Origin of the sequence: Paraburkholderia aromaticivorans (genome assembly GCF_002278075.1) — a bacterium.
Classification (GTDB): domain Bacteria; phylum Pseudomonadota; class Gammaproteobacteria; order Burkholderiales; family Burkholderiaceae; genus Paraburkholderia; species Paraburkholderia aromaticivorans.
On sequence record NZ_CP022992.1, the window covers coordinates 55,049 to 111,898 of the forward strand.

Sequence of the window (56,850 nt, forward strand, 5' to 3'; positions counted from 1 at the left end):
GCGAATTGATTCTAGCGCCGGAGAAATCGCAATCCACCTCTTCAGTCACTTATTTCGAATGGGACGTTGTGCACAAACATCGAATTTTTCCGGGAGGATTGATGTAGCAGCCAACGGGTAGTGACTGCCGTGCGAAAATAGCTTCCTGATAGGAAGCAAATGGAAGGCGCGACACGCCCACTAGAAACAGATTGGCCGGGCAGTACGATTCACGCATCTACCGGGGGGAAACCCAAAGGACCATCCATGAAAAAAGTGCTCGTCTGTCTCGCCGTGGCCACCGCGCCGATGTTTGCCCACGCTGGCTTGCTCGATTCGGCGCTCGAGGACATTGGCGTCTGGCACCACTCCGATACGTCTTCGCAGACGGCAAGCAAGTTCGGCCCGAACGATGGCCACGAATACGGGAGGCCGTATTCGCGTGAGCACGGCGGCGTCCACAAGGCCGGGTACGGCCGTAGTGGCGACGATAACGGGAACGAGGACCAGGCGGCGCGCAATGCGCCTCATCATCGCGCCGTGATGTACCAGGCGGCCGGTACGGTAGAGCTCGGTTTCTCGCCGAACCGCGGTGCAATGGACGTCGTGATCGACGTGATCAACAGTTCCACCAGCACTCTGGATGTCGCGGCCTACGAGTTCACGAACAAACGCTACGAGAACGCGGTGCTTGCGGCGATTCGGCGTGGTGTGAACGTGCGCATCGTGGTCGACGCGAAGGAAAACCTCAACAATCCGAGGTCGATCGCCGGTCCGTTGGCGCAGGCCGGCGCGAAAGTGCGCTATGTCGACGACGCGCCGCTCATGCACGACAAGTACACGATCGCCGACCGCGACACTGCGGAAACGGGCTCGCTGAACTACACGGTCCGCGCCGAGAAGTACAGCCACGAGAACGCACGCGCAGACTGGCACAACCGACAGGTCGCTGCGTATTACGAATCCGACTTCGAATATATGTGGGAAAACGCGCACCCGTGGCGCTGATCGGCACGAGGCTTTCCAAGTGCGGCTCCAGCGGACGGGCCGAGCCGGATGGCTGGCCGCATGAGAAAGGCGCTGAAGGCTCGCCAATCCGAGCCTTCAGAGTCGCCCCAAGGATCAAAAGCGCGTCAGTCAGCACACTTCCTGTCAGGAATGAAACTCGTGCTATAGTGGCTGCTGATCCAACGGTAGCTGGACCGAATCCAGCCTATGTGTCCTCTGCGGAGGGCACTTTCTACTTTACCGCTTGCCGGTAACTTTCAATTCAACCCATGTGGGGCTCGCAGCCCGGCATGGGCTCTTGCTCCACGACACCTTAGGAGCAAGAAAATGATCCACGTGAAGACCGGCTTCGGAACGGACGTTACTGCCGCATTCCGCGCGGTTGCAGAACAGGCGGCTGGTGCGTTTTGGAAGCAAGTCACAATCGGCTTTCCCGAAGTCACCACTGGCGATTCGCTTTTGTCGGGGGAGGACGAGGGCGCCATGTATCTCTGGCTGACCGGCAAGGTCGGTGACTATCCTCAAGACGAGTGCATCGACAAGGCCCCCTCTTGTGTCGATGCCGCTCGCGTCGATTTGGTTGTCGAAACGAGTCTGCAGGCCGCCGCTTCGGTGCTCAAGCAATGCAACCCCGAGTTGACAGAGGCTCCCGATTCGGTGCGATCGCTACTGGCGAGTTGTGTTCGCCATCAGCTTCGCTGGAACTATCCGAGCGGTGGTGAGATTGCTGGGCACAAGCAAGATCTGCTGGCCCGGGGTCTCAAGGTTGAAGGCTCGGGCGAATCCAATACGGAATCCGATCGTCCTGCGAATGAGTTTACCGACACCGGCAGACTGAATTCGAGTGGTGATCAGCCACGCTCTGGCGGAGCATCCACCGAGCTGCTGGTTCGTGATCGTGTCGATATGCCGACCTGGAAGGATCTGGATCCCGAAGTCGCTGATCTCCCTGTCAGTACGCACGTAGGTGGCGTCGTGTCAGAATTGCTCACGCAGTTGCAGGGCATCATCCTGACACAAACGGAAATGGAGTCCGAGTACATCCAGCAGTTGAAGGAAATCGGCCGGCGCCAGTCCGAAATCTGGTTGTTCGGCTGACCGCCGACGAAGAACCACGCTTTCGCGTGGTGCCTCACGAGTTCTCAAAATCTGTTTGCGAGACCCGCCCGCCTTCCGAAAGGACGGCGGGTTTTTTTTGAGGGTAGCGGCATCCAAAACTGTCTGGGAGCCCTTGTTTTCACGCACGGGCGCTTCAGAATCGATGCATGGACATTCAGTTTGCCCCCGAACGCCAGCACCCTGTCAGGCCAGCCCCGGATAGCAGCCGAGAGCAGGGTGCTGTGCGGCGTCAGCCGATCTACTCGGCGCATAAAAAGGTCTTCAAGATTGAGGGTCGAACATTGACGGCTTGCGTGCATACGCCGACATGGGCAGCCCTGGGTTGGCCGCTCCACGTTGCGATCACACTCGATCTTGGCGAGATGAAGGTGTTTCGCTCTTCCGTGAAGCTGGGCGATGCCACAGCCGACGATTTTGATGCTATTTGCTCGAGAGTGCGGCTGGTGCCGTGCTGCAGGTGTGCGACGGTCACGTTTGGTGCTGCAGCTTACGAGGAGGCTGGAGACGAAGTGTGCATGCTATGCATCTGCAAGGATGCGATCGACCCGGGTTCTTTGATGGGATTGCGGCCCATCGACCAAAAGGAATACGGCAAGCGGCTGCTGGCCAGGATCACCTCCAACAACCGCAAAGAAGCGGGAGAATCTATTGAGGGATAGGAATCATCTGAAAGGGCGGCGCCGTCCCGAGAGAGAACCGGGCAAAGGAGACGATGCATTCCGGAAAGGGGTGCGCGTCGAGTTCAAGGCATATTTCAGTGGCGTCGAAGCCGGCGCGCGTGGAGTGATTCGGCGGGTCGATGAATACCGGATCTCGGTCGAAGTCGGTGATCGCCGCGTGAACGTACCGCCCAAGCTGAAGCACGACGTGCTGCGTGCCGTCGACGAGAGCGAGAGCTCGCAGACCACGGTCGTCATGTCGCTGCGATGCCCAGCGTGCATGGCGTGGCACGTCGATTCGCCGGGTTGTGAGCCGGGCCCGCACAAGACGCACCGCTGCCGCGTGTGCGATCACGAGTGGTCACCGCGCGAGTTTGCGACGCATGGAACCGACGCGGCTTCGTACAGTGACGTTTTCCTGGCGCGTGTGATTCGCAAGACGCTCGACAAGGTTGCGCCAGACGAAGGTCTCGAAGTGCAGGACCAGGACGTCGAGATGTTCCGTACCTTCCTCGACCTGCTCGAGGAGGAGGCTCATCTTCGAATGCGAGCGCGAATCGACGGATTGTGCGACGCATCGCGTATCATCGACGCCGTCGTACAGCACAATGAAAGCCAGTCAGCCGTGATGCTGGCCGAGGCGGCGTTGCTGTTCAAAAGCGCGATCGCAAGAAACCGTCATGGCAAGCCTGCGATTCTCCGGCCGGGTGAGGTCGATGACGTGCAGCACACGGATGCAGGCGGCCAGGAGACCTTCGGAGGATGGTGACGGTGCTGTTTGAACTGAGCGACAAGGACGCCGCGGCGGGCAGCGACTCGTGCGGGCCGGCCCTTACCGATCGCGAAAAGCCCCTGGCCCGCGTGTCCCGCGCGGAGGCAGCCGCACAGCCCTCGCACGTCAGCCCTTATGATGCGCTGACTGCGGCGTTGCTCAATCTCTACGAAGAAGTCAGCTTGAGCAACCGGAAGCGGATGCGGCGCGGCGGCGCCCCAGAGCATGCTGTCTCGGTCGCGGCCATCGAGCGAGTGCTGGTTCCCGATTTGTTGTCTGAGGCCATTACGCTCGATGCCGGGTGCCGCGTGCGCGTCAGGATGGATGTGACTTTCAAGCCGCGATCAGCGTTGAACGCTTCGCGCGGTCGGCTCGGTACCGTGCTCACCGTTGCCGAAGACGGAGAGGTAACCGTTAAGCTCGATCCGACGGGCGACCGAGCTGCGGACGTGCTCAAGTACCAGCGACTTGCGCTGCTTCCTGTCGTGGACGTCAACGGTGATGTGCTGCGCGCGGTGGACGCGATTCGCCCGAGCGAGGCACAGATGGTGGCCATGATGCAGGCGTTGATTGCCGAACTGGGTGCGGGACGCGTAAATCCTGACATGGCGCGGCGCATCCTCATTGCGGCGAACGTCGCACTCAATCGGAACCCTGCCGCCGGCGTCGTCACGCGAAACTGACGCGGGGTAGACACGCTCATTGCTTCGCGTCTGGAGACGATCGAACCCCAATTTCCATTTCGCTGGATCTTCTCTTTACGAAGGAAAGAACCGGCGAATACGCACTATTTCGAAGTGGTTCCAGATAGGAATTTCTGGCCCAATCGGCGTATCGCGGGGTAACGCGCCCCGTTATCGGAAGACCTAGAAATACGCCACGACCCGGGCATGCTGAGGTTGTCGACGCCAACACGTGCGTCTTTCCCTCGAGTGATTTCAAGCGATGCAACTGGACCTCTTCTCTCACGCCGCGAGTGCTTACGCCGACGCCCCCAACGGACGGCTGACGAACGCCGAGTTCTACCAGGCGGTGGCCGAGCGCGCAAACATCGACCCTAGCGAGCTCCAGAAGAAGGGATCTGACCAAGATCCGGTCAAATTGCTATCATAAGCCTGAAAGTTATGAAGCGACGGATCTCTATGCTTTGATGGAATAAGGAACTCGGGCCGTGAATGCGTCCCTGAGCTATCGCGTCCGCTTGCGCGTCGGCATGCAGACAGGTCAACGTGGTCAGTCAGCGCGGGACGGTCGCGTCCTTAGCTGACTGGTCTGAATGTGCGGTCTCTTACGCGGACATCGTTCGCAGCAAACCCCGCATGACATCCTCCAGGGTATCGTGCCGGGGACCGTCAGACGCCGCCGCTACGACCCGGAGTACGTCACCTTCGAGCCTCGCCTCCCACGAGACGATACGGCGGCGGTCATGGGGAAAACGGGCCACTTTTTCCTCAATCAGGCGCTCGATGCGCTGTGTGACCTCACGCCGTATTTCGGGTGGAACACTTTTGTCGAATCCGATCTGATCACGTAGCGCTTCAGCACGCTCGCTCTCGGGCAGGAGGCTGGTATTCCACGCCGCAACTATCGCCGTCAGTGCGCTCTGATATTCCTCCAGTGTTGGATGATCGGATACCTCATCCTGAAGCAGTTGGGCGAGGGGCCAGGAGATTTTCTGCTCCGGCGGCAGGTCATTACGATCGAGAACGATAGCGTCGGGGATCCCTGACTGAACCGCTCCCCGTCGCAATGCCTCCAGGTCGCGCGTGCCCAGCTTGCGGGCGCGCGACGATTTTTTCTGCTGGCTGGCTTTGCCCATGTTTCTGTCCCCTTCGCTGCGTTCTGAATCCGAAAATTATAGCGGCCAGCTGGTTGCACAGACTGGCACAAGTGTGACGGCTTTGCCGGATTTTTTGCGCTACACTGGCCAGCCCATTCGAGATCCGGAATCCGGCATGGCGACCATCGAACGTACCGCGTATCCGAGGTTTCCCAAGGGTTTTTCACCGGAGGAACTGCAGGCGTTCTATACGCCGGACGTCGAAGAGCTTGAGTGGGTGCGCCGCAACGCGCGTGGCCAGTCCTCGAGACTGGGCCTGCTGGTTCTGCTGAAGGTCTTTCAGCAGATGCACTACTTTCCCTTCGTTGACGCCATTCCCCCCGTTGTCATCGAGCACATCCGGGCGAGCGCGAACATAGGCGCCGAGGCCGCATTCGGCTACAACAGGGCAAGGTCGCCCGCCTTGTTTCGTCACTATGCGGCAATCCGAGAATTTCTCGGCATCCAGTCCTACTACGGCTCCGATGCCAACGAAATCGCGGTACGCGCGACACATGAGGCCGCCGAGACGATGGATCAGCCGGTGGACATCATCAATGCAACCATCGACAGCCTGATCCAGCAGCAGGTCGAACTGCCCGCGTTCTCGACGCTCGATGCCATTGTGGAGCAGATCCACACGCGAGTTCAAACAGCGCTGTTCCGACGTGTCTCGCGTCGCCTCTCTGATGAGGACAAGGCCCAACTGGACCGGCTGATCAAGCGCGAATTCAACCAGCGCCAGAGCGCGTACAACACCATCAAGCGATACGCCTTACGCCCATCGCGAAAGCATATCTCCCTGCTCGTCGACCATCTTGCCTGGCTCGATGGTTTTGGCGACTTCAACCATGCGCTGGAAGGTGTTCCCGCGACAAAGCTGCGCTCCCTCTCGACGCAGGCGATGAGTCTGGACGCGGCGAATCTGAAGGAAACCCTGCCGGAGCGGCGATATACGCTCATTGTCGCGTTGCTGCATCAAATGCGCGTGCGAGCCCGCGACGACCTGGCCGAGATGTTCATCCGTCGTATGGGCGCAATCCACAAGCGGGCCAGGGAAGAGCTAGACCAGATCCAGGCACGTCAGCGCGAACAGATGGAAAGCCTGGTCGATACGCTTGACGGCGTCGTCAATATTCTCGACGACTATACCGACGACACCGAACTTGGTGCGCGTGTTCGCCAATATCTGGCGCCGTCGGGCGACCTCGAACCATTGCGCGAAAGCTGTGCCGAGGTCCGGGCCTACAGCGGCAGAAATTATCTGCCGCTGCTGTGGAGGCATTTCAAGGCACATCGATCAGTACTACTACGTCTGGCGCATGCACTGGCATGGAGCTCGACCACCCAGTCCGAGTCCTTGCTGCAGGCAATGGAGGTCGTTTTCAGGAACGAATCGCTTCATCGCGAATGGATCAACGTCGAGGTCGATCTCAGCTTTGCTTCCGAGCGCTGGCGCAAGCTGGTTTTCCGCCCGCCCGAGAAGGGTGCGACGACAAACCGGCGTTATCTGGAACTGTGCGTACTGTCCGCCATGACGAGGGAACTGCGCAGCGGAGACCTGTGCGTAGCCGGCTCGGATGCCTTTGCAGACTATCGCGATTACCTGTTGCCCTGGCATGAATGTGAGAAGCGCCTGCCGGGATACAGCGAGAGGCTTGGCATTGCCGACAGCAGTGCCGGCTTTGTGGCGCAGCTGCGCGAATGGCTCTCCGATGCCGCACGCCAGTTGGATGAGCGTTTTCCCGAGAAGTCCGACCATGTGACGGTCAACAAGGCAGGTGAGTTTGTTGTCCGTCGCACCACGGCGACGGTCATCCCGGAAAGCGCGGTGGCCCTGCAAAAGGCGATCGTCAAGCGCATGCCTGTGCGCAATCTGCTGGACGTACTCGCCAATATCGAGCACTGGACACATTTCACACGACACTTTGGTCCGTTAAGCGGCAATGATCCCAAAATCCGCGACGCCGAACAGCGGTACCTGCTTACCATCTTCGCAATGGGGTGCAATCTTGGTCCCACCCAGGCCGCGCGCCACATGGGTGACAGGATCACGCCGCACATGATGTCGTTCGTCAACCGCCGGCACTTGAGTCTCGAACGCCTTGAGAGTGCACAACGCGAGCTGATCGAACTCTATCTCCGGCTTGACCTGCCGAAGCACTGGGGAGACGGCAAGACGGTGGCAGCCGACGGCACCCAGTACGACTTCTACGACAACAACCTGCTGGCAGGCTATCACTTCCGCTACCGGAAAATGGGCGCGGTCGCCTACCGCCACGTCGCCGACAACTATATCGCGGTATTCCGGCATTTCATCCCGCCGGGCATATGGGAAGCCATCTACGTGATCGAAGGGCTGCTTAAGGCTGGATTGAGCGTTGAGGCCGATACGGTGCACGCCGACACCCAGGGGCAGTCGGCTGCGGTGTTCGCCTTCACCTACCTGCTGGGCATCAAGCTGATGCCGCGGATTCGCAACTGGCAGGACCTCAAGCTGTATCGCGTGGATGCTGCGACCCGATACAAACATATCGATGATCTTTTCGCGGAAACGGTTGACTGGGAACTCATCGGGCGCCACTGGAAGGACCTGATGCAGCTCGCGCTGTCGATCCAGTCTGGAGCGATTTCATCGCCCCTTCTACTGCGCCGTTTCGGTGCGGCCAGTCCGAAAAATCGCCTGTCCCTGGCGGCCGAGGAGCTTGGCAAGGTGGTTCGCACGGTATTCCTGCTTGAGTGGCTCGGCAGCAACGAACTGCGACAGGAGATCACCGCCACAACCAACAAGGTCGAGTCCTATAATGGCTTTGCCAAGTGGTTTTCGTTCGGCGGAGATGTGTTGCCAGTCAATGACCCGGACGAGCAGCAGAAACGCCTGCGTTACAACGACCTGATGGCTTCGGCCGCGATCCTGCAGAACACGGTGGACATGATGCAGGCGTTGCGATCGATGGTGAATGAGGGCATTGAGGTCAATCCCGACGACATTGGATTCCTCAGTCCCTACCTCACCAGCAACCTGAAACGTTTTGGCAGGTACGAACTGGATTTTGGACACGTCGAGGGGTGGATACACGATCACCTGTTCGCCGGCCCGGTCCGTTCCCTGCGGAGATCCCGATCCCATGCCCGACCTTGAGACTCCCTATGGCATCGTCGATGCCGACGCGCTGGAATCATTGCAGCAGCGATACGACACGACCGTCATCCAGCAGGCCGTGGATCTTTTCGACACCATCCGCGCCCGCTGCGAGCCCGATGGTTTGCGTGACGATCTTCTGCGCCTGCACGCCATGGCGCATACCGTTATCAATGGCGCGAGCCTGTCGTGCTCGACGGATGACCTTACGCTGGTCGAACAGGCTGATTGCACCATCGAGGAACTCGAGGACTGGATCATGGTGCTCGAAAAAATGATTCTCGCCTTGCGCCCCCTGCAGGATCTGCGATCCGAAACGGACGAACCACTGTGAAGCCTGCCTCGTACAAGTGGCAGTTCGCCCAGCGTTTCCGGCGCCACGCTTTCGGCTGGCGCTCGGACGTACCGATCCAGCGTATCAAGGAAGCGCTCGCGGAGATCCGGCAGGTGGCGCGCGGCGATACAGTGCTTGCGGCAGAGGGCGCTGTGAAATTTCTGGAGAAAGTTTCGCCCGCGCTGGAACACGTCGACGGGTCGTCAGGTGCGATCGGCACGGCCGTGAATCGTGCGATCGAAACACTGGTCCCGGTCATTGCTGGCGCACAGGTCGACACAGTCACGCGCCAGGCCTGGCTCGAGCGGCTATGGGAAGCCATTCAGGATCAGGGCGTCCCCTATATCGAAGGTCTGTCGGACGAATGGGACACACTCTGCGTGACGCCCGAAATCGCCAGCGAGTGGGCCGACAGGTTTATTGATCTCGTCGAGCACGTCTGGTCCGAGGGGCCCGGGGGATATTTTGCGGGGACACCGATCTGTCTGGCTTCGCTATATGCAGCTGGGCGACATGCGCAGCTGATCGCACTGGTGGACCGCGCTCCGTTCAAGATGTGGCACTACCGACGCTGGGGCGTCAAGGCACTGCTTGCGATGGGCAGAAAGGCTGAAGCCGTGGCCTACGCGGAAAACACGCGCGGCCTCAACAGCCCGGACGGGCAGATTGCGAAAGCTTGCGAGGCGATCCTGCTGTCATCGGGTCTTGCCGACGAGGCATACCGGCGCTATGCATGCGAAGCGAACCAGGGCACCACCTACCTGGCAACTTTCCGTGCCATCGCAAAGAAGTATCCGCACATCGCGCAAGAGACCATCCTGAGCGACCTGGTTGCTGCGTCGCCGGGCGAGCCAGGGAAGTGGTTCGCGGCAGCCAAGGACGCAGGCCTGTTCAACCAGGCCATCAAGCTGGCCAATGCCAGCCCGACCGACCCCCGGACGTTGACGCGCGCGGCCAGGGACTTTGCGCAGAAGCAGCCGGGATTCGCCATGGCCGCCGGTCTCGCGGCGTTGCACTGGATCTCGATGGGCTACGGCTACGAGATCACAGGTGTCGATGTGCTCGATGCAAGCCGCGCCACGCTGCAGGCAGCGGAACACGCTGGCGTCGATCCCGAATCCGTGCGGCAGCAGATTCGCTTTCTGGCCTCCGGAACCTCTGTGCACGCGGACTTTTTGAGTCGCGCCCTGCAGGCGATCTAAGCCGGAAAATCATCGTGAAAAATCCTGGCGGGACGTCTTTCGTGATCGGTACAGAGATAACAGTTATTATCTCTGTATTGACATTTCTGGACTAAACTCCATGTCATGAAAACGCGTCTCCCGAACCCGGTCGCCGCCGACATGCCGAACGATTTTCCCGATGCCGACGCGCTTGCCGCGCTGCGCGCCTGGTACGAAGGCGCATCTTCGCGTGACGCGGCCAGCCGGTACCTGCGGGACCGGCTCGGTCAGGGGCAGTCTGCACGCGGCGTCATCGGCCAGATCCGCCGGCAGCTTGCGCTTTACGCCCGCAGCCGGCAGCGGGCGGATCTGGCGACGCTGTTCGAATGCCAGGCCCACAAGCGCAGACATCATGCCCGTGCCACCACGCAGGCAGTCGAAACGTTGCGCACGCTGCCTTTACCGACGCCGCATATCGGGGATGACATTACGCGCTGGTTGCCGGATCGCGCTGTCCGTGTCCTGCACGCGGCGGGCATCCGGACCCTGGCTGATCTCACGGTAAGGATTCCCCGCCGTCGTCAGTGGTGGAGTGCCGTTCCGGGGCTCGGCCCGGCCAGTGCAAAGCGGATCGAGGCATTCTTTGTCGCGCATCCAGCACTCACGGAGCGGGCTCGCGCACTGATCGTCGCCGACCGGCAGTCAGTCGTGACGCCATGGGAGCAACTCCGGCTACCGCATGAGGTTGACGGATCCGCAGGCGTGTTCCGCGCACCGCTGTCGACCTGTATCCTGGGCGTCGACAACGATTACGACGCCGTCCAGGCATGGCTTGCGTTGCACGAATCCCCGGCCACGCAGCGCGCCTACCGTAAGGAAGCCGAACGGCTGATCCTCTGGGCCATTGTTGCCCGCGGCAAGGCCCTGTCGTCCCTGACCACGCGGGATGCAACTGACTACAGGGCATTTCTGCGCAGACCCACCCCGCGCGAGCGCTGGGTTGGACCGCCGCGGCCGCGCACATCAACAGACTGGAGACCGTTTGTCGACAACCTCTCGGCGCGTTCGATTGCGCACGCGCTTGCCGTGCTCAGCGCCATGTTCCGCTGGCTGGTGGAGCAGCGCTATGTTGTGGCCAACCCATTTGCCGGCATCAAGGTGCGCGGCAGCAAGCGCGCCATGGCCGTGGAAACCGCGCACGCCTTCACCGAAGGAGAATGGCTGCTCACACGCACCATCGCCAACGGGCTTGAGTGGTCGTACGGCTGGCAGGCAGCCGCAGCGCAGCGACTTCGTTTCATGCTGGATTTCGGTTACGCGACGGGACTGCGGATCAGCGAGTTGGCCAATGCGACTCTGCGAAACGTCGAGGTCGACGCCGCAGGTGATCACTGGCTTCACGTCACCGGCAAAGGCGGCAAGCCAGCCAGGGTGACCTTGACACCGCTCGCTCGCGCGGCGCTGGACCGGTATCTGCAGGAGCGGGGCCTGGCGGTAAGCCGGGCGCGCTGGAACCCAGTCACGCCGCTGATCGGTAGCCTGGACGACGGCGATGCCGGCATCAAGCCTCTGCGGTTGTGGGAAGTCATGCGCAGGTTTTTCCGGCAAGCGGCGCAGATTATTGAAAACGACCATCCGCCGCTCGCCGAGAAACTCCGTCAGGCTACGCCGCACTGGATGCGGCACACGCATGCCACTCACGCTATCGCCAAGGGCGTCGAACTCAGCGCCGTCCGCGACAACCTTCGTCACGCATCGATCTCGACCACGTCGATTTATTTGCATGCTGACGATGTAAAGCGGGCGAGGCAGTTTGCGCAGGCCTTTACTGACTGATTCCGTTATTCCAAAACCAACGGAAACCTCGTCACCCTTATAACCTCAAGGCTTATGATCGCAATTCGACCGAATCTTGGTCAGGGGCCAAGAAGGGTGTAATCGGCCGGGACGGCAAGGAGTATCTGACGCTCGCGCATGTGCTGCGCTGGCGACAGCAGGACCTCAAGCGCATGGGGGTCATCGAGCGGGTCGCAGGCAAGCGAGGGATCTGGGGATCCCCTTGATTTCAGCGCAATTTGCGACGGTAACGGACTCTAAGCCTGACGCGGGTTTGCGAGTCAGCCCTATTAAAATCTCGCGCTAAATCAAGCACTTCCTGTCTGGATATTTTCCTGCGTTCACCGGCAGGTCCCAAGTGCCGCCAGCCGGGCGCCGCCTGCAGCCGCCAGCCGGATGAGGCTGTTTTGCGGTGATAAAGATCGTTATCCTTGATACTGCCGTATAGACAAGTGAAAAAGCGGTTTTATAACGTTATATACGTGTGGAATAATCGGGCCGAGGTGATCCTCTTCCCCGCCAGGAGCCCTGCATGCCCCGTCCGGCCGCCGTTACCCCTGAACAGATCCGTTCCGCCGTGCTGTCGATGCTCGCCGAGGCAGGCGATGGACAGCCGCCCACCGGCGAACGCTTCCGCAAGATCGTGTCGGTACGGAAACTCCGCGCGCGGCTCGGCGCGGGCGATCCGGCAACCCTTGCGGGGGTACTGAACGCGATAGAGGCCGAAGTCGTGCGCGCGGGACTCGCCGACCTCGCGATGCCCGGCATCCCCGTCGAAATCGCGGAGCAGATGCGCGCGCTGTGGCAGGCGGCCGTGGCCGCCCAACTGGACGATGTGGTGCGCCTCAAAGCCGGCGCGCAGGAGGCGGTCGACGCGGCCGACGCCGCGCGCACCGACGCCGAGCTGCGCGTCGAACTGCTGCGGCAGGAGGTGACTGAACTGCGCGCGACGCTTGCGGCGCGCGATGCGGAACTCGCCGATCTGCGCGCAGCGCACGCTGCAATCACCGCGAAGGCGGATGCGCTCAAGGGGGCCGAACAAGGGTTGCGCGCCGGGCTCGACGCGGCCACCGAAAGCGTTGCGGAGATCGAGCGTACGCATGCGGGCGCGATTGCCTCAGTGCAGGCGCGTTACGAAGCGTTGTCGAAACAGCTGCTGCAGGAGACCGCGCACCAGCGCCAGGCGCTGCAGAAGGAACACGCGGGCTTCGCGTCGCAGCTGAAATTCGCCGAGCGCCGCATTGCTGCGCTGGAGGCGGAACGGGAGCGCCTCGAAGGCGAACTGACCGCCGAGCGCGACACGCGCCAGCAGGCGGTCGGCGAAGCGCTGGCGCTGAAGGCGATCAACACGAGCCAGCGCGCGCAGCTCGACGAGCTGTTGCGCACGCCGTTGCCCGCGAGCCGGTCCGCCGCGCGCCGGCTACGCCGCGCGGTCTCGCCACCGCCAGACGTACGACGGGCACCACGAAGCCTGACACGACGAAGCGCGCCAGGAAGCCATGAACCCGGCGATGAATCCCGCCGACTGGATCGACGTCGGCGTCACGCCACCGCGCCGCTTGCCAGACACGATCGACGCGGCTCTCGCGTATCTGGCCGACGCGCTCGGGCATGTCGTCTATGCGCGCTGGACGCTGACGACGATGAAGCGCCGCCACGCGTCGCTCGCCGACGCGAAGGTGGCGCACCCGGCCATCATGCGCCTGCTGCTCGTTCACGACGCGGCGGTCGAATACTGGGACCGCGGCCGCGTGCGTACCGTCGCGGCCGGCGACGCGCCGACGCCGGAGGCGGTGCTCAAGCGCGTGCTGCACACGCATCGCCGGCGCTTCAAAGCCGAGCCCGAGGCTGGCTTGCCTACCATGATGGGTGAGCCGAAACGGGAGACGGCGGTGCTTACCACCATGCCGCGCTCGCTGCTCGCATGGCTTGCGCGCGCCGGGCGCTTCGCGAATGTGGCGAGCGCGACCAACACGCTCGGCGTCGGCGACGATGCGCAGGCGGCGGCGCTCTACCTGCGCGATCGCGCGGGCCGCTCGCCGCATACGCTGCGCGCGTATCTGGCCGAATTGCGGCGGCTCGTCGCGTGGTGTGAAGCGCATCAGCTCGGCCCGCTGTCGGATCTGACGCGCCACGATCTGCTCGCGTACCGGCAGTCATTGCGCAAGGCCCATCGCGATACCCCCGGCGACGCGCACCGGAAGGTGTCGGAGGCGACGCAGTCCCGTGCCCTCGCGGTCGTCGCGAGCCTGTTTCGCTACTGGACCGAGACCGGTTATCTGACCGCCAATCCCGCCGCGGGCCTCGTGCGCGGCGGCCGTTCGCGCGCGAGCTTCGCGCCGCAACGGATGCTGCCGCCGGCGCTGCTCGCCGCGTGCGACGCGTCGGTCGCAGAAGCCTCGTCCACCGACGACGATGCTTTGGTCATCGCGCGGCGCCGGGCGATCTGGACGCTTTATCGCTACGCCGGCGTGCGCCTCGTCGAACTCGTCTGGTTCGATGAGGCGCAGTTGCCCAAGCTCGACGCCGACGACAGCGGGCGCTGGACGCTGCATGTGCTCGGCAAGGGGCGCAAGACGCGTGCGATTCCATTGCCGCCGATCTGCGTGCCGATTCTCACGACGTACCGGCAACTGCGCGGTCTGCCAGCGCAGCCGAGCCCGTACGAGCACGCGGCGCTGATCCACGGGCTCAAGGGTGGCTCGCTGCAAAGCTCGGGACTGTACGACGAGGTGAAGGCGATATTCATCACCGCGGCCGAGCGGCTCGAGAAAGCCGACCTTGCCGCTGCCGCGCGCCTGCGATCGGCGTCGCCGCACTGGCTGCGGCACGCCTATGCCCGCACGCTTGTTGTGGACCACCAGGTGCCATTGCCGGCTGCGCAGGCGCTGCTCGGGCACGCATCGGTGCAGACAACCGCCGGCTATGCGAAGACCGATCTGTCGCAGTTGCGCGCGTTCGTGGATATGACGTTTTCGGCACCGCGTCGGACTTGACAGGCATCATCCGACCGTCGCGCATTGGATCTCCTGAAGGACCGGTATGACCGTCAGTCGGGCCGAACACTGCCCTCGTAGATGAAGGCCATCGGCTTCGGGCCAGGCATATAGCCGGTCTCCAATCGATCGCAGCGGAATCCGGCGCGTTCGATTATCGTCTGAATCGGCCGGTTCAGATGGCAACCGCCGCTGATGCACATACCGTGCTCAACAAACAAGAGTCGCCCACCCGGTTTGAGCACGCGACGCATCTCGCCGAGCGCGTTCGCGACTTGCGGGATGGTGCACAGCGTCCACGTCGTGACAACCGTGTCGATGCTGTGATCGTCCAGCGGAATGGCTTCCGCGGATCCTTCGATGAAAGAGACCCGCATCGCCGTCGGCTGGACGCTCCGCCGTGCCATCGCGATAAGAGGAGGCGCTGGTTCGAGCGCCACGATCTCGCTGACGGGGGCGCGATAGAACGGTAAGTTCAGCCCCGAACCGATGCCAATCTCGAGTACCCGTCCCTCCGCCCCGCCGATCACACGCTCGCGGTAGGGCACGAGGCGTCGGTTGCGCATGGCGAGGTGACACAGCCTCGGCAGGATGACATTGTTGTAGAAGTCCATTGGGACGGCCTCCTAGGGGCATTTTCTCAACCGCGGTAATCCTCCCTGGCACCACCGCAGCCATCGGACTGGTTACAGACCTCGACGCTCTGCTCACCGCTGAACCGGCGCTCTCGGCTCAGAAATTTGGCGAGTTCGCCGTGTACTTTCCAGCGCCAACAGTGGCAGCAGCACGGACTTTTGCCCGAGTGCTTCATCGCGAACCGACAGCAAGATCGCCTCCAACAGAAAGCTACTGACCAGCGGAATGCCGCCCAGGAAGGTCGCCAGGAACCAGGGGTGTCGATCGCGACGCTATATCGCTGCGTTCCCGCGTCCGCGCTCCCGTATCATCCTCCCTAAAAGCGCGTTTCTCGCGCGACTACCTGATTCGGACGTAACGGGGGCACTCAACCGGACCCCGCAAGCGCGGGGAGCAGCCCAAGCAAAAGGAGGATCGCCATGAAATTCTCTCGCCGCACCTTTGTGCTCTTCACCGCTGGTCTGGCGTCTTCAATGATCCTGGAGCGCCACGCGGCAGCGGACGTCGCCACTGTCCTGGAGTCCGACGCGAACGCGAAGGCGCTCGGGTATAGGACCGATGCGAGCAAGGTCGACAAGGCGAAGTACCCTCAATTCCAGGCCGGGCAGGCGTGTGCGAGTTGTCAGTTCTTCCAGGGCAAGGCCGGCGACGCAACGGCTCCATGCACGATCTTCGGCGGCAAGCTGGTCAATGCCAAGGGATGGTGCAGCGCGTACGTGAAAAAGGCGTAAGGAGATTCGGCCGAACATGACGAGATCATCATGGAATCACGATGCGTTGTCGCGATTGTGCGGCCAGAGTTACTCGGCCTTTCAAATGCGAGAGGGCGTGGCCGAACGGGCTCCGACATCGACTGCGGGGCTCCCGCCCGGAACCCGAAATGCTTGAGGGCATACCGATCGGTCCGGAAGTTCTGACGATGCTTCGTCGTACATGACAAGCAGGATTGCTACACCGAGGGAAATGAATTCGTGCGGGTCCTGGCCTTTACCGAAGTAGCACCGACGGGCGGTCACACTGTCTTGCGTCGGCAGTGGATGATGGCTAACGGAACTGGCCGTAAAGAGGCCATGGAGCGGTGAGCTGACGTCCCCGCGGCATCGATTCGGCCCCGGCGGCCGACCGACCCTGCGGGTCCCTTTGGCGCGAGCTTGACCTTACCTGGAAGGTTCAGAATATTAAAATAGTAAGAAGGAGTTGATCATGAACATCGGTGAAGCAGCCAGGTCTTCCGGTGTATCGGCCAAGATGATTCGCTACTACGAACAGGCGAAGCTGATTCAGACCGCAGCACGCACGGAATCAAGTTACCGCGTGTACACGCACAAGGATGTCGAGGTGCTCCGTTTCGTCCATCAGGCACGTCGGCTGGGCTTCTCCATGAAGCAGATTTCCACATTACTCGGCCTGTGGGAAGACCGCAACCGCCCCAGTCGCGAAGTCAAGCTTCTGGCGCAGGCCCACATCAAGGAGTTGGGCCAGCGCATCCAGGACCTGACGGAAATGCGCGACACGCTTCAGTACCTCGCCGGGCACTGCCGGGGTGACTCGCGTCCCGACTGTCCGATTCTGGAAGGGCTGGTACGCCAAAGTCACTGATGGCAACTTGACCTTCCCATCGTTGGAACGTCGATACTGCAATTGTCATTGACAAACGGAGTTTGCGACATGGAACTGGAAGTTAAGGACATGACCTGTGGGCACTGCGCGAGCGTCATCACCAAGGCAGTCAAAGACGTCGACACGCAGGCGAAAGTCGAGATCGATATCGCGGCCCGAACAGTGCGCATTGAGTCAGCGCGCGCGGCTGGCGATTTCATATCGGCGATTCGAAGCGAAGGCTACAGCCCATTGGTTCGTGCTTGATCTGGCACGCCGGCGCAACGCCGGCGGCCAGATCGTTGCTGGCAGACCGGCTGGATCGCGCCGCTCCTGGCGCCAGGTTTGCCGCGTCTGATCGTCGCAGGCGCAGCAAGGGCATTCAGCAGTGCTAGCATCGTCATCAACGTGTTGGCACTGCGCGCGCAGTCCACGAACGCGTGCGCCGGTAGTCCCTGAGTGCAGCAGCAGACGCTCGGAGGCATCCATGCCTCGGCTGCGATCGACCGAGAATCTGCATTGCGCTGTCATCGATGAAAATCACCCTGCAACTTTGCTGATCACGATTCCCATGCACCGCTGGCGCGCAATTTTTCTCGTTCTGCTGCTGATTGTGAGTAGCCTGCCAATCCGCTCGACAGCGGCGACGTTGATGCCTGGCGATGTCCAGTCGGGAATGGGCGAAGCGCTGCCGATGCGTGATATGCGCTTCGCAGAGCAGCTTACGTACAGCGTCTCCTCGCGGTATCTCCCTGGCGCCGTGGGCGAGTGTCACTCCCAGCATCATGACAACGGGTCACCGGGTCACCGTCATGCTGTCAGTCAGTGCTGCGTGTCCACCCCATGCTGTGTCGGCGCGGTTGCGCCGACACCTTCCTCAATCTTGCCCGGTCGTGAGATTGCCATCCTGCATCCCGGGCATCCAGCCTCCGATGCGGCCACGAGCTTCCTGACGGCCGGCATCGAGCGCCCGCCGCGACTTTTTCTCGCGTAAGTGCCTCGGCCGCACCTCCGGTGCGGTCCTGATACACCCTGGCAGCCCGATGCGGCTGCCCAATCAACTTATGTCGAGGAAATCAAAATGCAAAACTCCATTGATGCCCCTTCCGCAACCTTGTCGGACAAATGGACGACAGGTCGCCGCGGATTTCTCAGGAGCGCTTTTGCGGGTGCGGCCGCCATCGCGCTACGTCCAGCGCTCATCGAGCCGGCCTGGGCCGGCGAGGGACTGACCGGCACGGGCCTTGTCGCGCCTTCACAACTCGCCGTCGTGCGCCGGACCATCGAAGTGAATGGTCGCGCGGCCAGCGTGTTCGGCATTCAGCAGCAAAACGGCACGCCAGGCCTCAGGCTGCGCGCGGGCGACGCATTCAACGTCGTCCTGCGCAATGAAACGGCGGAGCCCACCAGTGTGCACTGGCACGGGCTGACACCCCCATGGCCGAGCGACGGTGTCCCCGATGCGCCACTGCCGCTCATCGCCACTGGAGCCCAACGTAACTTCGGCTTTCCGGTCCGTGATCCGGGCACCTATTGGATGCACGCCCACACGCTTCAAGAGCAGCAACTGCTGGCTGCACCGCTGATTGTGGCCGATCCCGACCAGGCGAGGCGTGACGAGCAGGAGGTCGTGATTCTTCTGCATGACTTCTCGTTCACCTCCCCTCAGGAGCTTCTGGCGCGGCTGACGCAAAACCGTCCCGCCTCTGCTTCGGCACACTCCAGGAGTACGCCGGATGCGCACCCGGCCGGCAAGATGAGTCACGACGGCATGTCCATGGACGGCGACAGCATGCCCGGCATGGATATGTCGGGATCCGGAACCCGGCAGGCCCCGATGGCCGCAATGCAGATGGATCTGAACGACATTGACTACGACGCCTATCTCGCCAACGATCGCACGCTCGACGATCCGGAGGTCGTCCAGGTCGAGAGCGGTGGGCGGCTCCGCGTGCGCGTGATCAACGGCGCGACTGCGACGGCCTTCACCGTCGATTTCGGGAACCTCGAGGGCACGCTGATCGCCGTTGACGGTCAGCCCGTCCAGCCCGTCACGGGCCGGCGATTTCCGCTAAGCATGGCGCAGCGCATCGATGTGCGGTTAAAGTTGCCGCGCGAGCCACGCGCGTTCCCGATTCTGGCGCTGCGCGAAGGCGGCAAAGAGCGCACGGGTATCGTTCTTCAGGTGCCAGGCGCCCAGGTTGCCAGGCTTACCGCTGCCGGGAACACGCGCGGACCGGTTCTCGACCTGGCCCTCGAAACAAAGTTGCGTGCCGCTGCGCCGCTCGCCTCGCGGCGACCCAACAAGACCTTCGCCATGGCACTCGTCGGCGACATGGCCGCTTACCGTTGGGGCCTGGAAGCACGCCCCCGTATCGCCGTTGACCGCGGCGACCGGGTTGAGGTGACGCTGCGTAACACGAGCATGATGGCCCACCCAATGCATCTGCATGGACATCATTTCCAGGTCGTCGCAATCGATGGCCGGCGCTTCGCAGGCGCAGTGCGGGACACCGTGCTGGTGCCGCCCGGGCGCTCGGTCACAATCGCCGTTGACGCCAACAACCCCGGGCAGTGGGCGTTTCACTGCCATCACCTGTATCACATGGCGACCGGCATGATGACAACCTTCGCCTATAACGCCTAAGCTTGAGCAAGCCGCCGGCACCCGCTGGCGGCAACCCTGACCATGCTGCCACGGGCCAATGGGACAACCCTGGATTGTCACATTGGTCACGCCAAGCGAATGGTTGATCCTCGTCAATTGTGCTTTCCGATGGACTCGCACAATGGAACCTTCTTTTATTGGAGCAGGCGCCATGAAAACGAGAATCGCCTTGTTCGTCGCAAGCGCGGCGTTAATTGCAGCATCAAGCGTGTCCGCCAACGATGCGCATCATCCGGAGGGCGCCGCGGGGAACTCGACGTCGCCGGCAGCTACAACGGCTAACGCCAAACAGGCCGGATCGACGCCCGAGTCCGCCAAACGCCTTGACGAAGTGCACCAGCAGATGCAGAAGATGCTGGCTCAAATGGACAAGATCCGCCAAACGAACGATCCGGTGGAGCGCAAGCGCCTGCTGGATGAGCACATGCAGACGATGCAGGACACGATGCAGGCGATGCACTCGATGGGTGGCCCGATGATGATGCAAATGATGAGCGGGCAAGGCATGGGAGGCGCAACCAATCGCACAGACAGCGGTAAGCGCGGAACAGGTCCGAACCAGCGCATGACCATGATGGAAGAACGCATGGACATGATGCAGATGATGATGGAACAAATGATGGAGCAGCAAAAACAGTCGTCACCCGCCCAATAAGCTGCCGCGACGATGGTCGCCGTTTGGCGGAGTCATCTACCAAATACGAATCTCGCCGTTCACGAGTTGTCGGGTCAACGCCGGCAACTCGGCAAGTCCCTGCTCGATTCGCTCTTCTATACCTCGGCGCTGCGCAGGGGAAAGTCCGTCCGGTGCGCACACGTCCACCGCCGCCAGCTGCGGCTGATCGATTGGCTGGCCAATGGCCGACAGCAGGCGAACGGTCACCTCGACCACGCCGTCGACATCATTGAGAATGCGTTGGGCCAATTGGTGCGCCAGTACGTTGTAAAGCTTCCCTACATGGGCAGCTGGGTTCTTGCCTGCGGCGGCCTCAAGCGACATCGGACGGTAGGGCGTGATCAAGCCGTTCACGCGATTGCCACGACCGACTTCACCGTCATCGCCCTGCTCGGCGCTCAGACCGGTTACAGTCAGATACAAGCCGCTTTCGTCGTGGGCGCCGAGATCATCCAGCGTATTGATGCGAAGCGTGCAGGCTTGTCTCACGCCTTCGCCGACTCGCTGAGCGACGCCAGCCTTCAAATCAAAATAATCCGCTACGTCTCCCACCCCACGATCGATGAAGGCGGCCGCGAGCGTGAGTGCGATACGGTCGCCAACGCGATGTCCCATGATCTTGTAATCCCGTCCAATCGCCGGAAATGCAGCGCGCAGGTCGTCGGAGTTCAAGATATCCGAAGCTGCTTTCACCTGCTGTTCAAGACATGACAGCGGTGCGTAGCCGACGCCGAAGGACGTGTCATTGGCGAGCGGCATTGCCGCAGGGCCGTTCACGCGACGAAGGCTCGGTGCACTGGCACGTACCGCAGGCTCCACCGCGATCATGCTCGAGTCGACGTCCAACGTCCCTTTCAGGTGAGCGTAGATGGCTTCCTGGATGATCGCCTCCGCCGATTGTGAAGCCAGCTCGGCAACTGGCCCCGAAACGATCAGTCTCATAGGCCGCAGCAGACGGCCGCCGCGGAATTTCGGCGCGCTCAATCCCCCAATCAATAGTGCTTTGTCCAGGTTGAAATGCTGAACAGCGCCGTAGTCGGCAAGGTATGCGCGACTAAGCGAGCGGGCAGCTGCCTCGACCGCGTTGTCGCACAACGTATCGGGGTGCCCGACACCCTTGTGTTCGCACATTTCCGTGCCGGCATCGGAGTGAAGCGCCGCGCGTCTGACGCAGACGACGATGTTCGACGTAGAGGACATGAACAAATGGCTATCGGTGTCGGGAAGGAGTGACTCAAGTTAATCTTGAGCCACGTCAACGTGGGATCTCTTGATGCATGTCAATCTCAGCATACCCGTGGTCTCTACATTGAACACACGCAGTCAAAGTAACGCACGCGCGCCGCACGGTAGCGATCGATGACGTGCTCATGGTGAACCTCGTGTCGCTCCCGCCGGACAATCCGGCGGGTAGCAAACTACGTGAGGCAACAGGTCAGCGCGAGTTGCATTTCTGATGAGTCAATGCGCACGACCGGCCATCGTAGTTGTCGCGCAACCGACCGGACATCGTAGTTGACGATATCCACTTTCTGACGTGGAGAACAGAGGAATGTCTGAAACTGCGGCCAATCAAACTCGAGTCGGAAGATCCCCATCTGAGCCCGTGACGTGTCTGCCGCGCGCGGCTCAGGAAGGAGAAGTAGCCGAGCCTTCGGCACCTGCGTTGTCTGACCCATTTCGCGATCCGCTCGACTATCTGCGGGACTTCTGCGAGCGGAGCGTGCTCTTCTGGGATACCTTGCGGCAACGCGCCGACCGCATGATCGCGCACGCGCGAGTTGGCAAGCCGCCATTGCTTGACTTCGACTATGAACTGCTGCTCGACGCGCGGCGCTTCGAGCATCCCGCGAACTACGCGCTGGTGCGCATTACGCGCGCTGGCGATGTGTGCTTCGACGAGTGCCTGGACGAGTCGAAGCCGCCTGTCATTGTCGTCGATCCGCGCGCCGGGCATGGACCAGGCATCGGCGGCTTCAAGCGCGATTCGGAAGTCGGCATGGCGATGCACGAAGGCCATACGGTCTATTTCGTCATGTTCTTCCCGGAACCCTGTCCCGATCAGACGCTTGTCGACGTGCTGCATAGCCTGCGGCGGTTCGTCGAAGAGGTCGCGCGGCGCCATCCCGGCAAGCCGCCGGTGCTCTATGGGAACTGTCAGGCAGGGTGGGCGATCACGCTGCTCTCAGCCGATTGCGAGGGGCTTGTCGGCCCGGCTGTGCTCAACGGTTCGCCGCTTTCCTATTGGGCTGGCGAGCCGGGGGTAAATCCGATGCGCATCGCCGGCGGGCTGGTTGGTGGCGCCTGGCTCACGCACCTGCTCGCCGATCTGGGAGACGGTCGTTTCGACGGCGCCTGGCTTGCGGCCAATTTCGAAAACCTGAAGCCGGAGGCGGTCTGGGAGAAGTACGCAAACCTGTTCGCTCACGTCGATACCGAGCGGGAGCGCTTTCTCGAGTTCGAGCGCTGGTGGAACGGCTTCTATTTCCTGAGTCGGAACGAGATCCTGGCGATTGTCGAGAACCTCTTTATTGGCGACCGGCTCGAGCAGGGGAGCTTTCGCATCTGCGACGGCTGCACCGCCGACCTGAAGCGGATCCGCAATCCACTCGTGATCTTCGCCTCGTACGGCGACAACATTACTCCACCACAGCAGGCGCTCGGCTGGATTCCGGCCGTCTACAAGGACGACGCGGAACTCCGGGCAGCGGGGCAACGCATCGTCTATCTGACAAACCCGCATGTCGGCCACCTTGGCATATTTGTTTCGGCGAAGGTGGCTCGCCTCGAGCACCGCGCGATCCTCGAAAGCCTTGAGGAAATCGAACGCCTCGCTCCGGGTCTCTACGAGATGAAAATTGATGACCCCACGGGCAATCCCGACTGCCACAAGCCGCAATATTCGGTTCACTTCGAGGAGCGGCAGATCGCGGATCTAAAGCTTGGCTTGCACGATGCCGCCTTTGAACGGGTGCGGCAGGTGTCGGAGTTGAATGAACAGCTCTATGCGGCATTCGTGAGCCCTGTGATTCAGGCCTTCACTAGCCCGTGGACTGCGGCCGTGCTCGAGTGGCTGCACCCGATGCGCACGAGCCGCTACCTGCTTTCGGCGACATTCAGTCCGTGGATGAACAGCGTCGACGAGTACGCCCGGCTGATCGAGAAACGCCGGGCACCGCTCGAGCAACACAACTCCTATTTCGCGTTCGAGCAGTTGACGATCGAGCAGGTCTCCAGGGCGATCGAGGAATCACGCAAGCAGCGGGATGCTACTGAAGAACGGCTTTTTGCCCTCCTTTATGGCGGGGAGAGCCTGTGCGTCGCCTCGCACTTGCCTTGAGCGATCTGGACCGCGTCCGACAGATAACCAGGCTGAGCACGTCTGCGTTGCCGCTGTTGGCGGGCGGTCCCAAGCCGCTGAGGGCCAGGCGGTTTCAAAGGGTCGTCAGGGATGCGCAACATCGTTCGCATCGGCGCCCAGTTCCGAAGACTTCGTGGCCTGCCAGACGGCGGAAGGCGGTGGCGCCGAAAGCGCGCCATTGCGGCGCGCCTGTCAGAAGAGCGCTTACCAATTGCCGCCCAACACAGGTTAGCGCATGTTGCCAGTGTGCCCCAGCGAATAACGCCCGGGTTGTGGCCAGACCGCGAGGCCGTGCGGTTCCATGCCGACCGGAATGGACTTTACCGAACCGGTGGCGGTGTCGATTGCATAGACCACGTCGTCGAACCGTCCCGACAGCCATAACAGCTTGCCGTTTCCGCTGACGTTGCCCATGTCCGGACTGCCGCCGCCGGGAATCGGCCAGTTCGCGACGACCTTGCGCGTCGCGAAGTCGATCACCGACACACTGCCCTTACCGTGGCGCGGTCCGTGAACGAGATTGGATCCGCGATTGGCGACATACAGCTTCGTGCCGTCGCGGCTTGGGTACAGCCCGTGGGTGCCGACGCCGGTCTTCACGAAGCCGACCTTCGTGAAGCTTTCGCCATCGACCAGGTAGACACCATCGGCCATCATGTCGGCGACATAGAACACCTTGCCGTCAGGCGAGACACGAATGTCCTGCGGCATGCCCTTCTTGTCGAGCTGAAGGTAGCCCACGACCTTGCGGTTGACGAGATCGATCTTGGCCAGCTTCCCGCCGAATTCGCAGGTGAAAAGCACGTACTTGCCATCAATGGAAAAGTCCGCGTGATTGATCCCCTTGCACTGCGGCACATCGAGGCTCGATTTAAGCGCCATCGTGTGCGGATCGCGAAAATCGAGGCGCGCGTGCGCTTCCGCGACGACGATGGCCTCCTTGCCGTCCGGCGTGAAATACATGTTGTAGGGGTCGTCGACCATGACTTCCTTGCCGGGCTTGCCCGTCTTCGGATCGATCGGCGTCAGGCTGCCGTCGGGGCGGCCTTCGGCATTGTTGGCTACCCACAGGGTCTGCAGGTCCCATGACGGAACGACGTGCTGCGGGCTGTAGCCGACGGGAAACCGGTCGACGACCTTGTACGTGGCCGGATCGATCACATAGACGTCGTTAGAGCGCAGGTTGGGCACGTAGATGCGCGGCAATGCGCCGGCCACCGCCGGGCTGAGGTGGCCGGCGCCGGCGTCGCTATACAGGTTGCCAGGATTCACGACCGGTGGCATGCCGGCCACCGTGGCAACAGCCGGCGCTGCGGATGCGGCGCAAGCAACCCACAAACCGGCCAACGCAACGCTGACCGACGATACAAGGCGCGACAGACGACGGGAACACACATGCATGGCAAATTCCGTTATCAAGTGAAGGAGTAACTGAAAGCAAGGACTGGATGCCGGCGAACTTACTGACGGCCGGCAGTCTCTTTTTTGACCGCATCGATTGTGCGCGATACGATCGCATCAGTGCCCAGCTGACCGATTTCGGCGCTTGAGCGACGCGGGTCGCCACCATAGACGCCGTCGGCAGGCCCGAGTTTCGGGCCGTTGCGCAGGCGCTCAAGGCGCACCATCTGCGGGGCGACGGCCAGCAGCAGCGACGTATCCGCAAGTCCCGCGTGGGTGCCGATCTCGTCGTCGCGATAGCCGTGCTGGCGCAGGATCTGCGCGTAACCGTCGGAGCTCGCAGAGTAGTACTCCGGCGGCACGAATGCGCGGGCACCCGAGCCGGCCCAGGTCTTGTTGAGCTGGGCGACCGCCCGCCTGATGTCGTTCTGATAGCCACCGTGATCACCGAGAAAAACGATGTTCGTGAACCCGTGCACCTTGAAGCTGTTCGCTGCCGACTCCAGCGTTTTCTCGAACACGTCGTCGGGCACGGTGATGGTCCCTGGAAAGCGCATATGCGAGGTCGGCGGTGCGTAGCCTCCTTCGGGCACGTACGCGATAACCGGCGCGACGAGCGCGTTGCCGAGGCCCTCTGCAATACGCTGGGACAGCACCTTCACCCGCGCATTGTGCTTGCCGAGCGCAACATCGGGCCCGCTTTGTTCGGTCCCGCCGATGGGGATGATGATGGTGGTCTTGCCTGCGTGAATCTGATCGCGCAGCTCGGTCCAGGTCAGATCCTCAAGTTGCACCGTTTTTGGCGTCTGTGCGAGGACGGTCTGGGTAGTGACAAGCAAAATGACGGAAGCGAAAGCTCGCCGTAGGGTGAAGCGCATCCTGAATCCTCGAAGGAAGGTGTGTGAGTATCGGGGAGCAGTTTACGGGAGCCCGGCCGACAAGGGAACGACTCTTCCGTGATCGCGCTCAATTCGCTCGCTGATGACTGGATCGCTTGCACTGGCGTGTACCGCTGCGCGGCCGGGTGGTGTGTGCGCGAAAGGTAACCGCGGGCAATGGTCAAGCGCCTTCGAACTCGGCCTCACGACGAATGGCGTTGCGATACGTAGTCCGCGCGATCAGCCGTGATTTCCGGCGTGTCGGACACGACAGCGCGGCTGGCTTTTACCTTGCGGTACCGCGCTGTGCCTTTCCGCCACCGGTCAGTGAGGCTGTCAACCGGAAACAGCTGTTTCGAGCGCACGGCTTACACTACGAGCCGCTTTAACTGGAGGCGGACATGCCTAGACTTTCGCCGCCCGCAGCCGGAGCGCATTCCCGATCACCGACACGGAACTCAACGCCATCGCGGCGCTCGCGATAATGGGGCTGAGCAGGATGCCCAGCCACGGATAGAGAACGCCGGCGGCGATCGGGATGCCGATCACGTTGTAGGCAAACGCGAAAAACAGGTTTTGCCGGATGTTCTTCATCGTGCCGACGCTCAGTGCGCGCGCTTTCGCGATGCCGCGCAGGTCGCCCTTGACGAGCACCACGCGTGCGCTGCTCATCGCGACATCCGTCCCGGTTCCCATCGCAATACCGACATTGGCTTGCGCAAGGGCAGGTGCATCGTTGACACCATCGCCTGCCATCGCGACGACGCGCCCCTGGTTCTGCAACTCCTGGACGTGCTTGTATTTGTCCTGCGGCAATACGCCCGCTTTGACACCATCGAGCGAGAGCGCCTTTGCAACCGCGTTGGCCGTCACCGGATTATCGCCAGTGAGCATGATGATTTTCACGCCGGATGCACGCAGCAGCCGGATTGCCTCCGGCGTCGTGCCTTTGACGGAATCGGCGACTCCGATGCAGCCAGCGGGTTTGCCGTCGACGGCCAGGTACATCACGGTCTGCCCCTGTTCACGCAGCGTTTCGGCCCGCTCGCCCAGCGCGGCCAGGTCGACGAGGTTATCCTCCATCAGCCGCGCGTTCCCGAGCGACACGGCGTGGCCGTCGATGTTGCCCGCCACGCCCTTGCCCGGCACCGCCGCGAAATCCCGCACTTCCCGGATCGCCGCACCAGCAGCCTTCGCCCGGGCGATGATCGCCTGCGCAAGCGGATGCTCGCTCAGCCCTTCGAGACTCGCCGAGTAAGACAGCACATCAGCCTCCGACATGCCGGCGAGCACTTCGACGGCCTGCACCTGCGGCTTGCCTTCGGTCAACGTGCCGGTCTTGTCTACCACCAGGGTGTCGACCTTTTCCATCAGTTCGAGCGCCTCCGCATCCTTGATCAGCACTCCCTCCTTCGCACCCCGGCCGACACCGACGATGATCGACACGGGTGTCGCCAGTCCAAGTGCACACGGACACGCGATGATCAGGACGCTGATCGCGACCACCAGCGCGTGCGCTAGCGCGGGCGCCGGGCCAACGAGTGCCCACACCGCGAATGACAACGCAGCGATCCCCAGGACCGCGAGCACGAACCATCCGGACACCTTGTCGGCCAGCTTCTGGATCGGGGCGCGCGAGCGGCCCGCGTCAGCCACCATCTGAACGATCCTCGCGAGCAACGTCTCGGCGCCCACCTTTTCCGCGCGCATCACGAACGAACCAGTCTGGTTCACGGTAGCACCCGTCACCTTGCTGGCGGGTCCCTTCTCGGCCGGTATCGACTCACCGGTAATCATCGACTCGTCGATGCTCGACTGACCTTCAATAACCACGCCATCAACCGGCACCTTCGAGCCGGGCTTCACGCGCAGCACATCGCCGACTGCCACGGCGTCGAGTCCCACTTCCTCTTCGGTGCCGTCCGCGTTGACCCGAAACGCCGTGTTCGGCGCAAGACTGAGCAGATCCCGGATCGCGCTCGACGTGCGTGACCGGGCGCGCAGCTCGAGCACCTGGCCGAGCAGAATCAGCGTCACGATCACTGACGCCGCTTCGAAGTAGAGTGGAAGGTCGTTTCCCTGCCGGAAAGCCTGCGGCAATTGCGCAGGAAAGAACAAGGCGAAGAGGCTGAAAGCATAGGCGACCGCCACACCCAGCCCGATCAGGCTGAACATGTTGAGTTGCCACGTCACGAACGAGCGCCAGCCGCGTTCCAGAAACGGCCATCCAGCCCATAGCACGACGGGCGTCGCCAGCAGCGCCTGTGCACACTGGGCCCAGGTTACCGACATCAGATGCGGCCAGGCCAGATTGGCACCCAGGCGATTGATGAGTGCGCCGAGGTCAAGCGAGGGCAGCATAGCGCCCGTCGTGATCCACAGGAGCGGGATCGACAACACCAGCGCAACCCAGAACCGGCGTGTCATCGATTCCAGTTCGGGATTGCGCTCCCCGGTGGCCGCCGGCATGACGGGCTCGAGCGTCATGCCGCAGATCGGGCAGTTACCAGGAGCCGGTTGGCGTACCTGCGGGTGCATCGGGCAGGTATAAACGACGCCGGGTTTTCTTACGGGCGCCGGCTGGGGGCGGTCCGATACATGAACGTATTTCGTTGGCTCCGCCCGAAAGGCATCGCCGCACTTTGTACTGCAAAAATAGTAGGTTGTCCCTTTGAATTCGATGGAGCGCGCGGTGGCTGAACTGACGCGCATTCCGCAAACGGGATCGGTGACATCCTCCTTCGCCGCCTCTATGGCGCCTCCGGCGGGCGCTTCCGGGTGGGAGTGATGGGCAATATGTTCGTCTTGCATGGGAACTCCACTCAAGGGTCAGTGCGCGTGCCTCACAGGCGCCTCAACCGGGCTGCTGGCCGGGGGCGTAGCGTGTACTTCTCGCAGTCTAGCCATGCTTGCCCGAATTCGCGCTCTGCTATGGCGCCAGGCGACAACCCGTAGCGGCAAAATTTCCGCGCGTTGCGCAGCCTGCTGCGATCGGGCAACCCGGCATGCTTCGGAATTGTCCACCTCAATTGCCCCTTCAGCTTGACCCACATCAAGCCGGTGATGGCCGAACCCACTAGCCTGTAGTCGTATTGTAGGAATGTGTGACGCGCAGGCGTAGTGCGTTGGGGGAGTCTGCAAATCAAATGAACGATGTAAACGACCACTTATCCCGACGCCGCGCGCCTGTTGTGGGAAGACTCGCTCCTCACGCCGATGTGCAAGCGCAAGCGCGGAGAAATCTGATGAGCTCTGTGACGCATTCGAGTCTCCCCAATGGGGGAAACGGTGGACTGGGCTCCCCGGAGTTGCCGCGGTTCGCGCACATCATGCGCGCCTTCATCGAAGCAGGTTGGGCGCATTACGTGCAGCGGCTGCACCTCGGGCGGAACGTGTCGGGCATCGCTTCACAGGCGGGGCACACCAGCGATGATGATGCGAAGCGATTTCGGGAAACGCTCGAACGGCTTGGGCCTGCATTCGTCAAGTTTGGTCAGCTCCTGAGTCTGCGGCGCGACATGCTCCCGGAGATTTACATCGAGGAGTTACAGAAACTTCAGGACAACGTCGCACCATTTTCCGGTGCGCAAGCGCGTGCCATTGTCGAGTCCGGGCTGGGCAGGCCGGTTCACGAACTATTTCTCGAATTTGACGAGTCGCCTCTTGCGGCCGCGTCGATTGGTCAGGTTCACGCGGCCCGCCTCTTCGACGGCACCAGTGTCGTCGTCAAGGTGCAGCGCCCAGGTATCGAGCCGATTATTCAGGCTGATCTAAACGTCTTGCGCTTTCTGGCACGGCGGCTGGAACGATATGTGCCCGAGAGCCGGCGGTTCGGACCACTGGATCTCGTCGAGGAGTTCGCCCAGATCATCACGGAAGAACTGGACTATCGAACCGAAGGACGCAATGGCGACCATCTGAGAGAGGATTTACAGGACGATCCCGGTGTGTTTGTGCCCCGCATCTACTGGGACTTCACCAGTTCGCGTGTGCTGACGATGGAGCGAAGCCTGGGGCACAAGATGGCCGAGCAGACAGACGCTGACCCGGCGGATCGAAAACGGCTTGCCGCAAATCTGATGGCATCGTTCCTGAAGCAGGTGTTCGAGCACGGTTTCTTCCACGGCGATCCGCACCCCGGCAACGTGTTTGTCCGTGCCGATGGCCGATTGTGTTTCCATGATTTCGGCATCATGGGACGGCTATCTGCGCACGATCAGGAGTCGCTCGGACAACTCATCCTGGCCGTCGGTTCCGCAGACGTTCCGTGGATGGTAGATGCCTACTTCGACATGGGCGTTGCTGCCAGTGAGGTCAATCGGGAAGCCTTTACCCGCGATGTTTACGGTGCGCTTGGCGCGTACTATGAGGCGGCCGGAAAAGGGTATTCGTTCGGCGAAATCGTGCGCCAGTTCGCGCACCTCAGCCAGCGGCATCAGATTCGTTTGCCACGGCAGTTTTTGCTTGTTTCGAAGGCGTTCATGCTCGTCGAATCACAGGCCATCACACTCGATGCGAGCTTCAACGCGATAAAGGCGTTGCAGGATTACGCACCGCATCTGGTCAGTCGCCGGATTCTGCGGGGATTCACTCCGCTTTCGGAACTCAGTAGAGGATTCCGCGCACTGCATTCGATACATCACGCGATTGACCGCTTTCCCGACATATTGAACCGGGCGGTCGATGTCCTCGGCAGCGGGACAGCGACCGTGCATGTTCAACACGAGCAGTTGCAAGGCCTGGAGAAGCATATTGACCGCGCCAGCAACCGGCTGAGCCTGAGTCTGATCATTGCGAGCATCGTCGTCGGATCGTCGATTGTCATGGCCTTCCACGGTGGCCCCCACTATGCTGGCATTCCCATCCTGGGCCTCGTCGGTTTTGTCGTCGCCGCCGTCATGGGACTGGCCTGGGCAATCGCCATCTTGCGGTCCGGAAAATTCTAGCTTCAGTCAACGTGGAATCCGGGATCACAGTCACTGATCCAGTGCGCAATCTCCGGCCACGTGTCGCTGAGGGTGCGGGCACCCATGAACAGGCCGATGTGACCGCCCGGAACCAGCTTTTTCTCGATGCACCCCTTCGGCGTGCCGAGATATTTTTCCGCATCGAAGACCTGTTCCCTGGTCGTAATATCGTCGTCTTCTCCCGCGAGCAGGTAGACCGGACACGTAATGTCCCGGAGGTTCAGGCGGCGCCCCAGGCCGATAAAGGTACCCTTCGCGAGCCGGTTCTCCTTGAATAACTGTTCGATGGCCTGGAGGTACCAGCGTCCAGGCAGATCGATCGGATTCTCATACCAGCGTTCGAAGGTCTCCTCCTTTTTGAGATACAGCGGGTCGTCGATGTGCTCATAGAGGTCGATATGCTGCGTGATGTAATGCTCCTCCGCGTGCATGTTCTTCCATCCGTCGAGCATGAATTTGCCGCGCATGAGCCCGCCCCCGAGGGTGACGAGTTCCTCGTAGAACGAGACGGGGTACGTATGTGCCATCCGCTTGACCGGGCCGTCGCCCGCATCGGTATCGATCGGCGAGCCGGCGAGCACGAGGCTTGCGACCTTGTCGGGAAAACGTGCCGCGTACATCGCCGACATCCACCCGCCCTGGCACAGGCCGACCAGGTTGACCCGCCCGCCGAGATCGTCGACGCAGACATTGATTTCGGCGAGATACTGGTCGATTTCGAGGTCCTTCATGTCTTCGGTTGCCGATTTCCAGTCGGTGAGGAAGACGCGATGAAGACCGTTCGCGAGCAGTGTCTCGATGAGGCTTTGGCCCGCGTGGTAGTCAGCGATCATCGCCGTATGTCCCGCATAGGGGGCATCGACGATGGTCGGAACTCCGCTGGCGGCCTGCGCGGAATCGGAGTAGTCGCGAAACACCATCGTCCGAAGGTCGAGCAAGACGCGATTGGCCGTGGCGAGCCTGGGTTTAAGTTCATAGGTCAGTTTCTCTTCCTCGGCGAGGAACGCGAGGTTCTTCGCATAGAGCTCGACGCCCTGTTCAACCAGCTGCGCAGCCGCCGTCATGGGCCAGAACAGCGGGACGCTGATGCCGGCTGAGCTTATGGGGGGTGTTCGAGCGTTTTGGCATTGCTGAGTCTTCCTCGGAACATGCGCCGGCTTACCGGCCGTAGGCGCAGCTACTGTGGTCGATCCAAAATCCTTCTTCGCCGTACTGATTCGCAAGCAGGCACGCCCCGGATCGAGGGAGCGAATATTTCGTGCCAGCTACCAGCCCATGCAGCCGGTTTGACGCATCTACGATGACGCACTGGATCGCGTCAGTCGACGCAAGGCACCCGGAGTCTTCGATGTGCTCGCAGCTGGACGGCTTAGCGTGCGCTCGAGCCGGCCGGCTTTCCTTTGTCGCCGACCTTCCCGGCGTATCGATCGGGCGCCGCCCGGAATTTGTCGTGGCACGAACCGGAGCAGAAATAGTATTTCTGGCCCTGCCAAACCTCGTTCGCTGCGGCTTTGCCGATTTCAAGCGGCATGCCGCAAACCGGATCGGTGACTTGCATATCGGTACCCTCCTGTTCGATAAAAACCATGGCCTCCGCGGCGACCATTTGAGTTACGGCGCGGTGACTACTCCACCTGTTTTCTACCTTTCACGCGTGGCGCGTCGGACAGTGCGCTTTTCGCGAACGGCGCGTTACCCGGTTTGCCCTGACTGCCGAATCTTGCCTGTGCGAGAAGGCGAGGAACGCGCACGCTTGCGAGAAGGCCAACGAGAACAACCATGGCTGTCAGCGTGAAGGACGCGTTGGGTATGAAGGCAACGCTGAACAGAACTCCTCCGCTCACTGAGCCTACCGACTGGCCAAGACTTGCAGCGGCAGTCTGCCAGCCCAGCGCGGCACCTTGCCGTTCGCCGGCGCGGAGCGAGATCCAGTAAGTGGCGATGGGGGAAATGATCCCGGCGCTGCCCGCAACAAGCGCGACGGCAATTGCCATCGCAAGGCCGCTAGCGGCAAACGGCACGACCGCCAAACTCGCTGCGAGCATGGCAAGCGCTGGCGTGAGCAACCAGCGGGTGGCCTCCGGCTTGACGAGCGGGGAAAATACAAGCGATTGGACAGTCAGCATAACGAGACTGCACTCGGTAAACATGAGCCCTATCTCGGCGGTATTCATGCCGAGAACTTGCGTGCCGCGCAATGAGAGGCCGACTTCGAACGTCCCGACTGCAGCGGCTGTCACGAACGAGATGACGAGGAGCCGCAGTAACGTGGCGTGGCCGTCCGGGGAGCCGCCCGATACGTGCGGATCGCCCGCGCGCCCGTTTGCGCTCGGCACAAACGCCCAGACCGCCAGCGCGACAGCGAACGCGAGGCCAGAAGTCACAAGGAATGGGGGCCAGTAAGTGCCGGTTTCGCCTGCGCGCGGCAAGAAATTGCGCGCGACGTGCATCGTCAAGCTGCCCAGCATCGGACCGACCAGGAACCCCGTCGCGCCGGCGATGTTGAGCAGCGCGAAGCGGTGAGCGCGCCATTCCTTCGACGGAGCGTGATCGCCAACAAGCGCGTAGACCGCCGGTGCGATCGACGACGCAAACAGGCCGCCGAGCGCGCGTTCAAGGTAGAGCAACGGAAGACTGCTGACGAGGGCAAAGAGCGCGAGCGTGGCGGCGAATCCTACAAGCCCCAGCAAGATCGCAGGACGGCGCCCACGACGGTCCGCAAACCGGCCCCACAGCGGGGCAAACAGAAAAAGAGCCAGCGCGTAAGTTCCGGTCAGCAAGCCGGTGTGCCTGGACAACGCGGCGGGATCTGCCGTTGGGACGATCCGTTCAAGCATGCGGGGCAAAATCGGCAGCAGAAATCCGTACCCGACGGCGATAGCGAACATGGCCAGCAACAACGGGCAAAACATTCGCCACGGCAGCGTCCGTGCAACAGGATGTGCGCTCATACCGCCGCCCCAGCCCGACGTCCGGTCGGGGTGCCCAGGATTTCGCTTCGGTCCGCAATTGCCGTGAATCGCGTGTAATCGAGCGCCAGAGCGATAACGACCATCGGGGCCGAATGTCCGGACATCGCAGGCGCCACGATCTGCGTGCTCAACCGGAAAGGAGACAATGCGCCGTCCGCTCGCAGACGCGCGATCATCCTGTGCACCCTCCTGCAGACTGCATCGACCGCGCTCACAATGCGCCCTCTCTCATCGCCGCGCCAGTTGAATGGCCGCCGGCGCTTCACCATGCTCTGCCGAACGCGTGCCACGGCGCCCGGTCCACAACCGCCACGTCAGGACTTATTGCGGCCGATATTGAAATTGGCCCGACATCGTGTCGTGCCGGCCAGACCGGTTCACCTCCACCTTGACACGATAAGGGCCGGACCCGCTCAAATTGAAGTACGCCCCGTAGCTGATGGTGTCACCAATACGCATCGGCTCCAGTCGCCTGCGCGTCTCTCCGAGACCGAACTCCTCCACCGACGCCATCACTCGCGCATCCGGGATGCGTTTCTGCGTCGCGTGGTCAAACAGCGCAACGATCAGGTGGTAGCTGTACCGGTTGTCTGGGACGCCTCCGTGCATCGAAGCCTCGGGGTGGGACGCGGGGTGAGCGCCGACCAGTGCGGACGGCATCAGGCCGTAATACATGTCGATGTCACCGATAAGCAGGTGCTGGCTGGCGTCGCCCTGAGCGCCGGCTGCCGTGGCTAGCAGCAAGCCGATCGTCAATATGAGCGCTTTCATCAGTTCGCTCCTTTTGCTGAAACGTGGCTCTCTCCGCGCCTTCCGCTCCGGTTCAGCCGCTTGCCGCGACAGTCGCCGCCGCCACGTCGCGAAGTTCGCTCCCGGCATGGACTACATCGGCAAGCCGCGCTGCAATCGCTTGCAAGGCTTCGCCGGACATCGTTTCCCTGGCGAGCAGATCGTGCGCGGCCTCGCCGAGCAGCGTACGGTTTGCAGTCAGAATCGAAGAGGCTCGCTTGAACGCGACTTCAATCAACTCGCGCACCGCGGTATCGATGGCAGTAGCAGTCTCCTCGCCATACTGCCGCGGGCGCCAGTCGGTGCCGGCCGGCATGCCCAGCGCAGAGACGCTTTCCGGTTCATAGGCGACCTGGCCGAGCTTCGGGTCCATGCCAAAGCGCACAACCATGCTGCGGGCAATGTCGCTGGCCTTGGCGAGATCATCGGCCGCGCCTGTGGACACTTCTTCGAAGACGAGGCTTTCGGCCGCGCGCCCGCCAAGCAGCACTGCCATCCGGTTCATCAGTTCGCCGCGGTCCATCAGGAAGCGGTCCTCGATGGGTCGTTGAATCGTGTAGCCAAGGGCGGCAATACCGCGGGGAATGATTGATATTTTCTGCACAGGGTCGACACCGGGCAGTGCCATCGCCACCAGCGCGTGCCCCATCTCATGGTGAGCCACGACCTCCCGCTCATGCGGATTGAGCAGGCGATTGCGCTTCTCGAGCCCGGCCACGATCCGCTCAATGGCCTGCGTGAAGTCGTCCAGCGTGACGTCGTCTGCGTTGCGGCGCGTCGCAAGCAACGCTGCCTCGTTGACGAGGTTCGCCAGATCGGCGCCGGAAAAGCCCGGAGTAAGCGCGGCGATGTCCGCGACCGGGACGCCCGAGGCCAGCCTGATTTTCTTCAGGTGGACGGCGAGGATTTCACAGCGCCCCTTCTTGTCCGGCCGGTCGACCAGGACCTGCCGATCGAAGCGTCCCGCCCGCAGCAACGCGGGGTCGAGAATCTCCGGTCGGTTGGTCGCGGCGAGCAGCACCACGCCTATCGACGTATCAAATCCGTCCAGCTCGCTCAGCAACTGGTTAAGGGTTTGTTCCTTTTCATCATGACCGCCACCACCGGGCAGAGCGCTGCCACGCGCGCGGCCGAGTGAGTCGAGTTCGTCGATGAATACGATGGCCGGTGCATGCTGGCGCGCCTGCTCGAAAAGATCGCGCACGCGCGCGGCGCCGACACCAACGAACATCTCGACAAACTCCGAGCCCGAGATCGAAAAAAATGCCACGCCCGCCTCACCGGCGACGGCCCGGGCCAACAGCGTCTTGCCGGTGCCGGGCGGCCCGACCAGCAGTACACCCTTCGGCACGTGTGCGCCGAGTCTGCCGTAACTGCGCGGATCCTTCAGGAAGGACACCACCTCCTTCAGTTCATCCTTGGCTTCATCGACGCCCGCGACGTCGGCAAACGTGACCTTGGTGTCCTTCTCGACGTAGATCTTCGCCTTGCTCTTGCCGATCGCCATCATGCCGCCCGCTCCGCCTCCCATGGCCATTGGACGGATCAGGAACATCCAGACAAGGGCAAACCCGATAGCTGGCATCAGCCAGCCCAGGATCGTCGGAAGCAAGCCGGGCGAGGGTTCACCGGAAAACACGAGATTGGCCTTGGCGAGATCCTGCGCAAGCCCCGGTTCGACCCGAAGCGTCGAAAAATGCTGCGGCTTGCCGGCCTCGACGTCCTTGGCCGTCACGTCCTTGTAGGTGCCAGTAATCTGAGTTGGCCCGATGACGAGGTCCGTTACCTTGCCTTGGCTCACCAGCTGCTGAAATTCGCTGTACGGGATCGTCCTGATGTGATCGGGTTTGGCGAAAAAGCTCTGGATCATCATCACCGCCAGAAACGCGGCGACGATATACAGGACGTTGATCTGATGCTCGCGTTTTATTTCCATAACACGCCTCGATCAGCCTGGTCCGGCCGGGCCGTGCGTCGACCCGCCGTGGCGAGCGCCGAGTCTCGGAATGAAAGCCGGCACGTCGTCCATGTATCGGCGATACGCCGGCCCGAATTCGGTCATCGACTCCCGTTCCTCGGCACGTGCCAGCCGCACGTACATGAAGACGAGAACGGGGAACATCACCAGGGTCAGCAAGGTCGGCCATTGCAGCAGAAAGCCGAACATGATCAGCACGAAGCCGTCATATTGCGGATGACGCACGTACGCATAGACGCCTGTCGTCGCGAGCGTGCGGCGACGCTGTGCGGCGTAAAGGACCTGCCAGCCCGCCGAAATAAGCCAGAAACCGCCGCCGATGAAAGCGAAGCTCAGCAGATGGAATGGGCCGAAGTGCGGGTTCGTTTTCCAGCCGAACATCATCTCCAGCAGGTGCCCGGCGTCGTGCGAAAACCAGTTCACCTGCGGGTAGTGACTCTGCAGCCAGCCCGAGAGCAGATAGATTGTCAGCGGAAACCCGTACATTTCCGTGAACAGCGCGATGAGGAAGGCGCTGAAGGCGCTGAACGAGCGCCAGTCCCGCTTCGTCTTCGGCTTGAAGAAGGTGAATGCAAAGAGGATGAAGATGGCCGAGTTGACGACGGCCAGCAACCACAAACCGTAAGCGGGGGGATTCTCATGCATGACAGGCTCCTGGCGAATGCCGGCGATCAGTGCTGGTGAGGGGGCGACTTCTCGCGGCGATCCGGAATTCCGTCGCTACCGTGTTCGCTGTCGTCATGTCCGCCGTGACCGTGGTGCATGAAGAGGTGCATCAGCGGGCACGCGAGGATAAAAAGGAAGGGCCACCAGCCGTACAGGTGCGCCCGGTGCTCCGTCACCAGATAAAATCCGCCGATGGCCAGAAACCCAATCAGTACAAGGTTGGCCCGCGAGACGAAGAAGCCGCCGGGTTTGCGATCGTGATTCCCGTGTTCCATCTCGACCTCCGCAGTCGCAGGGCACCGAATGTAGTGAACACAGACTATGCTCCGGCGAAAAAGCGCTCTTGATTCAGATCAATCGTTATGGTGCGCTGGACTTCCTCCAGCGGAAAGAGCGACCGCGATGCCCGGCCACAAAGCTCACTGCGCTGACCTGCGCATTCGGCATAGACAGTGCGTACTCAGTGCGTCGACTGGCGTCGCTTTGTGTTGAGGCAAGAACAAACAAGCGCTGCGACCCATACTGCCGTCAGCGCCAACAGGACGAACCTGAAATGTGAGCCGATCGCCAGATTCGAGACAGACATCAGCCCGGTTGTCAGGCCGCCGGCCAGCGCAGCCACCAGCACAGCGTAAGGCTTACGCTGTGCGAATGCGCCAAGCGCCAGATGCACGAGCAGCACCCCGGTGCCACCGACGTAGCCGCCCAGAACAGTGAAGACCCATCCGAGCCAGCGCGCGAACCTGGGCGCTGCAGCCTGTAGTCGTTCACTGGAAACAGCCATGTAGTGCAGGTCTTCCGGCAGCAGGGGTGGTCGGACGAATATGAAATAGAAGCCGATCACAATCATCGCCCCGCCGACGGCAGCGAGAAGCCAGGCGTGAAGAGGCCAAGATGCTCTGGCGCGTTTCCGGGGTGCGGCAACTGACATCGGCCTGCCTCCTGACTGGCTGCCATGTGGTCAACCAGGGTCCCCCGCGAGCCGGGCAGCTTTGATCACAGTATTGCAGGGGTGTCCGGCAATTCGTTTGCGGTGTTCCGATGCGCGGGAAAGTGGCGCTTGAGGAGCTGAGCGGTCGCCTGGATCCCGCTGATCGCGCCGTCGCGGTATGCGCCCTGCCGAAAAGCCTCTTCCATCGTGTGGCAGATCGCCTGCCATTCCTGCGCACCGACCTTCGCGTGCACGCCCCGATCGGCCACGATCTCGACATCGCGATCTGCAAGCAATACGTAAATCATCACGCCGTTGTTGTGCTCGGTATCCCAGACCCGCAATTGCGAGAACACTTCGATAGCACGTTCCCGCGCCGACTGCCCATTGAAGAGCACCGCGCTGTGAAGCGCGCCTTCGATTGCGAAACGGACTTCCCCGACATGTTCCGCATCACAAGCCTTGATTGCCTTCTCGATCGCGATCAGGGTGTCGCGCGGAAACGCCGCGCGGACCTGCCCATGGGTGGTAAGAAGGTGCCTTACGATTCGCCTGATATCCATCTCACCACCTGCCTGACGCGCCACCGCCACCAAAGCCACCACCGCCACCGCCGAACCCGCCACCCCGCCCGCCGCGTCCAAATCCGCCGCCACGACGCCCGAGACCGTAGGTTCCAACGTAGCCCCCCATCCCTCCGCTGGTCAGTGTGAACAGGAAGGCGATCACACCTGCCACAACCGTTGCGGCGAGACCTGCCGCCAGCAACCAGGCAATTACAGCCACGACGCCGCCGGCCACGGCGGCTCCGGGCAATCTGCCGAACATGGCGCGCAGGGTACTGCCAAACACGACCGCCAGCATGAAAATGACGGGCGCAAACCGCCAGACGTTGGGGGGACCTTCCCCTTTGCGAGACTGCGGGGGCGGCAACGACTCACCGTCGGCCACCCGGATCATCTGATCGATTCCTGCCGTAATGCCACCGGAGAAGTCGCCTTCCCGGAATCGCGGCACGATGATCTCGTTGATGATCCGGTTGCTGATCGCATCGTTGAGCGCGCCCTCCAGGCCGTAACCGACCTCGATGCGCAGCGTGCGGTCATTTTTTGCGACGATGAGCAACGCCCCATCATCCACTTTCTTGCGCCCGAGCTTCCATTGTTCAACCACGCGCAGCGAGTATTGCTCGATTGTCTCCGGCTCGGTGGTGGGAACGATCAGAACCGCGATCTGCGTGCCCTTTCTGCTCTCGAACGCCTGTAGCGTCTGTTCGAGCCTGCTCACCTGATCGCTGGTGAGCGTGCCCGTTTGGTCCGTGACGCGGGCCGTCAGAGGCGGCACGGCGACGTCGGCCATCGCAACCCACGAGCCGCACAGAGCGACCCCGATGACCAGCGCCAGAAGAACTTTAAGCGGATTCAATTGGTCGCTCCCGCTGCCGGCAGGGCTTTCCCCGGCGTCGCACCGAAATCGACGCGCGGGGGTTTGGCGATTTCCGCCTCGTTGGTCACTGAAAAATTGGGTTTATCCTTGTAGCCGAAGGCCATCGCCGTCAGGTTGGACGGAAACGAGCGGATGGTGACGTTGTAGTCCTGAACCGCCTTGATATACCGGTTGCGGGCAACGGTGATCCGGTTTTCGGTCCCCTCTAGCTGTGCCTGCAGGTCACGAAAGTTGGCATCGGACTTCAGTTGCGGATAGTTCTCCGAGACAACCAGCAGTCTCGAAAGTGAAGCGGTCAGTTGCCCTTGGGCTGCCTGGAATTTCGCGAATTCTTCAGGATTATTGAGCACCTCGGACGTTGCCTGAATCGAGCCGACGCGAGCCCGCGCTTCGGTCACCTGGATGAACACATCCCGCTCCTGAGCGGCGTAGCCTTTAACGGTGTTGACCAGGTTCGGTACCAGGTCTGCACGACGCTGATACTGATTAACGACTTCAGACCAGCTCGCCTTGATCTGTTCATCCTGAGTTTGCAGGGTGTTGTAGCCGCACCCCGCGAGGCTTAGCGCCAGGAGCGCTGCCAGGACCACCCATAACTTGCGCATTCTGTATCTCCAGTGTTCTGTCGGCAATCCGAGGGTTGGCCAGCAGCCAATCAGTCTCAACATCCAACAAGCTCCAAGCCCATGACGCACGGCGCGCCGTCGGGTAAGGACGCATTATTCGATGCTCGCACCACCTATCGTGCGGGCGCCGCAACCTGCGCAATTTGACCTGGCTCAATGAAATCTCCGTTCCGCCTCACACGGGGCCGACCGGATTCCCGGAATGACTTAACGCAACGGATCGGACCGCGGTTCGCTCCGGGCGATGAATACGCATTGGGTCATCAGGAAGGAAGTACGGTCGGCCGCTTGATCCAGATCAAGCGGCCGACCCGATGTGTGACTAGGCTTGTAGGGTGTATGCGGCCGTTTGCGCAGGACCCGATAGGTCTCGCCATCCCAGTGGGGAGGAAGTCATGGGCATGAAGCCGTATTGGAAAACCGGTGTCGTTCTCGCATTGACCCTGGCGGTTGGCTACACGGTTTGCGCGGTCCTCTATGCTGCATGGCCCAGCCTAGGCATCGATTTTCTGAACGCAATGTTTCATGGCCTTGATTTTCACAAGATCGACACTGGTGAGCCATTTACGCTTCGGATGTTTGTGTATCCGTTCGTAGTCTTTGTCGTGTGGGGCTTCGCGGTCGGGACATTGTTTGCGTGGATTTCTAACCTCCTCTACTCGGAGCAGTGAAGAAGCGCCGCATGGGAGCCGCCCGCGTCAGGCCAGATGCCCGCCCCGTGGCATGGCTTTCTGCCCGCTTATCGGGTCGCCGATGCATGTCAATGAATCCATGGACCCGTTCATGGAGACGAGTTGTGGCCTAAGTGGAGAAGCATGATGCAATGGTTATCGAGCAACTGGATCTGGCTGCTACTCGCAGTTGGCGTTTTCCTGATGATGCGGCGCGGCGGGATGGCTTGCGGCATGGGAGGACATCGTCACACGTCGCGCGAACAACCCGCGACTGACGACCGCTCGCCGCACGATCCGGTCAGTGGTCAGTCCGTAGATGGAGCGCATGCGCTGACCTCCATATTTGATGGACAAACGTACTACTTCGAGTCGGAGCAGTCACGTGCCGAGTTCAACAAGGATCCTCAGCGGTTTGCGCGTGGCGGCACTCACCGGCATCACGGTGGCTGTTAAGCCACGGATCGCGATCGCCCGCTGCGAGCGTGGCGTGCCCCCCCGCTACCGACTGATGGGCAGGTGTCCGCATGAGCAAGAAGCAAGCACGCAAATCGCACGCACCCGAACCGGCAGGTCTGACCGACTCTGACGAAGGCAGTCCGCCGCCCGCAACGACGTTGATTTCGCACGACGAGTATGAGACAGAGCTGCGCCGCCTGCAGGTCGAACTGGTGAAACTGCAGCGTCACTTCATCGGCTGCCACGACAAAATCCTGGTGCTGCTTGAGGGACGTGACGCGGCGGGAAAGGATGGTGCCATCAAGCGAATCGTCGAACACCTGAGCCCGCGTGAGACCCGTGTCGTCGCGCTCGGCCGCCCCTCCGACCGCGACCTCGGTGCGTGGTACTTCCAGCGCTATGTCCCGCACCTGCCGGTTGCCGAGGAACTCGTTCTTTTCAATCGCAGCTGGTACAACCGGGCCGGCGTCGAGCCGGTCATGGGTTTCTGCACGCCGGAACAGCACGAAGAATTCATGCAGGCGGTGCCAAGGTTCGAAGCCTTGCTGGTCGACTCCGGCATCAGGTTGCTGAAGTATTACCTCGACATCTCCAGGCACGAACAGTCGAAGCGCCTGAAAGCGCGCAAACGCGACCCGCTCAAGCAGTGGAAGGTCAGCCCGATCGACGAGGTCGCGATCAAGCACTGGAAGGACTACTCGAAGGCTCGCGACACCATGTTGCTGCGGACCCACACCGCCGTGGCACCGTGGCGCATCGTGCACGCGGACGACAAGAAGCTGGCGCGGTTGAATCTGATTCGGGACATGCTGTCCCGGCTCGACTACTGCGACAAGGACGAGAAGCTGGCACTGCCCGATCCTGCCGTCATCTTCGAGTTCGAACCAGCGCGCCTCGGCGAAGGACTGCTGGCGAAATAACGCCAACACTCGGCAGGTAGCGCAGGCGAGACGAGGAGGGAACGTCATGAGCACGGCAGGCACCGGCCAACACGCATCGACTAGCGCGACCGCGCGGCGTGCCCTGACGACTGCGCTGGCTCAGTGGCGGCGTCTCCGCAGTGCTCAATGATTGCCAGCACAGCGAGATACCCGACACTAGCTGCGCACGCCATAGCAACTCCCTCAACTCGCCAACTATGTTGACGTGCGCCCTCGAACATTGCAGTCGAGGTGACGGACCCGTCCCACGGATTCAGTTGCCCGATGTTCCTTGCTCGACAGATAACTCCGTGGGTTCCCGCTGCAGCTTGGCCCGTCGCCGCGCCCGGTCGTTGATCACCTGATGGCGCCGGTGGTCGGTCATCTTCTTCCATGCCCGAATCTCGTCGAGGGTCCGGAAGCAGCCGATGCACAGTTTGGTCTTGCCATCGAAAGTACACACATCGATGCACGGTGACTTGACCAATGGTTGAAGGCACGCGCCCGCGCCTCTCGTGAACCGCATCTGCTACCGCGCTTTTTTGCAAAGACGTGGGGCCGACAATGCTCAGCGTCATAAGTCAGCTTTATGCACGCACGTCAGGCGATCAGTGTCAGGCGGACTGCTGTTGATGGGGTATCACGGGCATACCGGCCATACTTGGCAAGACCCGGTCCGCATAGCGCGCAATCGGAAAATCGAACGTGCCGCGCAGGTTGATGCCCTCCAGATGCGTCGGCGCAATGCGCCGCAGGGCCACCGCCTGAAGGGCGTCTCCACTCATTGCCTCGATCTGGTCAACGGCGCGCTGCATATGCATCGTGTTCCAGGCCATCACGGCATTGGTGAGCAGCGCCAGCGATGACGACACCGCCGCGAGCGAATCGTGATGCTTCGTCAACTCCGATGGGATCTTGCCGATGTGGATCGCCCGCTGCACGGTGTGCACGGCTTCGCCGCGATTGAGCACGTGTTGCAGTTCGCTGCGAAAGGCGGGGTTGGTGAAATAGTCGATCAGGAAAATCGTGCGGAACAGGCGGCCGACATGAACGCCGCCGTCGTACACGGGCTGTCCGCGCGCCGCTGCGCCGAATCGGGTCAACGCCTCGACCGCCGTGCAGCAACCGCTTTGAATCGACGCGGCCACGCGCACGAACTCGTCCCAGATGCTTTCGATCAGGTCCAGGCGCACATCGCAGTCGGTCACGGCCACCAGTTCCGCCGGCACGGCGTGGTGCTGCGGCACATGCAAACGCCGGTCACGCAGGTGAGCGAGTCGCGGGCACAGGTCGAAACCCAGCGCCCGCGCGAGCCCCATCGCGAAATCGGTAAACCCATGGGTATCGACTGCGAGCTGGGCCACGTCGCTCGTGCCGCTTTGCCGAACCACGCCTTCGATCGCGGCGCCGGCCTGCCGCTCGTTGAGCACGATCGGTTGATCGTAGAAGATCCCCCAGCGGTCCAGTACGTGCGTGTACATGCCGATCGAGGCCGTGCGCCGGCGCGGGTCAGCACGCGCCTGCCAGACCGTGCGGGTTGTCTCCAGTGACATCATGTCGGACGACGCCAGATCGGCACGGCCCCAGTGCGCGGCGATCGGGTGGCGAAGCATGAATTCCAGCACCGCGTCGGCGGCCTGCCGTAGTTTTCGTTCGTCGGCGATCCGGTTCATCATCTGCCGGATTGCGGCGGGCGACAATTCCGGCACCATCCGCGAGATGTCCGCCGCGGACAACGATGTACCGTGTGCGAGCACCGCCGCGTACACGAGCAGCAGCTCGCTGCGTGAGCGTGGTTCACGTCCGAGCAGCAACCAGCTGAAGCGCGTCGCGCTGTCGATTTCGAGAATGATTTCGGGTAGTTGGCCTCCAGGGTGGGAGGCGAAGACTGCGCGGCGCAACTGCTCCAGCGCTGCATCCTTGTTTTGTGCCAATAAAGGAGCCAGATGCACTGCGGTGTCGATCCGCACATCGCCGCGTAGCGTCGCGTCCTTCAGCACAGCGAGGCCCTGATCGAGATGCTTGAGCAACGGCTCGAGGAATTCCTTCGGGTCCTGCGGCAGCTTCAGATGACCGTAGTAATGGTTGCGCTTCGCGCTCCATTCATCGGGCGGGATCAGCATCCGGGCCTGGCTGCGGAATGCGAAGCTGTGCTCGACATAGACGGAGCCGTTGCGCAACGCGATGCGCAGGGCAAACAGTGTCGCCCATTCGAATGCCAACAGTGCCTTGTAGCGATCATAGCCGTCGATCGCTTCCCTCCATGCGCGCCCGAGCCGGATCGTGACGCGATCCGGTAGTGTGTACGCCTTGCGCGCATACAGGCCACACAGCACCTCCAACGCATCGATCACCGGGTGAGCGGTCTGCGCTTCGAACGGCAGACGGACCAGTCTGGCGAGCATCGCGCGTGCCTGTCCCCGCTTCGCCATCAGATGTGCCCGGACCAGACTCCGCCGACTCGGCGGGTGCTGGTCGAGCGCCCGGTCGGCCAGTTCGCAGAGTTTGTCGCTGAGTTGCTCGCGAGACAGGGTCGGGTCGACCGCAGCCGTTTTCACGGCCGTCGCGAAATCGCGGATACGTGCTTTCAAATCCGGACGCACGGCGTCGATCGCGCGAGCCGCGTCGTTGACGGTTTTCTGAATCCAGTGGCGCAGCATGCCCAACAACTGGTCCGTTGCTGCACACAACGCATAACGCGTGAAGCATGCGGCTTCGAGCCGGCGCGACTGCATTTGAATCCGTTTGCTGACCGACGGCGGGCGATTCGCGCACCGTCTCGCGTAGTGGCGCACCATTGCGTCGTTGCAGTCCGCCGGCCAGCGCGTATGAACGCCGATCGCGTACAGGCGGTCGACCTTGGTGAAGATCTCGCCCATCTGGTGCGTTGAATTGCGCAGTGGGACGGCCCACAACCATTCCTGCAGACTGCCGTGCTCTCCATCCGTTCGCGATAGGAGGTGTCCCCAGTGGTCCAGCGTCGACGTGGTGAAGGCCCGTTCCAGCGTACCGGTCAGGGCGATCTCGATGCCCTGTACGGCCTGTACGATCAACCGCTTCAGCAGGCGATCATGGGCAATCAGGATGCGATGCTCGTACAGCCAGCGCTTGAGTTCATGTAGCAGTTCGCCGCGCTCGGGACGGCCAGCCAGGCGTTCCTTCAGCCAGCGAACCACATACCGCCGCTGATGTTCAGCCATCGGGCTAAAGCCGAGCGACTGATAGGCAATAACCTGGTGGTCGACGAGCGTGCGGGCCCGTGTTTCGTACAACGTCCGCAACGTGCCCATATCCGGCGGGTCGAGGGCCAGTTGTGTACCCAGGTGGTCCCACAGCGCCTTGGGGATCTGCTTGTAGGCGTCGAGGGTGCGGCCACTCATCCGGAGAAAACCGATATGGAGCGCGACCGCGAGCCTGTAGAGGTTGCCGCGGCGCGCATCGATCAGTGCGCGTTCCCTGGCGGAAAACGTGAAGAACGTGACAAGCTCGAACTCGGTCAGTTCGCGAGGAATCTGCCGGATGCCAAGATAGGTGACTTGCCAGTGTTCCATCGCGCTCGCCTCACAGCGTATGACGGACCGACGAGCGTAGCGGCAAAAAACTGGCAAGGCAACCGACTCTTGTCGTCATTTCCGCCCATGGACGCGAGCATGGGGTTTGAGGTGCAGCAGAACGGAAAACCGGGTTAAGCACTTGTTATAAATCGCTGTCTGCCGGATCACGTAGCCAAGATGAGTGCACGTCAAATGGCTAGACCGAAACCGGATAGCCAATAACGGCGATCCCCGATGTTAATTAGCCGGCGCCTATTTGGCTATGTATCTTGGCTGTCGGGTTCAGTAGGAAAGCACCGTCGCAAACCGGCCACAAGAGACAGTCATAGCCTTGCCGCGATCGACCGAAGAACAGCCGGCATCGGTCGTTCGCCGGCAAAGTTCGAATCCTGGTTCTGCTGGCTGCATCTAGCGACGACCTTGCGGTCATGCCTTCAACAGCTTTTCGAAGTCGCGCGCATCCTTTTCGATGGCCTTGATCGCCTTTCGCTCCATCGCCTTATACCGTCGCAGGACTTCAATGCCCAACGTCGTCAGTTTGGTGCCACCACCGGCCGGACCGCCCTTGGTTCGTTCGACCAGCGGCGCCACAAAGTAATCGTTCATGCTGTCGATCATCGCCCACGCCTGCCTGTAACCCATCCCCATCTGTTTTGCGGCCTGGCTGATCGAACCTGTGTTCGCAATACCATCGAGCAAGGCCGCCTTCCCGGGACCAATGGCGACGCCTGCGGCGATGTTCAAGCGCAGCGTTGGGACTACGTCGATCTCGCTCATCGCTATCCTTCCAATCCCATGATGGGTCAATGATATGGCTTGCGGGCGCCGCAGTCGATGCGATATGCTATTTTTAGCATATCGGGTGCCGCAACGTTGCTGCGTTGCGGTTGCGGGTTTACAAGGGCAATTAATGCTGACACACGGACCCTCGCCGGCCGGCCCGATTGCGGCCTTAGACCGACGCCTGAAGTCCGGGGGCAGCGCAACCATGACCGCCATCGCATCTGGAGATGGTCGGATGGACGCATTCGACCAGTCACCCCAGTCCACTGCCTGAGCCACATCGAATCTAGAGGAGAAACCGAATGAGGACGTTGAAGCTGCACAAATGGGTCGGCATGTTGGTGACCTGTACCGGCCTCTTTGCGACAGCACCAACGCACGCGGCCGACGCTTTTCGTGTTGCCTATGCCGGCTCAATGGGCGTGGTGATGGACCGCTTCATCGGCCCGGCATTCGCGAAGCAGAACGGCGTCGAATACCAAGGTATTGGTCAAGGCGCTTACGGGCTCGCGCGGCAGTTGCAGGGGAAACTGTTGCAGGCCGACGTGTTCATTTCCATCACACCGGGGCCGATCGACATCCTCAAACAGGCCAATATGATCGGGCCGGCCGTGCCGGTGGCCAGCACCGAGATGGTGATCACCTACAGTCCCCAAAGCAAATTCGCCCCTCAGCTCGCAGCCGCAGCGGAGGGCAAAAAGCCGTGGTACGAGGTATTGCGCACGCCGGGCCTGCACTTCGGCCGCACGGACCCTGCTACCGATCCGCAAGGCCAGAACATCATTTTCACGATGCTGCTGGCCGAGAGTTTCTACAAGCAGCCGGGGCTGGCTGAGCAGATCCTTGGTGACTACCAGAATCCGCAGCAGATTTTCGCCGAACCTTCGCTGCTCTCTCGCCTGGAAGCCGGGCAGATCGATGCCTCGTCGGGTTATCTGAGCGCCGCGCGCTCCCACAAGTTGCCGTTCATCACATTGCCGGATGAAATCAATCTGAGTAACCCCGACATGGACGCGAAGTGGTACAAGACGGTGCGGTTCAGCATCAAGCTGCCCAGCGGCAAGACGTCGACGCTGAACACCCAGCCACTGGTGTTCTATGCCACGGTGCTCAAAGATAGCAAGCAGCTCGCGCTGGCGGAAAAGTTCGTGCAGTTCCTGGCAAGCCCCGAAGGCCAGAAGATGCTGCAGGACAACGGCTATAGCCCGCCGAAGGGCGGCCCGATTCAGTGACGGTCGGACATGCGGAGATCTGCATTCGCAGAGCCGTTCTACTATCAACGTGAGGTTTAACGCAGCATGAACGCGCTGGCCGGTCCCGAAGCGGCAGATGGCCTGCCGCGTGCACGCGCGCCGGCGCTGATCGGCGCACTCACGTTGCTGCTGATCGCCGGGCCGTTCATCGGTCTGGCGTTTGTCACGCACTGGAGCAGTTTTCATTTCGCCCCGGGCGATACTGGCGCGATCGCTGTGTCGCTTGGATACAGCCTGATCTCGCTTCTGCTGATCATTGCACTGGGCACGCCCCTGGCGTGGTGGCTGGCACGACAATCGTTTCGTGGCAAATGGATGCTGGAAGCCATCATCCTGCTGGCCTTGCTGACGCCGCCGCTGGCGATGGGCATTTTGCTGACGGCGCTGTTCGGCCCCTATGGTCCGGTGGGCAGTCTGGTGGCACGCACCGGCGTCGAGCTGACCAACACCGCCGGGGCTTTCGTGCTGGCGCAGTTCTACGGAGCGTTGCCCTACTACGTGGTCGCGGCTCGCGCCGCGTTCGAGGGCGTCCCGCGCGAACTGGAACATATCGCGCTCACGCTCGGCAAATCGCCGTGGCAAACCTTCTGGCAGGTGAGCATGCCGCTGGCGCGTCTGGGCCTCGCTGCCGGTATCGCGCTGGCGTGGGTACGGGCACTGGGTGAGTTCGGTATCGTGCTGATCCTGGCCTATTACCCTCAGGGCATTCCGGTCAAGCTTTGGGTCAACCTGCAGGACATTGGCCTGACTGCGGTGTACCCGTTGCTGTGGGTGTTCTTTCTGGTGGCGATGCCATTGCCTTTGATACTTGGCCTCGCTTCCCGTCGCCAGCGACTGTTCTGAACCCATGCGCATCGATTACCGCATCGACCGTCCTGTGCGTCTGGAGACCAGCTTCGAGGTCGAGGGATTCACCGTGCTGCTCGGGCAAAGCGGCGCGGGCAAAACCACACTGCTGCGCGCCATCGCGGGCCTGCTTCCAGCCCAGGGCGAGCCCTTCGGCGGGTTGCCGCCGCAGCATCGTGCGATCGGTTATCTGCCACAGGGTTACGCGTTATTTCCGCACCTGCGTGCCTGGGAAAACGTGGCGTTTGCCCTGCCGCGTGGTCCGCAGCGGCGCGCGCACGCGCTTGAACTCCTCGCGCGCGTTCGACTCGCGCAGGTCGCCGACCATTACCCCTCCGCGCTGTCGGGCGGCCAACAGCAGCGCGTCGCGCTGGCGCGGGCGCTTGCGCGCAAGCCGCAACTACTGTTGCTGGATGAGCCGACCTCGGCGCTCGATGCCGCGACGCGCGACGAAGTCATGGCCGAACTCATCTCCGAGATGCACGAATTCGGCTTGCCCGCGCTGGCGGTCAGTCATGATCCGCATCTTGCAATGCTCGCGGACCGCGTTGCGGTGATGAGCGGGCGGCGCATCGTGCAGCAGGGCACGCCCGAGGAAGTGTTGTCCCGACCAAGTAGTGTGGCAGTCGCGCGGTTGCTCGGACATCGCAATGTGTTCACGGCTCGCGTCACCGGGCATGAAGCTGATAAGGGAACAACCATACTGCACTGGGAATCGGCGAACGGGGTGACCCTGCGGGTGCCGCAGCAGTCGGGGCTGGCAGCGGGTCAACGCGTGCACTGGATGATCCCTGCTGCGGCGGTACGACTGCCGTCTGCGAAGCCCGAACAGCACTGCAGCGACAATCCGGTCATCGGCCGCGTTGAAACGCTGCTGAATCTCGGCGCGCACTGCCAGGTTGCCTTGCGCTGCGGCGCCGAACAGTTGTGGCTGGCCGCGCCGGTTACTCTGGTACGCCATCACGGCCTGGCACCCGGCCACGAGATCACTGTTGATCTGCGCAGTAGCAGCCTTCTGTGCTGGCCGTACGTGAATTGCCCTGGCTCCGAGGAGCATGCCTGATGGCTTCGACAGACGCTGAACGTCTCCCAGTGCTGGTGCGCGGCACCGGTGACATTGGTTCGGCGATTGCCCTGGCGTTATTTCGCGACGGTTACCCGATTTTGCTGCACGACGGGCCGGCACCTACCGCCATGCGGCGCGGCATGGCATTCACAGACGCGGTGTTCGACGGCACGGCGGTACTCGACGGCGTCACTGCACGCCGTGTTGACTCCTGCGCGCCGTTTCACGACGTGCTTGCGGTGGCGATGTGGTCGGCCATCATCGACGCCCGATTGCGCAAACGGGCGATACCCGAACCGCTGCGTGGTCTGGCGCCGATCACCATCGGCGTCGGGCCGAACTTCGTCGCGGGCGAGACCGTCGATTTCGCAATCGAGACGAGTCTGGATGGGCGCCAAGGCATGATCGTTGAATCTGGTTCGACCTCGCCGCTTGCCGGTGAGCCACTGCCGCTCGGTGGTGTGGGTCGGGAACGATTCATCTATGCACCGGTCGCTGGCCGTCTGCGCACCACGGCGCGCATCGGGGCGGTAGTTGCGAAGGGCGCTGTCGTCGCGACCATCGCAGACACTGTTCTGCTGGCGCCGCTCGCCGGTGTCATTCGGGGCCTCACGCACGACGACGTGCCCGTGGCGAGTGGGACGAAGGTAGCCGAGATCGATCCGCGGGGCGATCCGTCGAAGGCTTTTGGCGTCGGCGAGCGACCACGGCGCATCGTTGAAGGCGTGCATCGTGTGTTCAAGGACGCGGATGCGCGAGCCTCAAACAAAGCAGAAAAGGACAACCCATGACAGCGCCGGACACCATGCCCCGGAACCGCCCGGCCGCGTTCAGCGGCGGCGCCATCATCGGCGCCCTTGGCGGCCTGATTGGCCTCGGCGGTGCGGAGTTTCGCCTGCCGTTGCTCATTGGTGCATTTCAGTTTGGCGCGCTGGAAGCCGTGATCCTCAACAAGGCGATGAGCCTCGTTGTGGTCGCGTCGGCCCTGCCTTTTCGGGCGCACGCAGTGCCGTGGAGCGCCGTGGTTGCGCACTGGCCCGTCATCGTGAACCTGCTGGCCGGCAGCCTGCTCGGCGCATGGCGCGGCGCAGGCTGGGCAACAAGAGCACGTCCCCAGCTGCTGTACCGGGTGATAGCCGGCCTGCTTGTCGTGATTGCTATGATCCTGCTGTTCGGGCATAGCGCGACGCAACACGATGCCGTGCCTGTGACAGGGATCGTGCAGGTGACGTTGGGGGTCATCGCCGGGTTCATCATCGGCACCGTCGCGGCTCTGATGGGCGTCGCCGGCGGAGAACTGCTGATACCGACGCTGGTGCTGCTCTTCGGTATCGACATCAAGCTGGCCGGCAGTCTTAGTTTAGTGGTGAGCTTGCCGACGATGCTGACCGGATTTGCGCGCTACAGCCAGGACAGCAGCTTCGCCGTCCTGCGAAAAAACCGGGCATTCGTGCTCCTCATGTCGGTCGGCTCAATTGGCGGCGCATTCGTAGGTGGCCAGTTGGTCGGCATCGTCTCCAGCGCCGTGCTGCTACCGGTGCTCGCCGCAATTCTCGTGATTTCGTCGGTAAAGGTTTGGCAGCATAGTTGACGGCAACGCGCCCGCCTACAGGTCCGCCGAGCATTCTCGATAAATTCCAGAGCGGACGTTGCCCTGTCTCGACCTCAATATCCGCCCCGGGTCGATCAGCGTCATTCGACTTTATTGTCCAATTCTGAAGCCGGACCGAGTCAGCCGAGCGAACCCTGTCCGAGCTACCCAAATTCCCGCCTCACGCGGCCAGCGTGTTCTCACGCTTAACCCGATTTTCCGTTCCACTGCGCCTCAGCCCCCAGCATTGAACATCCGTGACGCCATCTTATGGCCAGACAGGAAGCTCTTGATTTATTGGAATAATTTAATAGGGGCGGCTCGCAAACCGGCACCGGGCTTTGACCTGACTACCGTCGTAAATTGCACTGAAATCAAGGGGACCCCATGGCAGAGCAGCATAAACCCGGCGAGATTGTGAAGACCTCGGGCATCTATAAGGTAGTCCGGGAAGGCGACGGCGGAAGTGGCTTTGAAGTGACGTGTGTCGAAGGCGAGCATTTCCCCCCAACCCGCAGCGGCAAGGGCGCGCATTACGAACTGATTCATGGTGCGACCCACTCCCACAAACACAGCGAGCTGGGCAGCAAAGACTAACCTCGGGGTGGTGCCCGTAACGTTAATACGACCGACGCGCCGTGTCCGCGCTCGTCAGGCCGGCGTGGTCTCGGCGAGGCTTCGTCGACCCACCGCCGAAGGACGGCGGCTTCTGGGGTGTCGACTGAGTAGCACGGGCGACGGGTGAAGCTCGACCACGATCGGCTGCGCCGCGGCAGGGCCCTTTCGCTTTACGACTTCTACGGATACGCCGTCAGTTGTCGGCCGGACCGATAGCCGCAACTCAGCCGGCGATGGGTCCATAGCCGCCGCCAACGGTCGGAAAACGACAAACAGGGTTTCACTTGACTTCGCGACAACCTGCAGGCGCCTCAGCCATTCGGTTTTGACGTGGTTTTGCCAGAAAAGAAGCGCTCCGCATGTTCCCGCGCGGAGGATCTGCTCTGCAGACCAGAGGGAGTCGGCAGTCGTTTTGGGCCGTAACAGCAAGGTGTTTTCCAGCGGGACGCCCACATACGCGAGCCCCGGAGCATTCGGCTCTTGTGGTGGCTGGACCAAGGTGATCGGTCGCTTCGTGGCGGCGAGAGCCGGAGCCAGAAGGCGCAACTCCCCAATCCCTGTCTGCTGGAGCATCACCTCAGTGAGTGCGCCCAAGGGCCATCCACCGCCCGGCAGCTCCGTCGAGAGGCTGGCATAGCCGGTATCGACCGTCCGTCCACCGCCGCGCGCCAGCTGCGCACCGCGCCACAGTGACGGATGGATTTCCTCGACACGTGCCGGTAACGCGCCCATAAGCCCTCCAAACCCTGTATGTTTATACAGTATAGAGCATCATGCGGAATGCCGGGGCCTGCGACGCGAGGGCCGCACGCTCCCTGTTCGCGCTGGACTCTTTCGAGTAGCGAGAGCGTGCGGGTACAGCTACCGTGACCGGCCGCGATCGATCTGTGATGATCACCGGAACCGATTGTCGTCAATCCGCCGGAGCGGCCGCGCCCGGCTTTCCATCGCCCAGCGTAAACGCCCACTGCCGTCGCAGAAAGTTGCCGAACGGGACTTGGCCACGCTTTTCGTCCCGCTCACAAAAGTAGTAGATCAGACTGTGGATTACTGAGAGGGACAGCGGCGTGTGAAGAAGAGAATCACCAAAACCGGCACCGCCGATCCGGGCCTGCCCACTCGAAGCATGGCAGGTGTAGGCACCGTAGATATCGACTGGGAAAATCGATATGAACGTCAACGCGAAGATCATCGCAGCAGGAATCTCGCGATTATGACCTCGCGCGCGCGGAAGCCAGATGCTCACACACAGGAGGATCGCACCCGGCACGACGTGGACGGCGTTCGCATCGCAGTACGAAAACGCCGATGAGATTACCACCGATAGTACGAACATCGCGCACGTGAACTTTGTCGTTACATCCAGCGTGCGCGGAAGGTATGCGACGGCGGCGGCAAGCGGTAGGCCTGCCCCGATCGCGTCGAGGGAAACTGTATTCATCCTCTTCCCAGTAAAGTTTGTCCATCAGCGTAACGGCAAGGGCAGGCTCACGCAACGCAGCGCCGTTCGCTCACGCGGCCTGCGATTGCTCGGCAAAGGAATGCACAAGTCGCGGTCTAACCGGACCCGCACCGGCTCCCGAAGCGGCCAGCCGCAGGCCGTCCTGAGGCTCACCGGCGACCTCCAGAAACTGGTGTCTCAACCGCATGGCCTTCGCCTGTGAGCATTGCATGAATCTTCGGATTTCCTTGACGGTTGGCCGCACTCGCCCGTCGGCGATCGCACTCGTTAGCTGGACCAGTTCTGAATTGACGACGCTGTGCATCCGATGATCGGTGCGTCCGCTACTCCCGGTCTGAATCGCATGACTACCGGTGACCTCAATCCGATAACCATGCTCGTCCTCTACGGCCGTCCCGCCCTCTGCCGGACTGGCGCGCAGCGGCGTGCTACCGGCAAGGATGGCGGCGTTACTCGACGATACTGAGACGTCTGCTGCGCTACTGCTGATGCGCGAGGGGCCGGAAAGCGCGATCATCCAGCCCAGGCAGGCGACGCCTTCCAGCAACCAGCCCATCGAGAGAGCAAACACAAGATCGATCGTTCCCCGCGGTGCTCCAAGCACGTCGGCTACCCGCGACGTTACTGGATCATTTCTCGCTGCATCCGCTTTAGCGTTCAGTGCATCGCGCGCGGCAACTTCCCTGTCGGCGGTTTCTTCACGCCGGCGTGCTTCGTTCGCTTCGGTTTCAAGCGCGGCCAGTTGGGCCGCAAGCGATTCACGCTTGATGTCGAGCGCTTCACAGCGGACTGTGCAATGTGTCGAGCGTGCCACGAGCAGTGCATGGGTTACGCGGGCCTGTTCGCGAGCGATCGCGTCCGGCGCACGACCTGGAAGCGCGGGCACTGCGGGCACGTCACGTTCCACCAGAGCCGCCCGCGCCTCGCCAGCATGGCGCTGCGCGGCAAGGAAGAATGTCGCGTGCCCGTAGCCGGTGCTGACCATGCACACTAGCCATAGCAGGACGGCCGTACAACGCACATGCAACGGCGTCCCATGACTAAGCGCCGGAATCAGGTGTGCACCGAGCAACAGGACAAGCCCTACGGCAGCCCACGCGAGACGTTCTGATGCTGCTCCCCCTCGTTCAATTCCCGCGATGATGGATATCCAGGCAGAAATGCCTGTCGCTAGGACGGCGAGAAGAAATGCAGGTATGCGAACTGAGAAGGCAGGAAAACGACGGGAAGGTTGCCTGAAGCCAAGCGCGGCGGTGTTGCTCATGATGCGGCCTCTTTGGTTTGCGGTCGAACTCCGCTGCCCATCGCCAAATGGGGTGAGCGGGCACAAGGCAGGGTTGGCGAACCGGAACCAAAGAAACCGGCAGACCCGAAGGTCTCCCCACCAGGGCCCGCCCATAGAACCGGCGTGCAGAGGCGCAGGCACAAAAAAGCCGCTTAGCGCGGCGTGTGCGCTTTGATTTGTTCAGGTCGCCAAACCCGACGTCTGCTGTTTCAGGCGTGTCTACAGTATAGCGGTGCCGGGCAGGGTTAACAACCGGCGAACGGCGTGTCGTGCGACTAAACGGACTGTCCCTTATCCCGTGCGCTCCGTCACAGCTCACCGGACAGATCAGCCGCCCACTAGCCAACAACAGACAGGTGTATCAGAACCCGTACGGATGCTGGCTCCAGCGGCGAAGCACCTGGTAGTCGTGCTCCGGCAGCACGATCAGCCCGTCCTCGGCCGCCTCAAGCACCCGCTCCATCTGGCCGCTCTTTATGAGGTTGCCGTGCAGGCCGTAGAAGTACCATGCGAACGGCATGCCGATGCGCTCATCGAATTGTGTGAGCTTGCCGTACAGGCTGTACACGTCGAGCTTACCGGTGTTTTTGAGTTCCGCGATCTTGCGCGTATGAGCCCACTGCGGAACGAAGCTCAGCTCCCGCATGCCACTCGGATCGGTGTAATCAGAAGTATTGAAGGTCCAGCGCAGGCAGGCCCGGTGGCCTGCACGACCGGCGCTCGACGCGCTCCAGTCGTCGAAAAAGCGGCGACCCGACCACCGCACCTGATCGTAACCGGGCGTGAGCTCGCGCACCGTCACGATTCGCTGCTCGCCCGTCGAACGGTTGGTTTCCACCAGACGGCGGTCGCCGTCGGCGCGCCGGCGCCGGTCGTACATGGCAGTGGCGAGCGAAATGAATTGCTGCATGTCGATCGCACCCTCAAGCCGATATCGGGGCGTGCCGAGCATGCGCGGTTCGCTGCGCTCGATGAAGGCCATCCCGGTCGCGCCCCTCCGAAGCTCGTCGATCCGGGGCAAGCCCCAACTGTCGTCGCGCGGAAACAGCTCGCGCTCGACAAACTCCTGCTCTTCCCACACTTCGAGTTGAACGAAGTTGTCCTGCTCCCCACCACGGTCATGCACGAAGTAATGTAGCAGCGGCCGGATCTCGGTCAGCCGATAGCCAGCATTCCTGTACGCTTCCCACACCGCGCGCACCGAACCGCCATGCGCTTCGAGCTGCGCGTCAATCCACGCATGATAGTCGGCCGCGATCTCGCGATCTTCCGCGTCGAGGATGCGCGCAGGGCGCTCGCTGTACACGTCGCGGGCCATGACGTAGCGCGCACTTCGATAGTCCGTGCGCGTGGCAAAAGCCGTCAGGAGGTCGGAGTGGTTTTTTGTGACTGACGTCGCGGCGACGATCGTCGCCAGCACGTCAGTCTGCAGGTCGTATTCTTTGCGCATGGTGCTACCTTGTTGCGGGGCCGAAGAGCCGCGGGTCGAGGGTGAAGGGTTCGCTGCTGAGGACCTTTACGCTCGCCATGTCGGGATGCATCGGGTTCAACAGCAGGTTGAAGTCGGTTGGACAGACGACCGACGGCACCCGCATGGCCAGCCGTTCGCCCGTCTCTATCCACTGGCGGCCGAGGGCGCGCGTCGCTTCCGGATCGCGCGTCAGGTCCGCCCACCCGGTCGGCAACGCAGGCACGAACGCCGCATCGTAGACCGCGTCCGCCACATCGAGCGTCACCAGAAAGTAGCCGCCGGCAGGCAGCAGGCCCGACATGTGTACCAGCGCCTCAAGCAGCGCGGTCGACGCGTGACAACACGTGTACAGCACCCGCATGCCTCGCGGGTTCCAGCGACCGCCAGCCAACGCCGCGCCGTTGCCGCTCAGATCATCGGCCCGATAATGGCCGCGCCGTTCCTTCGCCA

Annotated in this window: 52 protein-coding genes and 1 pseudogene (1 of these 53 running past the window's edge); 28 read left to right on the forward strand and 25 right to left on the reverse strand. The window is 61.9% G+C overall.

What is annotated here, in order from left to right; all coding sequences use genetic code 11:
• Positions 1–246: 246 nt before the first annotated feature.
• From CJU94_RS36430 to CJU94_RS36450, 5 genes are all read left to right on the forward strand, one after another.
• Positions 247–987, forward strand: a complete 741-nt coding sequence (locus CJU94_RS36430; protein WP_095423502.1) for a phospholipase D-like domain-containing protein — start codon at positions 247–249, stop codon at positions 985–987.
• Positions 988–1,314: 327 nt separating this feature from the next.
• Entirely contained in the window at positions 1,315–2,085 is a 771-nt protein-coding gene (locus CJU94_RS36435; RefSeq protein WP_095423503.1) for a hypothetical protein, read from the forward strand.
• Between the two features lie 167 nt (positions 2,086–2,252).
• Positions 2,253–2,765 carry a hypothetical protein gene (locus tag CJU94_RS36440; protein ID WP_095423504.1) on the forward strand — a complete coding sequence of 171 codons (513 nt, stop codon included), beginning with the start codon at positions 2,253–2,255 and terminating at the stop codon, positions 2,763–2,765.
• 70 nt (positions 2,766–2,835) lie between these two features.
• Positions 2,836–3,534, forward strand: coding sequence for a hypothetical protein (locus tag CJU94_RS36445; protein ID WP_095423505.1), 699 nt, complete (start codon positions 2,836–2,838; stop codon positions 3,532–3,534).
• Positions 3,528–4,220: a hypothetical protein gene (locus CJU94_RS36450; RefSeq protein WP_095423506.1), complete on the forward strand. Its 693-nt coding sequence runs from the start codon at positions 3,528–3,530 to the stop codon at positions 4,218–4,220. The genes CJU94_RS36445 and CJU94_RS36450 overlap by 7 nt, the downstream gene beginning before the upstream one ends.
• 605 nt (positions 4,221–4,825) lie before the next feature.
• Here the strand turns inward: CJU94_RS36450 and CJU94_RS41135 are convergent.
• Complete coding sequence (locus CJU94_RS41135; protein ID WP_157763860.1) at positions 4,826–5,356, reverse strand: hypothetical protein; 531 nt, start codon at positions 5,354–5,356, stop codon at positions 4,826–4,828.
• Between the two features lie 136 nt (positions 5,357–5,492).
• On the opposite strand from CJU94_RS41135, the gene CJU94_RS36465 reads away from it, so the two are divergent.
• The 6 genes and pseudogenes from CJU94_RS36465 (at position 5,493) to CJU94_RS36490 (ending at position 14,827) form a co-directional block, all read left to right on the forward strand.
• Positions 5,493–8,498: a Tn3 family transposase gene (locus CJU94_RS36465; RefSeq protein WP_095423507.1), complete on the forward strand. Its 3,006-nt coding sequence runs from the start codon at positions 5,493–5,495 to the stop codon at positions 8,496–8,498.
• On the forward strand, positions 8,485–8,832 hold the full coding sequence (gene tnpC, locus CJU94_RS36470) for a Tn3 family transposase post-transcriptional regulator TnpC (RefSeq protein ID WP_011875611.1): 348 nt from the start codon (positions 8,485–8,487) through the stop codon (positions 8,830–8,832). The genes CJU94_RS36465 and tnpC overlap by 14 nt, the downstream gene beginning before the upstream one ends.
• On the forward strand, positions 8,829–10,034 hold the full coding sequence (locus CJU94_RS36475) for a hypothetical protein (RefSeq protein WP_011875610.1): 1,206 nt from the start codon (positions 8,829–8,831) through the stop codon (positions 10,032–10,034). Before tnpC ends, CJU94_RS36475 begins: the two co-directional genes overlap by 4 nt.
• Before the next feature lie 105 nt (positions 10,035–10,139).
• Positions 10,140–11,831, forward strand: coding sequence for a site-specific integrase (locus CJU94_RS36480; RefSeq protein ID WP_095423363.1), 1,692 nt, complete (start codon positions 10,140–10,142; stop codon positions 11,829–11,831).
• 586 nt (positions 11,832–12,417) lie between these two features.
• A pseudogene (locus tag CJU94_RS42075) lies at positions 12,418–12,705 on the forward strand (DNA-binding protein); the annotation flags it as partial.
• A 637-nt stretch (positions 12,706–13,342) separates the two neighbouring features.
• On the forward strand, positions 13,343–14,827 hold the full coding sequence (locus CJU94_RS36490; RefSeq protein ID WP_011875646.1) for a tyrosine-type recombinase/integrase: 1,485 nt from the start codon (positions 13,343–13,345) through the stop codon (positions 14,825–14,827).
• A 53-nt stretch (positions 14,828–14,880) separates the two neighbouring features.
• Here the strand turns inward: CJU94_RS36490 and CJU94_RS36495 are convergent, their stop codons facing one another.
• Positions 14,881–15,441 carry a class I SAM-dependent methyltransferase gene (locus CJU94_RS36495; protein WP_011875647.1) on the reverse strand — a complete coding sequence of 187 codons (561 nt, stop codon included), beginning with the start codon at positions 15,439–15,441 and terminating at the stop codon, positions 14,881–14,883.
• Positions 15,442–15,882: 441 nt separating this feature from the next.
• Between CJU94_RS36495 and CJU94_RS36500 the strand changes: the two genes are divergently transcribed.
• The 6 genes from CJU94_RS36500 to CJU94_RS36525 all read left to right on the forward strand — a co-directional run bounded on the left by CJU94_RS36500 (position 15,883) and on the right by CJU94_RS36525 (position 20,385).
• Entirely contained in the window at positions 15,883–16,194 is a 312-nt protein-coding gene (locus CJU94_RS36500; RefSeq protein WP_011875648.1) for a high-potential iron-sulfur protein, read from the forward strand.
• Positions 16,195–16,666: 472 nt separating this feature from the next.
• Complete coding sequence (cueR, locus tag CJU94_RS36505) at positions 16,667–17,062, forward strand: Cu(I)-responsive transcriptional regulator (RefSeq protein ID WP_011875649.1); 396 nt, start codon at positions 16,667–16,669, stop codon at positions 17,060–17,062.
• A 69-nt stretch (positions 17,063–17,131) separates the two neighbouring features.
• Positions 17,132–17,329: a heavy-metal-associated domain-containing protein gene (locus CJU94_RS36510; RefSeq protein WP_043292965.1), complete on the forward strand. Its 198-nt coding sequence runs from the start codon at positions 17,132–17,134 to the stop codon at positions 17,327–17,329.
• A 220-nt stretch (positions 17,330–17,549) separates the two neighbouring features.
• The gene (locus CJU94_RS36515; RefSeq protein WP_011875651.1) at positions 17,550–18,056 is read left to right on the forward strand and encodes a hypothetical protein; all 507 of its coding nucleotides are present in this window, start codon (positions 17,550–17,552) and stop codon (positions 18,054–18,056) included.
• Positions 18,057–18,143: 87 nt separating this feature from the next.
• Positions 18,144–19,709 (forward strand): multicopper oxidase family protein, encoded by a 1,566-nt coding sequence (locus CJU94_RS36520; RefSeq protein ID WP_011875652.1) that lies wholly within the window; start codon positions 18,144–18,146, stop codon positions 19,707–19,709.
• A 172-nt stretch (positions 19,710–19,881) separates the two neighbouring features.
• Entirely contained in the window at positions 19,882–20,385 is a 504-nt protein-coding gene (locus tag CJU94_RS36525; RefSeq protein WP_011875653.1) for a hypothetical protein, read from the forward strand.
• A gap of 36 nt (positions 20,386–20,421) precedes the next feature.
• Here the strand turns inward: CJU94_RS36525 and CJU94_RS36530 are convergent, their stop codons facing one another.
• Positions 20,422–21,606, reverse strand: a complete 1,185-nt coding sequence (locus tag CJU94_RS36530; protein WP_011875654.1) for a methionine adenosyltransferase — start codon at positions 21,604–21,606, stop codon at positions 20,422–20,424.
• A 352-nt stretch (positions 21,607–21,958) separates the two neighbouring features.
• On the opposite strand from CJU94_RS36530, the gene CJU94_RS36535 reads away from it, so the two are divergent.
• Entirely contained in the window at positions 21,959–23,746 is a 1,788-nt protein-coding gene (locus CJU94_RS36535; protein ID WP_011875655.1) for a DUF3141 domain-containing protein, read from the forward strand.
• 249 nt (positions 23,747–23,995) lie between these two features.
• On the opposite strand, the gene CJU94_RS36540 is transcribed toward CJU94_RS36535, so the two are convergent.
• The 3 genes from CJU94_RS36540 to CJU94_RS36550 all read right to left on the reverse strand — a co-directional run bounded on the left by CJU94_RS36540 (position 23,996) and on the right by CJU94_RS36550 (position 28,857).
• Positions 23,996–25,168 carry a YncE family protein gene (locus CJU94_RS36540; RefSeq protein ID WP_011875656.1) on the reverse strand — a complete coding sequence of 391 codons (1,173 nt, stop codon included), beginning with the start codon at positions 25,166–25,168 and terminating at the stop codon, positions 23,996–23,998.
• A 59-nt stretch (positions 25,169–25,227) separates the two neighbouring features.
• A complete protein-coding gene (locus CJU94_RS36545) occupies positions 25,228–26,046 on the reverse strand; it encodes a creatininase family protein (RefSeq protein ID WP_011875657.1) in 819 nt (272 codons plus the stop codon).
• A gap of 405 nt (positions 26,047–26,451) precedes the next feature.
• A complete protein-coding gene (locus tag CJU94_RS36550; protein ID WP_011875658.1) occupies positions 26,452–28,857 on the reverse strand; it encodes a heavy metal translocating P-type ATPase in 2,406 nt (801 codons plus the stop codon).
• A 434-nt stretch (positions 28,858–29,291) separates the two neighbouring features.
• Here CJU94_RS36550 and CJU94_RS36555 point away from each other — a divergent pair, with 434 nt between their 5' ends.
• Entirely contained in the window at positions 29,292–30,992 is a 1,701-nt protein-coding gene (locus CJU94_RS36555; RefSeq protein WP_011875659.1) for an ABC1 kinase family protein, read from the forward strand.
• 2 nt (positions 30,993–30,994) lie between these two features.
• Here the strand turns inward: CJU94_RS36555 and CJU94_RS36560 are convergent, their stop codons facing one another.
• The 11 genes from CJU94_RS36560 to CJU94_RS36615 all read right to left on the reverse strand — a co-directional run bounded on the left by CJU94_RS36560 (position 30,995) and on the right by CJU94_RS36615 (position 40,400).
• On the reverse strand, positions 30,995–32,077 hold the full coding sequence (locus CJU94_RS36560) for an alpha/beta fold hydrolase (protein ID WP_011875660.1): 1,083 nt from the start codon (positions 32,075–32,077) through the stop codon (positions 30,995–30,997).
• A gap of 305 nt (positions 32,078–32,382) precedes the next feature.
• Entirely contained in the window at positions 32,383–32,601 is a 219-nt protein-coding gene (locus tag CJU94_RS36565) for a YHS domain-containing protein (protein ID WP_244221186.1), read from the reverse strand.
• Between the two features lie 37 nt (positions 32,602–32,638).
• The gene (locus CJU94_RS36570) at positions 32,639–33,964 is read right to left on the reverse strand and encodes an MFS transporter (protein WP_011875662.1); all 1,326 of its coding nucleotides are present in this window, start codon (positions 33,962–33,964) and stop codon (positions 32,639–32,641) included.
• A 342-nt stretch (positions 33,965–34,306) separates the two neighbouring features.
• Positions 34,307–34,756, reverse strand: a complete 450-nt coding sequence (locus CJU94_RS36580) for a hypothetical protein (RefSeq protein WP_011875664.1) — start codon at positions 34,754–34,756, stop codon at positions 34,307–34,309.
• 52 nt (positions 34,757–34,808) lie between these two features.
• Positions 34,809–36,710 (reverse strand): ATP-dependent zinc metalloprotease FtsH, encoded by a 1,902-nt coding sequence (ftsH, locus tag CJU94_RS36585; RefSeq protein WP_011875665.1) that lies wholly within the window; start codon positions 36,708–36,710, stop codon positions 34,809–34,811.
• Positions 36,711–36,722: 12 nt separating this feature from the next.
• Positions 36,723–37,397 (reverse strand): methyltransferase family protein, encoded by a 675-nt coding sequence (locus tag CJU94_RS36590; RefSeq protein WP_011875666.1) that lies wholly within the window; start codon positions 37,395–37,397, stop codon positions 36,723–36,725.
• 26 nt (positions 37,398–37,423) lie between these two features.
• Positions 37,424–37,693, reverse strand: coding sequence for a DUF2933 domain-containing protein (locus CJU94_RS36595; protein ID WP_011875667.1), 270 nt, complete (start codon positions 37,691–37,693; stop codon positions 37,424–37,426).
• Positions 37,694–37,878: 185 nt separating this feature from the next.
• Positions 37,879–38,268 carry a hypothetical protein gene (locus tag CJU94_RS36600; RefSeq protein ID WP_244221187.1) on the reverse strand — a complete coding sequence of 130 codons (390 nt, stop codon included), beginning with the start codon at positions 38,266–38,268 and terminating at the stop codon, positions 37,879–37,881.
• A gap of 146 nt (positions 38,269–38,414) precedes the next feature.
• Entirely contained in the window at positions 38,415–38,912 is a 498-nt protein-coding gene (locus CJU94_RS36605) for a TPM domain-containing protein (RefSeq protein WP_011875669.1), read from the reverse strand.
• Position 38,913: 1 nt separating this feature from the next.
• The gene (locus tag CJU94_RS36610) at positions 38,914–39,774 is read right to left on the reverse strand and encodes a TPM domain-containing protein (RefSeq protein ID WP_043292968.1); all 861 of its coding nucleotides are present in this window, start codon (positions 39,772–39,774) and stop codon (positions 38,914–38,916) included.
• Positions 39,771–40,400, reverse strand: a complete 630-nt coding sequence (locus CJU94_RS36615; RefSeq protein ID WP_050782040.1) for a LemA family protein — start codon at positions 40,398–40,400, stop codon at positions 39,771–39,773. Before CJU94_RS36615 ends, CJU94_RS36610 begins: the two co-directional genes overlap by 4 nt.
• 416 nt (positions 40,401–40,816) lie before the next feature.
• Between CJU94_RS36615 and CJU94_RS36620 the strand changes: the two genes are divergently transcribed.
• The 3 genes from CJU94_RS36620 (at position 40,817) to ppk2 (ending at position 42,471) form a co-directional block, all read left to right on the forward strand.
• Entirely contained in the window at positions 40,817–41,092 is a 276-nt protein-coding gene (locus tag CJU94_RS36620; RefSeq protein WP_095423508.1) for a DUF5676 family membrane protein, read from the forward strand.
• Between the two features lie 144 nt (positions 41,093–41,236).
• On the forward strand, positions 41,237–41,548 hold the full coding sequence (locus CJU94_RS36625; protein ID WP_244221188.1) for a YHS domain-containing protein: 312 nt from the start codon (positions 41,237–41,239) through the stop codon (positions 41,546–41,548).
• A 71-nt stretch (positions 41,549–41,619) separates the two neighbouring features.
• The gene (ppk2, locus tag CJU94_RS36630) at positions 41,620–42,471 is read left to right on the forward strand and encodes a polyphosphate kinase 2 (protein WP_011875674.1); all 852 of its coding nucleotides are present in this window, start codon (positions 41,620–41,622) and stop codon (positions 42,469–42,471) included.
• Between the two features lie 274 nt (positions 42,472–42,745).
• On the opposite strand, the gene CJU94_RS36635 is transcribed toward ppk2, so the two are convergent.
• From CJU94_RS36635 to CJU94_RS36645, 3 genes are all read right to left on the reverse strand, one after another.
• The gene (locus CJU94_RS36635; protein ID WP_011875675.1) at positions 42,746–42,997 is read right to left on the reverse strand and encodes a DUF1289 domain-containing protein; all 252 of its coding nucleotides are present in this window, start codon (positions 42,995–42,997) and stop codon (positions 42,746–42,748) included.
• Positions 42,998–43,085: 88 nt separating this feature from the next.
• Complete coding sequence (locus CJU94_RS36640) at positions 43,086–46,022, reverse strand: Tn3 family transposase (RefSeq protein ID WP_095423509.1); 2,937 nt, start codon at positions 46,020–46,022, stop codon at positions 43,086–43,088.
• A 429-nt stretch (positions 46,023–46,451) separates the two neighbouring features.
• A complete protein-coding gene (locus tag CJU94_RS36645; RefSeq protein ID WP_011875679.1) occupies positions 46,452–46,802 on the reverse strand; it encodes a winged helix-turn-helix domain-containing protein in 351 nt (116 codons plus the stop codon).
• Between the two features lie 341 nt (positions 46,803–47,143).
• Between CJU94_RS36645 and CJU94_RS36650 the strand changes: the two genes are divergently transcribed.
• The 6 genes from CJU94_RS36650 to CJU94_RS36675 all read left to right on the forward strand — a co-directional run bounded on the left by CJU94_RS36650 (position 47,144) and on the right by CJU94_RS36675 (position 52,161).
• The gene (locus tag CJU94_RS36650; RefSeq protein WP_011875680.1) at positions 47,144–48,040 is read left to right on the forward strand and encodes an extracellular solute-binding protein; all 897 of its coding nucleotides are present in this window, start codon (positions 47,144–47,146) and stop codon (positions 48,038–48,040) included.
• 66 nt (positions 48,041–48,106) lie between these two features.
• Positions 48,107–48,904, forward strand: a complete 798-nt coding sequence (locus tag CJU94_RS36655; RefSeq protein WP_011875681.1) for a molybdate ABC transporter permease subunit — start codon at positions 48,107–48,109, stop codon at positions 48,902–48,904.
• 4 nt (positions 48,905–48,908) lie between these two features.
• Complete coding sequence (locus tag CJU94_RS36660; protein ID WP_011875682.1) at positions 48,909–49,970, forward strand: ABC transporter ATP-binding protein; 1,062 nt, start codon at positions 48,909–48,911, stop codon at positions 49,968–49,970.
• Positions 49,970–50,764, forward strand: a complete 795-nt coding sequence (locus tag CJU94_RS42080) for a hypothetical protein (RefSeq protein ID WP_244221189.1) — start codon at positions 49,970–49,972, stop codon at positions 50,762–50,764. The genes CJU94_RS36660 and CJU94_RS42080 overlap by 1 nt, the downstream gene beginning before the upstream one ends.
• Positions 50,761–51,564 (forward strand): sulfite exporter TauE/SafE family protein, encoded by an 804-nt coding sequence (locus CJU94_RS36670; protein ID WP_095423510.1) that lies wholly within the window; start codon positions 50,761–50,763, stop codon positions 51,562–51,564. The genes CJU94_RS42080 and CJU94_RS36670 overlap by 4 nt, the downstream gene beginning before the upstream one ends.
• A 387-nt stretch (positions 51,565–51,951) precedes the next feature.
• A complete protein-coding gene (locus tag CJU94_RS36675; RefSeq protein ID WP_033536786.1) occupies positions 51,952–52,161 on the forward strand; it encodes a hypothetical protein in 210 nt (69 codons plus the stop codon).
• A gap of 54 nt (positions 52,162–52,215) precedes the next feature.
• Here CJU94_RS36675 and imuA read toward each other — a convergent pair whose 3' ends face one another.
• The 5 genes from imuA to CJU94_RS36700 all read right to left on the reverse strand — a co-directional run.
• A complete protein-coding gene (imuA, locus tag CJU94_RS36680; RefSeq protein WP_095423511.1) occupies positions 52,216–52,914 on the reverse strand; it encodes a translesion DNA synthesis-associated protein ImuA in 699 nt (232 codons plus the stop codon).
• A gap of 181 nt (positions 52,915–53,095) precedes the next feature.
• A complete protein-coding gene (locus tag CJU94_RS36685) occupies positions 53,096–53,623 on the reverse strand; it encodes a hypothetical protein (RefSeq protein WP_095423512.1) in 528 nt (175 codons plus the stop codon).
• 70 nt (positions 53,624–53,693) lie between these two features.
• Positions 53,694–54,908: a hypothetical protein gene (locus CJU94_RS36690; protein ID WP_095423513.1), complete on the reverse strand. Its 1,215-nt coding sequence runs from the start codon at positions 54,906–54,908 to the stop codon at positions 53,694–53,696.
• Positions 54,909–55,290: 382 nt separating this feature from the next.
• Entirely contained in the window at positions 55,291–56,379 is a 1,089-nt protein-coding gene (locus CJU94_RS36695; RefSeq protein ID WP_095423514.1) for a hypothetical protein, read from the reverse strand.
• Between the two features lie 4 nt (positions 56,380–56,383).
• Positions 56,384–56,850, reverse strand: partial view of an RES family NAD+ phosphorylase gene (locus tag CJU94_RS36700; RefSeq protein ID WP_033536808.1) — the 3' portion only. 16 nt of this gene lie beyond the right edge of the window; only the last 467 of its 483 coding nucleotides appear in the window; its start codon lies beyond the right edge, outside the window; it ends in the stop codon at positions 56,384–56,386.

Coding starts and splice junctions, on each gene's coding strand:
- CJU94_RS36430 (WP_095423502.1), top strand. CDS start 247: ATGAAAAAAGTGCTCGTCTGTCTCGCCGTGGCCACCGCGCCGATGTTT.
- CJU94_RS36525 (WP_011875653.1), top strand. CDS start 19,882: ATGAAAACGAGAATCGCCTTGTTCGTCGCAAGCGCGGCGTTAATTGCA.
- CJU94_RS36545 (WP_011875657.1), bottom strand. CDS start 26,046: ATGCGCTTCACCCTACGGCGAGCTTTCGCTTCCGTCATTTTGCTTGTC.
- CJU94_RS36520 (WP_011875652.1), top strand. CDS start 18,144: ATGCAAAACTCCATTGATGCCCCTTCCGCAACCTTGTCGGACAAATGG.
- CJU94_RS36515 (WP_011875651.1), top strand. CDS start 17,550: ATGCCTCGGCTGCGATCGACCGAGAATCTGCATTGCGCTGTCATCGAT.
- CJU94_RS36685 (WP_095423512.1), bottom strand. CDS start 53,623: ATGAATACAGTTTCCCTCGACGCGATCGGGGCAGGCCTACCGCTTGCC.
- ppk2 (WP_011875674.1), top strand. CDS start 41,620: ATGAGCAAGAAGCAAGCACGCAAATCGCACGCACCCGAACCGGCAGGT.
- CJU94_RS36620 (WP_095423508.1), top strand. CDS start 40,817: ATGGGCATGAAGCCGTATTGGAAAACCGGTGTCGTTCTCGCATTGACC.
- CJU94_RS36440 (WP_095423504.1), top strand. CDS start 2,253: ATGGACATTCAGTTTGCCCCCGAACGCCAGCACCCTGTCAGGCCAGCC.
- CJU94_RS36580 (WP_011875664.1), bottom strand. CDS start 34,756: ATGAAAGCGCTCATATTGACGATCGGCTTGCTGCTAGCCACGGCAGCC.
- CJU94_RS36490 (WP_011875646.1), top strand. CDS start 13,343: ATGAATCCCGCCGACTGGATCGACGTCGGCGTCACGCCACCGCGCCGC.
- CJU94_RS36560 (WP_011875660.1), bottom strand. CDS start 32,077: ATGACGGCGGCTGCGCAGCTGGTTGAACAGGGCGTCGAGCTCTATGCG.
- CJU94_RS36690 (WP_095423513.1), bottom strand. CDS start 54,908: ATGAGCAACACCGCCGCGCTTGGCTTCAGGCAACCTTCCCGTCGTTTT.
- CJU94_RS36635 (WP_011875675.1), bottom strand. CDS start 42,997: ATGCGGTTCACGAGAGGCGCGGGCGCGTGCCTTCAACCATTGGTCAAG.
- CJU94_RS36555 (WP_011875659.1), top strand. CDS start 29,292: ATGAGCTCTGTGACGCATTCGAGTCTCCCCAATGGGGGAAACGGTGGA.
- CJU94_RS42080 (WP_244221189.1), top strand. CDS start 49,970: ATGGCTTCGACAGACGCTGAACGTCTCCCAGTGCTGGTGCGCGGCACC.
- CJU94_RS36450 (WP_095423506.1), top strand. CDS start 3,528: ATGGTGACGGTGCTGTTTGAACTGAGCGACAAGGACGCCGCGGCGGGC.
- CJU94_RS36655 (WP_011875681.1), top strand. CDS start 48,107: ATGAACGCGCTGGCCGGTCCCGAAGCGGCAGATGGCCTGCCGCGTGCA.
- CJU94_RS36660 (WP_011875682.1), top strand. CDS start 48,909: ATGCGCATCGATTACCGCATCGACCGTCCTGTGCGTCTGGAGACCAGC.
- CJU94_RS36605 (WP_011875669.1), bottom strand. CDS start 38,912: ATGGATATCAGGCGAATCGTAAGGCACCTTCTTACCACCCATGGGCAG.
- tnpC (WP_011875611.1), top strand. CDS start 8,485: ATGCCCGACCTTGAGACTCCCTATGGCATCGTCGATGCCGACGCGCTG.
- imuA (WP_095423511.1), bottom strand. CDS start 52,914: ATGGGCGCGTTACCGGCACGTGTCGAGGAAATCCATCCGTCACTGTGG.
- CJU94_RS36530 (WP_011875654.1), bottom strand. CDS start 21,606: ATGTCCTCTACGTCGAACATCGTCGTCTGCGTCAGACGCGCGGCGCTT.
- CJU94_RS36570 (WP_011875662.1), bottom strand. CDS start 33,964: ATGAGCGCACATCCTGTTGCACGGACGCTGCCGTGGCGAATGTTTTGC.
- CJU94_RS36615 (WP_050782040.1), bottom strand. CDS start 40,400: ATGCGCAAGTTATGGGTGGTCCTGGCAGCGCTCCTGGCGCTAAGCCTC.
- cueR (WP_011875649.1), top strand. CDS start 16,667: ATGAACATCGGTGAAGCAGCCAGGTCTTCCGGTGTATCGGCCAAGATG.
- CJU94_RS36595 (WP_011875667.1), bottom strand. CDS start 37,693: ATGGAACACGGGAATCACGATCGCAAACCCGGCGGCTTCTTCGTCTCG.
- CJU94_RS36565 (WP_244221186.1), bottom strand. CDS start 32,601: ATGGTTTTTATCGAACAGGAGGGTACCGATATGCAAGTCACCGATCCG.
- CJU94_RS41135 (WP_157763860.1), bottom strand. CDS start 5,356: ATGGGCAAAGCCAGCCAGCAGAAAAAATCGTCGCGCGCCCGCAAGCTG.
- CJU94_RS36670 (WP_095423510.1), top strand. CDS start 50,761: ATGACAGCGCCGGACACCATGCCCCGGAACCGCCCGGCCGCGTTCAGC.
- CJU94_RS36480 (WP_095423363.1), top strand. CDS start 10,140: ATGAAAACGCGTCTCCCGAACCCGGTCGCCGCCGACATGCCGAACGAT.
- CJU94_RS36510 (WP_043292965.1), top strand. CDS start 17,132: ATGGAACTGGAAGTTAAGGACATGACCTGTGGGCACTGCGCGAGCGTC.
- CJU94_RS36640 (WP_095423509.1), bottom strand. CDS start 46,022: ATGGAACACTGGCAAGTCACCTATCTTGGCATCCGGCAGATTCCTCGC.
- CJU94_RS36590 (WP_011875666.1), bottom strand. CDS start 37,397: ATGCATGAGAATCCCCCCGCTTACGGTTTGTGGTTGCTGGCCGTCGTC.
- CJU94_RS36675 (WP_033536786.1), top strand. CDS start 51,952: ATGGCAGAGCAGCATAAACCCGGCGAGATTGTGAAGACCTCGGGCATC.
- CJU94_RS36435 (WP_095423503.1), top strand. CDS start 1,315: ATGATCCACGTGAAGACCGGCTTCGGAACGGACGTTACTGCCGCATTC.
- CJU94_RS36645 (WP_011875679.1), bottom strand. CDS start 46,802: ATGAGCGAGATCGACGTAGTCCCAACGCTGCGCTTGAACATCGCCGCA.
- CJU94_RS36500 (WP_011875648.1), top strand. CDS start 15,883: ATGAAATTCTCTCGCCGCACCTTTGTGCTCTTCACCGCTGGTCTGGCG.
- CJU94_RS36625 (WP_244221188.1), top strand. CDS start 41,237: ATGATGCAATGGTTATCGAGCAACTGGATCTGGCTGCTACTCGCAGTT.
- ftsH (WP_011875665.1), bottom strand. CDS start 36,710: ATGGAAATAAAACGCGAGCATCAGATCAACGTCCTGTATATCGTCGCC.
- CJU94_RS36550 (WP_011875658.1), bottom strand. CDS start 28,857: ATGCAAGACGAACATATTGCCCATCACTCCCACCCGGAAGCGCCCGCC.
- CJU94_RS36465 (WP_095423507.1), top strand. CDS start 5,493: ATGGCGACCATCGAACGTACCGCGTATCCGAGGTTTCCCAAGGGTTTT.
- CJU94_RS36695 (WP_095423514.1), bottom strand. CDS start 56,379: ATGCGCAAAGAATACGACCTGCAGACTGACGTGCTGGCGACGATCGTC.
- CJU94_RS36650 (WP_011875680.1), top strand. CDS start 47,144: ATGTTGGTGACCTGTACCGGCCTCTTTGCGACAGCACCAACGCACGCG.
- CJU94_RS36495 (WP_011875647.1), bottom strand. CDS start 15,441: ATGGACTTCTACAACAATGTCATCCTGCCGAGGCTGTGTCACCTCGCC.
- CJU94_RS36600 (WP_244221187.1), bottom strand. CDS start 38,268: ATGATTGTGATCGGCTTCTATTTCATATTCGTCCGACCACCCCTGCTG.
- CJU94_RS36535 (WP_011875655.1), top strand. CDS start 21,959: ATGTCTGAAACTGCGGCCAATCAAACTCGAGTCGGAAGATCCCCATCT.
- CJU94_RS36540 (WP_011875656.1), bottom strand. CDS start 25,168: ATGCATGTGTGTTCCCGTCGTCTGTCGCGCCTTGTATCGTCGGTCAGC.